This is a genomic window from Planctomonas psychrotolerans, assembly GCF_008642235.1.
Taxonomy (GTDB): domain Bacteria; phylum Actinomycetota; class Actinomycetes; order Actinomycetales; family Microbacteriaceae; genus Planctomonas; species Planctomonas psychrotolerans.
Genome location: NZ_SJEV01000001.1, coordinates 2434220 through 2490331, shown reverse-complemented (window position 1 = coordinate 2490331; position 56112 = coordinate 2434220). Strand labels below are relative to the sequence as shown.

The 56112-nt window shown below is 69.2% G+C and carries 57 protein-coding genes, 1 tRNA gene, 1 other RNA gene and 1 pseudogene (2 of these 60 only partly in view); 21 read left to right on the top strand and 39 right to left on the bottom strand.

Features of this window, described 5'->3' with window-relative positions; all coding sequences use genetic code 11:
• Positions 1-521 carry the end of a hypothetical protein gene (locus EY822_RS11500; protein WP_150308379.1) on the top strand. It extends 709 nt beyond the left edge of the window, so 521 of the gene's 1230 nt are visible here — the last part of the coding sequence; its start codon lies beyond the left edge, outside the window; the stop codon is at positions 519-521.
• A 38-nt stretch (positions 522-559) separates the two neighbouring features.
• Positions 560-1216 carry a response regulator transcription factor gene (locus tag EY822_RS11495; RefSeq protein ID WP_150308378.1) on the top strand — a complete coding sequence of 219 codons (657 nt, stop codon included), beginning with the start codon at positions 560-562 and terminating at the stop codon, positions 1214-1216.
• 107 nt (positions 1217-1323) lie between these two features.
• On the opposite strand, the gene EY822_RS11490 is transcribed toward EY822_RS11495, so the two are convergent.
• From EY822_RS11490 to EY822_RS11480, 3 genes are all read right to left on the bottom strand, one after another.
• Positions 1324-2601, bottom strand: coding sequence for an MFS transporter (locus EY822_RS11490; protein ID WP_150308377.1), 1278 nt, complete (start codon positions 2599-2601; stop codon positions 1324-1326).
• 94 nt (positions 2602-2695) lie between these two features.
• A complete protein-coding gene (locus EY822_RS11485) occupies positions 2696-3004 on the bottom strand; it encodes a thiamine-binding protein (RefSeq protein WP_150308376.1) in 309 nt (102 codons plus the stop codon).
• Between the two features lie 2 nt (positions 3005-3006).
• Positions 3007-4371 carry a glycosyltransferase 87 family protein gene (locus tag EY822_RS11480; RefSeq protein WP_150308375.1) on the bottom strand — a complete coding sequence of 455 codons (1365 nt, stop codon included), beginning with the start codon at positions 4369-4371 and terminating at the stop codon, positions 3007-3009.
• Positions 4372-4479: 108 nt separating this feature from the next.
• Here EY822_RS11480 and EY822_RS11475 point away from each other — a divergent pair, with 108 nt between their 5' ends.
• Together EY822_RS11475 and EY822_RS11470 are read left to right on the top strand one after the other, a co-directional pair.
• A complete protein-coding gene (locus EY822_RS11475; protein WP_150308374.1) occupies positions 4480-4812 on the top strand; it encodes a DUF7882 family protein in 333 nt (110 codons plus the stop codon).
• 108 nt (positions 4813-4920) lie between these two features.
• The gene (locus EY822_RS11470; RefSeq protein ID WP_150308373.1) at positions 4921-5277 is read left to right on the top strand and encodes a hypothetical protein; all 357 of its coding nucleotides are present in this window, start codon (positions 4921-4923) and stop codon (positions 5275-5277) included.
• Between the two features lie 70 nt (positions 5278-5347).
• Here EY822_RS11470 and EY822_RS11465 read toward each other — a convergent pair whose 3' ends face one another.
• A complete protein-coding gene (locus tag EY822_RS11465; RefSeq protein ID WP_150308372.1) occupies positions 5348-6229 on the bottom strand; it encodes an ADP-dependent NAD(P)H-hydrate dehydratase in 882 nt (293 codons plus the stop codon).
• Between the two features lie 52 nt (positions 6230-6281).
• On the opposite strand from EY822_RS11465, the gene EY822_RS11460 reads away from it, so the two are divergent.
• On the top strand, positions 6282-7367 hold the full coding sequence (locus tag EY822_RS11460) for an NADH:flavin oxidoreductase/NADH oxidase (RefSeq protein WP_150308371.1): 1086 nt from the start codon (positions 6282-6284) through the stop codon (positions 7365-7367).
• A 78-nt stretch (positions 7368-7445) separates the two neighbouring features.
• On the opposite strand, the gene EY822_RS11455 is transcribed toward EY822_RS11460, so the two are convergent.
• The 3 genes from EY822_RS11455 to guaB1 form a co-directional block, all read right to left on the bottom strand.
• Positions 7446-8489: a hemolysin family protein gene (locus EY822_RS11455; RefSeq protein ID WP_150308370.1), complete on the bottom strand. Its 1044-nt coding sequence runs from the start codon at positions 8487-8489 to the stop codon at positions 7446-7448.
• Entirely contained in the window at positions 8482-9879 is a 1398-nt protein-coding gene (locus tag EY822_RS11450) for a hemolysin family protein (protein WP_150308369.1), read from the bottom strand. Before EY822_RS11450 ends, EY822_RS11455 begins: the two co-directional genes overlap by 8 nt.
• Positions 9880-10078: 199 nt before the next feature.
• Positions 10079-11518 (bottom strand): GMP reductase, encoded by a 1440-nt coding sequence (gene guaB1 / locus EY822_RS11445; protein ID WP_150308368.1) that lies wholly within the window; start codon positions 11516-11518, stop codon positions 10079-10081.
• A gap of 159 nt (positions 11519-11677) precedes the next feature.
• On the opposite strand from guaB1, the gene EY822_RS11440 reads away from it, so the two are divergent.
• Positions 11678-15541: a multifunctional oxoglutarate decarboxylase/oxoglutarate dehydrogenase thiamine pyrophosphate-binding subunit/dihydrolipoyllysine-residue succinyltransferase subunit gene (locus EY822_RS11440; RefSeq protein ID WP_150308367.1), complete on the top strand. Its 3864-nt coding sequence runs from the start codon at positions 11678-11680 to the stop codon at positions 15539-15541.
• Between the two features lie 190 nt (positions 15542-15731).
• On the opposite strand, the gene EY822_RS11435 is transcribed toward EY822_RS11440, so the two are convergent.
• Genes EY822_RS11435 through EY822_RS11425 form a run of 3 tightly spaced genes read right to left on the bottom strand, consistent with a single transcriptional unit; the run spans position 15732 to position 17214 of the window.
• Entirely contained in the window at positions 15732-16172 is a 441-nt protein-coding gene (locus EY822_RS11435) for a GNAT family N-acetyltransferase (RefSeq protein WP_150308366.1), read from the bottom strand.
• A gap of 59 nt (positions 16173-16231) precedes the next feature.
• Complete coding sequence (locus EY822_RS11430) at positions 16232-16474, bottom strand: anti-sigma factor family protein (protein WP_150308365.1); 243 nt, start codon at positions 16472-16474, stop codon at positions 16232-16234.
• A complete protein-coding gene (locus EY822_RS11425) occupies positions 16471-17214 on the bottom strand; it encodes a sigma-70 family RNA polymerase sigma factor (RefSeq protein ID WP_227497235.1) in 744 nt (247 codons plus the stop codon). The genes EY822_RS11430 and EY822_RS11425 overlap by 4 nt, the downstream gene beginning before the upstream one ends.
• A gap of 120 nt (positions 17215-17334) precedes the next feature.
• Here EY822_RS11425 and aroA point away from each other — a divergent pair, with 120 nt between their 5' ends.
• From aroA to hisN, 3 genes are read left to right on the top strand one after another with little or no spacing between them, the layout of a single operon-like run.
• The gene (gene aroA, locus EY822_RS11420; protein WP_150308364.1) at positions 17335-18738 is read left to right on the top strand and encodes a 3-phosphoshikimate 1-carboxyvinyltransferase; all 1404 of its coding nucleotides are present in this window, start codon (positions 17335-17337) and stop codon (positions 18736-18738) included.
• A 16-nt stretch (positions 18739-18754) separates the two neighbouring features.
• Complete coding sequence (gene rsgA, locus EY822_RS11415) at positions 18755-19798, top strand: ribosome small subunit-dependent GTPase A (protein ID WP_150308363.1); 1044 nt, start codon at positions 18755-18757, stop codon at positions 19796-19798.
• Positions 19799-19837: 39 nt separating this feature from the next.
• Positions 19838-20647, top strand: a complete 810-nt coding sequence (gene hisN / locus EY822_RS11410; protein WP_150308362.1) for a histidinol-phosphatase — start codon at positions 19838-19840, stop codon at positions 20645-20647.
• Between the two features lie 95 nt (positions 20648-20742).
• Here the strand turns inward: hisN and EY822_RS11405 are convergent, their stop codons facing one another.
• Positions 20743-22221: an MFS transporter gene (locus tag EY822_RS11405; RefSeq protein ID WP_150308361.1), complete on the bottom strand. Its 1479-nt coding sequence runs from the start codon at positions 22219-22221 to the stop codon at positions 20743-20745.
• A gap of 513 nt (positions 22222-22734) precedes the next feature.
• Between EY822_RS11405 and EY822_RS11400 the strand changes: the two genes are divergently transcribed.
• Together EY822_RS11400 and EY822_RS11395 are read left to right on the top strand one after the other, a co-directional pair.
• The gene (locus EY822_RS11400) at positions 22735-23886 is read left to right on the top strand and encodes a zinc-dependent alcohol dehydrogenase (protein WP_150308360.1); all 1152 of its coding nucleotides are present in this window, start codon (positions 22735-22737) and stop codon (positions 23884-23886) included.
• Positions 23887-23896: 10 nt separating this feature from the next.
• On the top strand, positions 23897-24457 hold the full coding sequence (locus EY822_RS11395) for a hypothetical protein (RefSeq protein WP_150308359.1): 561 nt from the start codon (positions 23897-23899) through the stop codon (positions 24455-24457).
• 8 nt (positions 24458-24465) lie between these two features.
• Here the strand turns inward: EY822_RS11395 and EY822_RS11390 are convergent, their stop codons facing one another.
• The gene (locus EY822_RS11390; protein ID WP_227497234.1) at positions 24466-25575 is read right to left on the bottom strand and encodes a Gfo/Idh/MocA family protein; all 1110 of its coding nucleotides are present in this window, start codon (positions 25573-25575) and stop codon (positions 24466-24468) included.
• A gap of 21 nt (positions 25576-25596) precedes the next feature.
• A complete protein-coding gene (locus EY822_RS11385; RefSeq protein ID WP_150308357.1) occupies positions 25597-26373 on the bottom strand; it encodes a sugar phosphate isomerase/epimerase family protein in 777 nt (258 codons plus the stop codon).
• 137 nt (positions 26374-26510) lie between these two features.
• Here EY822_RS11385 and arr point away from each other — a divergent pair, with 137 nt between their 5' ends.
• A complete protein-coding gene (arr, locus tag EY822_RS11380; protein WP_150308356.1) occupies positions 26511-26939 on the top strand; it encodes an NAD(+)--rifampin ADP-ribosyltransferase in 429 nt (142 codons plus the stop codon).
• Between the two features lie 31 nt (positions 26940-26970).
• On the opposite strand, the gene EY822_RS11375 is transcribed toward arr, so the two are convergent.
• From EY822_RS11375 to prfB, 7 genes are all read right to left on the bottom strand, one after another.
• Entirely contained in the window at positions 26971-27282 is a 312-nt protein-coding gene (locus EY822_RS11375) for a hypothetical protein (RefSeq protein WP_150308355.1), read from the bottom strand.
• A 186-nt stretch (positions 27283-27468) separates the two neighbouring features.
• Positions 27469-27862, bottom strand: a transfer-messenger RNA (tmRNA) gene (gene ssrA / locus EY822_RS11370).
• An 87-nt stretch (positions 27863-27949) separates the two neighbouring features.
• Positions 27950-28996, bottom strand: a complete 1047-nt coding sequence (locus tag EY822_RS11365; RefSeq protein ID WP_150308354.1) for a DMT family transporter — start codon at positions 28994-28996, stop codon at positions 27950-27952.
• Positions 28997-29084: 88 nt separating this feature from the next.
• A complete protein-coding gene (gene smpB / locus EY822_RS11360; protein ID WP_150308353.1) occupies positions 29085-29561 on the bottom strand; it encodes an SsrA-binding protein SmpB in 477 nt (158 codons plus the stop codon).
• A 172-nt stretch (positions 29562-29733) separates the two neighbouring features.
• Entirely contained in the window at positions 29734-30648 is a 915-nt protein-coding gene (ftsX, locus tag EY822_RS11355) for a permease-like cell division protein FtsX (RefSeq protein WP_150308352.1), read from the bottom strand.
• Entirely contained in the window at positions 30645-31802 is a 1158-nt protein-coding gene (ftsE, locus tag EY822_RS11350) for a cell division ATP-binding protein FtsE (RefSeq protein WP_150308351.1), read from the bottom strand. The genes ftsX and ftsE overlap by 4 nt, the downstream gene beginning before the upstream one ends.
• A gap of 85 nt (positions 31803-31887) precedes the next feature.
• Positions 31888-32997: a peptide chain release factor 2 gene (gene prfB / locus EY822_RS11345; protein ID WP_150308350.1), complete on the bottom strand. Its 1110-nt coding sequence runs from the start codon at positions 32995-32997 to the stop codon at positions 31888-31890.
• A 71-nt stretch (positions 32998-33068) separates the two neighbouring features.
• Here prfB and EY822_RS11340 point away from each other — a divergent pair, with 71 nt between their 5' ends.
• Both EY822_RS11340 and EY822_RS11335 read left to right on the top strand, forming a co-directional pair.
• Positions 33069-34346 (top strand): MFS transporter, encoded by a 1278-nt coding sequence (locus tag EY822_RS11340; RefSeq protein ID WP_150308349.1) that lies wholly within the window; start codon positions 33069-33071, stop codon positions 34344-34346.
• Between the two features lie 233 nt (positions 34347-34579).
• Positions 34580-35752 carry an OmpA family protein gene (locus EY822_RS11335; protein ID WP_150308348.1) on the top strand — a complete coding sequence of 391 codons (1173 nt, stop codon included), beginning with the start codon at positions 34580-34582 and terminating at the stop codon, positions 35750-35752.
• Between the two features lie 44 nt (positions 35753-35796).
• On the opposite strand, the gene EY822_RS11330 is transcribed toward EY822_RS11335, so the two are convergent.
• From EY822_RS11330 to EY822_RS11305, 7 genes and pseudogenes are all read right to left on the bottom strand, one after another.
• Positions 35797-36330, bottom strand: a complete 534-nt coding sequence (locus EY822_RS11330) for a pilus assembly protein TadG-related protein (protein WP_150308347.1) — start codon at positions 36328-36330, stop codon at positions 35797-35799.
• Positions 36327-36845, bottom strand: coding sequence for a hypothetical protein (locus EY822_RS11325; protein ID WP_227497233.1), 519 nt, complete (start codon positions 36843-36845; stop codon positions 36327-36329). The genes EY822_RS11330 and EY822_RS11325 overlap by 4 nt, the downstream gene beginning before the upstream one ends.
• Entirely contained in the window at positions 36820-37197 is a 378-nt protein-coding gene (locus EY822_RS11320; protein ID WP_150308346.1) for a TadE/TadG family type IV pilus assembly protein, read from the bottom strand. The genes EY822_RS11325 and EY822_RS11320 overlap by 26 nt, the downstream gene beginning before the upstream one ends.
• A 96-nt stretch (positions 37198-37293) precedes the next feature.
• Positions 37294-37470, bottom strand: coding sequence for a hypothetical protein (locus EY822_RS15475; protein WP_227497232.1), 177 nt, complete (start codon positions 37468-37470; stop codon positions 37294-37296).
• Positions 37471-37489: 19 nt separating this feature from the next.
• On the bottom strand, positions 37490-38428 hold the full coding sequence (locus EY822_RS11315) for a type II secretion system F family protein (protein WP_150308910.1): 939 nt from the start codon (positions 38426-38428) through the stop codon (positions 37490-37492).
• Positions 38425-39288, bottom strand: a complete 864-nt coding sequence (locus EY822_RS11310) for a type II secretion system F family protein (RefSeq protein ID WP_150308345.1) — start codon at positions 39286-39288, stop codon at positions 38425-38427. Before EY822_RS11310 ends, EY822_RS11315 begins: the two co-directional genes overlap by 4 nt.
• Positions 39285-40513: pseudogene (locus EY822_RS11305) on the bottom strand (CpaF family protein). Before EY822_RS11305 ends, EY822_RS11310 begins: the two are co-directional and overlap by 4 nt.
• A gap of 145 nt (positions 40514-40658) precedes the next feature.
• Between EY822_RS11305 and EY822_RS11300 the strand changes: the two are divergent.
• The gene (locus EY822_RS11300) at positions 40659-41432 is read left to right on the top strand and encodes a VOC family protein (protein WP_150308344.1); all 774 of its coding nucleotides are present in this window, start codon (positions 40659-40661) and stop codon (positions 41430-41432) included.
• Between the two features lie 33 nt (positions 41433-41465).
• Here EY822_RS11300 and EY822_RS11295 read toward each other — a convergent pair whose 3' ends face one another.
• Positions 41466-42941 carry a mannitol dehydrogenase family protein gene (locus tag EY822_RS11295; protein WP_150308343.1) on the bottom strand — a complete coding sequence of 492 codons (1476 nt, stop codon included), beginning with the start codon at positions 42939-42941 and terminating at the stop codon, positions 41466-41468.
• Positions 42942-42984: 43 nt separating this feature from the next.
• Between EY822_RS11295 and EY822_RS11290 the strand changes: the two genes are divergently transcribed.
• A tRNA-Leu gene (locus EY822_RS11290) sits at positions 42985-43066 on the top strand.
• Positions 43067-43211: 145 nt separating this feature from the next.
• Here EY822_RS11290 and EY822_RS15470 read toward each other — a convergent pair.
• Complete coding sequence (locus EY822_RS15470; RefSeq protein WP_227497231.1) at positions 43212-43385, bottom strand: hypothetical protein; 174 nt, start codon at positions 43383-43385, stop codon at positions 43212-43214.
• A gap of 168 nt (positions 43386-43553) precedes the next feature.
• Here EY822_RS15470 and EY822_RS11285 point away from each other — a divergent pair, with 168 nt between their 5' ends.
• Positions 43554-44297 (top strand): DedA family protein, encoded by a 744-nt coding sequence (locus EY822_RS11285; protein ID WP_150308342.1) that lies wholly within the window; start codon positions 43554-43556, stop codon positions 44295-44297.
• 215 nt (positions 44298-44512) lie between these two features.
• Positions 44513-45178: a DedA family protein gene (locus tag EY822_RS11280; protein ID WP_150308341.1), complete on the top strand. Its 666-nt coding sequence runs from the start codon at positions 44513-44515 to the stop codon at positions 45176-45178.
• Here EY822_RS11280 and EY822_RS11275 read toward each other — a convergent pair.
• The 7 genes from EY822_RS11275 to murI all read right to left on the bottom strand — a co-directional run bounded on the left by EY822_RS11275 (position 45168) and on the right by murI (position 50672).
• Positions 45168-45884: a metal-dependent transcriptional regulator gene (locus EY822_RS11275; protein WP_227497230.1), complete on the bottom strand. Its 717-nt coding sequence runs from the start codon at positions 45882-45884 to the stop codon at positions 45168-45170. The two genes, EY822_RS11280 and EY822_RS11275, sit on opposite strands and share 11 nt — an antisense overlap.
• A complete protein-coding gene (locus tag EY822_RS11270) occupies positions 45881-46753 on the bottom strand; it encodes a metal ABC transporter permease (protein WP_227497229.1) in 873 nt (290 codons plus the stop codon). Before EY822_RS11270 ends, EY822_RS11275 begins: the two co-directional genes overlap by 4 nt.
• Positions 46750-47481 (bottom strand): metal ABC transporter ATP-binding protein, encoded by a 732-nt coding sequence (locus EY822_RS11265; protein WP_150308909.1) that lies wholly within the window; start codon positions 47479-47481, stop codon positions 46750-46752. Before EY822_RS11265 ends, EY822_RS11270 begins: the two co-directional genes overlap by 4 nt.
• Positions 47482-47497: 16 nt before the next feature.
• Positions 47498-48433, bottom strand: a complete 936-nt coding sequence (locus EY822_RS11260) for a metal ABC transporter substrate-binding protein (protein WP_150308340.1) — start codon at positions 48431-48433, stop codon at positions 47498-47500.
• Positions 48434-48447: 14 nt separating this feature from the next.
• Positions 48448-49041: an RdgB/HAM1 family non-canonical purine NTP pyrophosphatase gene (rdgB, locus tag EY822_RS11255; RefSeq protein ID WP_150308339.1), complete on the bottom strand. Its 594-nt coding sequence runs from the start codon at positions 49039-49041 to the stop codon at positions 48448-48450.
• Positions 49038-49781, bottom strand: coding sequence for a ribonuclease PH (gene rph, locus EY822_RS11250; RefSeq protein ID WP_150308338.1), 744 nt, complete (start codon positions 49779-49781; stop codon positions 49038-49040). Before rph ends, rdgB begins: the two co-directional genes overlap by 4 nt.
• Positions 49782-49847: 66 nt before the next feature.
• Positions 49848-50672 (bottom strand): glutamate racemase, encoded by an 825-nt coding sequence (gene murI / locus EY822_RS11245; RefSeq protein WP_150308337.1) that lies wholly within the window; start codon positions 50670-50672, stop codon positions 49848-49850.
• Between the two features lie 130 nt (positions 50673-50802).
• Between murI and EY822_RS11240 the strand changes: the two genes are divergently transcribed.
• Positions 50803-52062 carry a nicotinate phosphoribosyltransferase gene (locus EY822_RS11240; RefSeq protein ID WP_406610330.1) on the top strand — a complete coding sequence of 420 codons (1260 nt, stop codon included), beginning with the start codon at positions 50803-50805 and terminating at the stop codon, positions 52060-52062.
• Here the strand turns inward: EY822_RS11240 and EY822_RS11235 are convergent, their stop codons facing one another.
• The 3 genes from EY822_RS11235 to EY822_RS11225 all read right to left on the bottom strand — a co-directional run bounded on the left by EY822_RS11235 (position 52063) and on the right by EY822_RS11225 (position 54863).
• Positions 52063-52332: a DUF3039 domain-containing protein gene (locus EY822_RS11235; protein ID WP_150308906.1), complete on the bottom strand. Its 270-nt coding sequence runs from the start codon at positions 52330-52332 to the stop codon at positions 52063-52065. It abuts the gene before it with no gap.
• Between the two features lie 69 nt (positions 52333-52401).
• Positions 52402-53973 carry a hypothetical protein gene (locus tag EY822_RS11230; RefSeq protein WP_150308335.1) on the bottom strand — a complete coding sequence of 524 codons (1572 nt, stop codon included), beginning with the start codon at positions 53971-53973 and terminating at the stop codon, positions 52402-52404.
• Complete coding sequence (locus tag EY822_RS11225; protein WP_406610328.1) at positions 53949-54863, bottom strand: ABC transporter ATP-binding protein; 915 nt, start codon at positions 54861-54863, stop codon at positions 53949-53951. Before EY822_RS11225 ends, EY822_RS11230 begins: the two co-directional genes overlap by 25 nt.
• Positions 54864-55294: 431 nt before the next feature.
• On the opposite strand from EY822_RS11225, the gene EY822_RS11220 reads away from it, so the two are divergent.
• Complete coding sequence (locus EY822_RS11220; RefSeq protein ID WP_150308333.1) at positions 55295-55984, top strand: phosphocholine cytidylyltransferase family protein; 690 nt, start codon at positions 55295-55297, stop codon at positions 55982-55984.
• A 39-nt stretch (positions 55985-56023) separates the two neighbouring features.
• Positions 56024-56112, top strand: partial view of an ABC transporter permease gene (locus EY822_RS11215; protein WP_227497227.1) — the 5' end (the start) only. Its footprint extends 712 nt past the window's final position; the window shows 89 of its 801 coding nt (coding positions 1-89); the start codon lies at positions 56024-56026; the stop codon falls past the right edge of the window.

The window sequence follows — 56112 nt, the reverse complement described above, 5'->3', positions numbered from 1 at the left end:
GACTCGACCTCGCCGCCGAGCAACTGCTGGACGGCGTGGCCTCCGCGTCCACGCCGCTCCCCCTCGCGCCCGAGACGGCGTCCACCGCGGCATCCCTGGCGACCGAGCTCCGTTTGCACCTCATCGAGGGCCGCCGGGAGACCTGGCTGTACCACGCCATCACCGAGTCGGAATTTCTCGGCCCGTCCGTGCACCTCGTCGATCCGCACAGCCTCGCCGGTCTGCTGGATGGTCGCCAACGCGACGGCCTGCTCTCCGCCACCTGGCTGCTCCTCACGAGCAGCAGCCGCCCCGAGGTCACCGTTCAACTGACCCTCGGACCGATCGCGAACACGTCGGACGGCCCGATGCGTCAGGTCACGGTGCCCATCAGCATCTCCACCACGGGCGTGCCGCGCGCGCGCCTCGACCCCTCGACCCGCGAAGCGCTGCAGAAGGTCGGCGAGTACGTGGTCCAGGTGAGCGACGGCAGCGTGCATCTCGACATCGAATGCCTCGTAGACAACCCCGCTGACCAATAGTCCGCGGCCGACGAACCACCCAACACGAAGGACGAGAAGTGGCTTCTCCAGAAGAACGCATCCGACTAGCGATCGTCGACGATCACAAGATGATCCTCGGCGCCCTCACGGAGTGGCTCCGGAACGTGGCGGACGACATCCACATGGTGGCCGCCGTCTCCACCTGGCCCGAGTTGCTGACCCACCCGGAGTTCCCCGTCGACGTCGTGCTGCTCGACCTCGATCTGAAGGACAACATCCCGATCTCGCTCAAGCTGTCGACACTGAAGACGACGGGCGTGCGGACCGTGCTCATGAGCACCTACTCCGAGCCGAACGTGGTGCGCGAGGCACTGGCCTCCGGTGCGCTCGGCTACCTGGTCAAGAGCGAGGACGCGAGCATGATCGCCGACGCGATCCGGCTCGCCAACGTGGGATCGTCGTACATCTCGAGCGAACTCGACCTCGCCCTCAACGCCACCGACGTCGGCGGCGTGCCCAAGCTGAGCGCGCAGGAACGGCGCGTGATGGCCCTCTACGGCGGTGGGGAGCCTGTGAAGTCGGTCGCCTACCAGCTCGGCATCTCCGAGGAGACCGCGAAGTCCTACCTCAAGCGGATCCGCGAGAAGTACCGGGTGGCCGGCTTCGACGTGGGCACCAAGGTTGCTTTGCGGAAGCGCGCGATCCAGGACGGGATCCTGCTGCAGACCGACTAGTCCGCTGTGCGGCCGAGCTGTGCGCTCCGCACCTGTCGGCTCGCACGTTCGCCCGTCCCCGCGTCCGCCCGTCCCCGCGTCCGGCCGTCCCCGCGTCCGGTCCGGCGTTAGCCGCCCAGCGCGATCGGTTCGGTCGTCGGGTGGGGATCATGCGGTGGCACGAACGAGAACGAGCGCCGCTCGATCCGGAATCCCACCGCGGCGATGAGCACGCCGGCCACGCTCAGGGCGATACCCACCCACACCGGGGACAGGTATCCGAAGCCCGCTCCGATCGCGAGGGCACCGAAGAATGCCCCCGACGCGTTGCCGATGTTGAGGGAGGCGTGATTCAGTGCGGACGCGATCGACTGGCTGTCCTGCGCCACATCCATCAGCCGCACCTGGATGCTCGGTGACAGCGCGGAGGCGGCACCGCCCACCGCGAAGAGGAACGCGAAGAGTCCTGCTGTCGTTCCCGCCGTGAGCGCCAGCCCGATCAGCGCGGCGATCAGGACCGCGAAGAAGAGGAGGATCGCCCGCACAGCGCCACGGTCGGCGTACCAGCCGCCGATCACGTTTCCCCCCGTCATGCCGAGCCCCAGCACGACGAGCGCGACCGGCACGAGCGCGATGTCGAGCCGCGTGAACTCGGTCGCGAGCGGCGCCACGAAGGTGTACACGGCGAAGAGCCCTCCGAAGCCGACGGCACCGATCAGGAGCGCCAGCCACGCCTGCACTCGGCCGAACACGCGAAGCTCGTTCCGGATGGTGGCACCGGGGTCACCGGGCTGACGGGGCACGAGCAGGGCGACGGCGAGCAGGGTGAGCGCGAAGAGGCCGGCGACGACGAGGTAGGACACCCGCCAGCTCGTGTTCTGCCCGAGGAAGGTGATGAGAGGCACGCCGATCACATTCGAGATGGTGAGCCCCGACAAGACGAAGGCCACGCCGCGGGCTCGCTTGCCCGGACCCATGAGGCCCGCCGCAACCAGTGACGCGATGCCGAAGTACGCGCCGTGCGGCAGAGCCGCCAGGAAGCGCGCCGCGACCACCAGTTCGAATGTGGGGAGCAACGCCGACAGCACCGTGCCCACGGTGAACGCCGCCAGCAACCAGAGCAGCAACTGCTTGCGCCGCCAGCGCGCCGCGGCCGCGGCGATGGTGGGCGCTCCCACCACCACCCCGAGGGCGTAGGCGGTGATCAGCCAGCCGGCGCGCGCGTTCGCCTCCTCCGCCGATTCGGCCGACAGGCCCGGCAGCAGGTCGCGGGCGATGTCCGGCAACAGTCCCATGGCCACGAACTCCGTTGCGCCGATGCCGAAGCCGCCGAGGGCGAGCGCGAGAAGGGCGCAGCGAATGCGGGCCGGCGACAGCTGCGTCGGCCCTGCAGGGAGGGGATTCACTCGACGAGTTTACCGGCGCGGCCCGACCCACCCGGCACCGCTCCGGCGGGACGCGACGGGTCGAACGGGAGGGCGCGGAAGGTCGCGGAAGGGCTTAGGCTTCGTCGGGCAGCGCCTGCTCCAGCCGCTCGATCTTCGCGTCGATCTCTCCCGTGTAGCCCGGGCGGATGTCGGCCTTCAGCACGAGCGACACGCGGGTGCCGAACTGGCCAACGGCCTCCGTGGCGCGCTTGATCACATCGAACACCTCGTCCCACTCCCCCTCGATCTCGGTGAACATCGAACTCGTGCGGTTGGGCAGACCCGACGCGCGGACGACGGCGACTGCGGCGGCGACAGCGTCGTGCACCGACGCGTCCCTGCCCTCTCCCCCGCTCGGGGCCACGGAAAAAGCGACGAGCATGACTAGGTCCTCCCTGGAAGTGCCCGGGGATCCGCGGATTGCGGCACTCCGCCGACCGGCGGCGCGTCGGGCGTGCTGCCAGCTTTCCACACCCGCACTCCGCACCACAGGAGCAGAACGCAGAGCAGCAGGTTCCGAAGGGTGAGGACGAGCAGCATGGCGGGCTCGAGGGCGAGCAGCGACCCGTACAGGTAGGGGTAGACGAGGTGGGTGAGAACCGCGATACCGAACGCGAGCACGACCGGAGTGCGGAATCGCTCCCGGGCGACCGCCACGCCGAGCACGAGCGGCGGTGCCAGCCAGCAGACGAACTGCGGTGAACCCACCTTGTTGCACACGATGAGCGCCACGACGAGGCTCAGGGTCAGCAGGGGCAGCAGGGTGCTGCCGTCCGATCCGCGGCGGACCGCCCGGATGCCCAGCGCGACGAGCGCGAGCACGGCGCCCGCCATCAGCGGGGTGCTGGTCGCGCTCGCGAGTGCCGTTCCCGGCCCCGTCACCTGGAAGGTGAGGATGTCGCGGTCGTAGTACACCAGGGCTCCGTCGGCTCCAGCCGACGCGAGCCACAGGAAGGTTGTGGCGAGGGGCGCTTCGATCTGCAGTCCTCGGGCGGATTGCTCACCGAGAAAGCTGAAGACGGTCGCCCCGCTGCCGAGGGCCAGCGCCGCCAGGACGATGCATGCCGACCCGATCGCGGCCGCCGCCACCACCCTCCCGCGGGCCCGGGACACGATGAGCAGCGCTCCGATCGTTGCGGCGGGCCACACCTTGATCCAGGTCGCCGCCGTGAGGAGCAGGGCCGACGCAGCCGGGCGGCGTGCTGCCCAGAGGAGCGCGACGATGGCGAGCGGAATGGTGATCGCGTCGATGCGGCCCATCGCGATGGGTCCGAGCGCGAGGAGGAATGCGAGCCAGAACCACGCGGCGGAGCGGGTGCCGGGGTAGCGCGGTGCGGCGGGGCGCGCATCGGCTGCGCGATCGCGACACCGCCATGGGGCGCCGACCAACGCGGCGAAGGCGATCGCGTCGAGCAGGGTGACGAGCAGCATCCAGGTGCCCGCGTAGGCGTTCGCACCGAGGGAGAGGGAGAGCAGGATGGGCACCATCGCCAGCAGCGGGTAGACGAACGACACGTCGATTCCCGGTACGCGACCGGCGAGCGCGTCCTCCGCCCAGCCCAGGTAGACCACGCGCACGTCGCCGATGGGATTCGCCGCGACCGCGAACAGGTTGATGGAGGCGAGCACGAGGTGCACGACGGCGAAGGCACCCCAGAGCAGCAGGGCGTCGAACGGATCACCTGTCGGCGCGGTCGCACGGAGCGGTCGCGCGCCCGTCACCCCGCTGCGCGTCGACCCGGCTTCCACGCGGGCCATGCTACCGGCGGGCCCCCACCCGATACCGGCGGAAGCACGCCTGCGACTGGTGCCGGGACGCGACGGGGCCATATGGTGGAGGGGGACGGAGATTTCCTCATGGGACGACTGGTGTACGGGCACGCGGGCTTCGAGATCCCGATGGACGACCGCCCGCTCGCGCACCTGCAGGTGGTGATGGGGTCGAAGCTCCGCCGACACGAGAGTTTCCTCTTCTCCTGGGCGAATGGCGTGGCGAACGGCTCGGGACGCGGAGCGGCCTGGATCCACCCGTCGGTCCCCCTGCTCTTCCTGTACTCCGGCAACGGGCATCCCCAGCTCAACAGGGAGTGGCTGGACCGGCTCATCGAGTTGGCCAACAGCCCGCAGGGCCTCCACATCGTGGACGAACCCGCGCCGAGCGCCACCGAGCGGCCGCACGGCGACGTCTGACCGACCGTAGCGCGCCTCCGATACGGCCGCCGCGCACTGCTCGTACACGACCGCCTCCGTGGCGGCAACCCTGTTGTCCGGCGCCCGGTGCGCGACGACAGTGGAACCATGAGGCGCATCCACTACGCGAACGATGTCATCGTCACCGCCGACCGGGTCGCCGATGCGGTCCTTGCCCACGCGCAACTGCTCGCGATCCACCACACCAGCGACACCATCAGCATCCCCGTGCTCTCCGACGACGGCCGCATCGGATCCTCGAAGCTTCTGCTCGGACCGGCCAGCCAGATCATCTCGGACGAATTGAAGTCGACCGAGTCGGACATCGCCGACCTCGACGACCGGTTCCCCGATCCTCCCTACTTCCCCTCCCCCGCGATGCACAGCCACGTCGCCACCGCCGATCAGGGGGTCGAATACGATTCCGACCTCGTGGAGCTGCTTCGCGCCCTCGAGGGCGCGTGACAGACGGCGACGTCTCGCCTGCACCGGCCCGATCGGTGCGCTGACCGGGGAACGATCCGAGGCTGATCTGCTAGTCGCGCAGCAGCGCGGCGATCGTCGGCGACACCGCCTGGGCGATGTCGAGCGCGACCAGCGGCCCACCGCCCGATGCCCGCTCACCGGCGAGGCCGTGCACGTGCGCCGCCGTTGCGGCCACGTCGGCGAACGCCGCCGCGCTCCCCACGATCCGGTCCGCGTGCGATGCGGCGAATGCGCCGAGGATGCCGCCGAGCACGTCTCCGGACCCGGCGGTGGCGAGCCAGGCCGGCCCGGACCGAACCCGTACAAGCACACCGGTGCGGTCGGCCACCCACGTGGTGTTGCCCTTCAGCAGCACCGTGACGCCGAGCCGTTCCGCCGCGCGCCGCGCCCAGCCCGCGGCATCCGACGACACCTGCTCCGGCGTGATCGAGTTCCCCGTGGCAGAGAGGACGCGGGCCAACTCGCGGTAGTGCGGAGTGATCACCGCGGGTCCGGTCACCTCGCCGACGAGATCGAGCGCGCCGGAGTCGATCACCACCGGTACGCCCTGCTGCAGAGCGTGCCGAAGGGCGGCGGTGTCGGCGTCGGAGCGGCTCGCCGCGTCCATGCCGGAACCCAGCAGCCATGCCTGCACGCGGCCGTCGACCGGCACCACCTCGGGTCGCCGCTGCAGCACGAAATCGGTGGCACGGTCCGGGCCCAGGTACCGGATCATTCCCGCACCCGCGCGCGCCGCCGCCTCGACGCCGAGCACCGCCGCCCCCGGGTACATGCTGGAGCCGGTACGGATGCCGAGCACTCCGCGGGTGTACTTGTCGTCACCCTCCGCAGGCAACCGCACATTGCGTCGCGCGTCCGCATCGGACCACGAACGACCGGTCGAATCGCTCGATTCGGTCGGGTCGTCCGGTGCGGTGAAGTCGTCGTTCATCCCCTCACGATAGATTCACCAGCGCCCCCACCGCTCGACAAGGAGAACACCCGTGCCGGAATCCGCCCTCTTCGCCCCGCTCTCGATCCGCGGGATGACGACCCGCAACCGCATCTGGGTTGCGCCGATGTGCCAGTACTCGGTGTACGAGCGCGACGGCGTACCCACGAACTGGCACCTCGTGCACCTCGGCGGTTTCGCCATCGGTGGAGCGGGGCTCGTGATGACCGAGGCCGCGGCGGTGTCGCCGGAGGGCCGCATCTCGCCGGAGGATGTGGGTATCTGGACCGGCGAACAGCGGGACGCCTGGCGGCCGATCGTGGACTTCGTGCACGAGCAGGGTGCCCCGCTCGGTATCCAGCTCGCGCACGCGGGTCGGAAGGCGTCGGTGCACTCGACCGGGGGCCGCGGAACCGTTCCGCTCGACCGGGGCGGCTGGCGCACGGTCGGCCCCAGTGCCACCGCTTTTCCCGGTCTCGACGCGCCTGCGGAGCTCGACGTTCCGGGCATCGACGCCATCGTGACCGATTTCGCCTCGGCCGCCGCGCGTTCGGTCGAGGCCGGTTTCGACCTCGTCGAGATCCACGCGGCGCACGGCTACCTCGTGCACCAGTTCCTCTCCCCGCTCAGCAACCGCCGCACCGACGACTACGGCGGCAGCCTCGAGAACCGGGCGCGCCTGCTGCTCCGCATCGTCTCCGCGGTTCGCGACGCGGTGGGTGACACCGTGCCGGTGTTCGTGCGCTTCTCCGCCACCGACTGGACCCCGGACGGCTGGGACGAGGAGCAGACGGCGACGGTCACGGGCTGGGCGAAGTCCGCGGGGGCGGACTTTTTCGACATCTCCACCGGGGGCAACGTGCCCGCCGACATCCCGACCGGACCCGGTTACCAGGTCCCCCACGCCGAGCACGTGAAGCGTCGCACCGGAGCCCGCTTGAACGCCGTCGGCCTGATCACCACCGCCCGGCACGCCGAGGAGATCGTCGCCTCCGGCAGCGCGGACGCCGTGATGATCGCGCGGGAGATGTTGCGCGACCCGCACTTCGCCCTCCGTGCCGCGCACGAGCTGGGAGTGACGCTCGACTACTGGCCGCACCAGTACGCCCGCGCCCGCTGGGCGGAATCGGCTTCCTGACCCGACCATTACGCGAGTGATCCGGCATCGCCGCTGGCGATGCCGGATCAATCGCTCAGTCGGGCGAGCCCCGCCCGGTCAGCGACGTCGGGTGGCGTCCTGGACCTCGCCGACGAGTTCCTCGAGGATGTCCTCGAGGAACAGCACACCCGTGGTCGTGCCCTCGGCGTCGAACGTGCGCGCGAGGTGCGCGCCCGACCGACGCATATTGGCGAGGGCATCCTCCAGCTCGGTGCCGTCGAAGATCGACACGAGTTGCCGGATGCGCTTCGGCGGCACGGGCGAATCGAACTCGTCCTCACCGTCCAGGTCGATGACGTCCTTGAGGTGGAGGTAGCTCGTGGGCTCGCCCTCGGCGTTCACGAGCACATAGCGCGAGAAACCGTGACGGGCGACGGCGGCTTCGACCTCCGCCGGCGTGGCCGCCTCGTGCAGCGCGATGAGCTTGTCCACGCCGATCGCCACATCCTCGACCTTCTTGTTGGTGAATTCGAAGGCGGCGGTCAGTGCACCGTTGGCGTCCTCCAGCACACCCTCCCGGGTGGACTGGTTCACGATGTTGGCCACTTCGTCGAGCGTGAAGGAGCTCGCCGCCTCGTCCTTGGGCTCGACCTTGAACAGGCGCAGCACACCGTTCGCGGTCGCGTTCAACGCTCCGATGATGTGACGGAACACGCGTGCGAACGCCACGAGCGGGGGCGCCAGGATCAGTGCGGCGCGGTCGGGGACGGAGAACGACAGGTTCTTCGGCACCATCTCGCCGAGCACCACGTGCAGGAACGACACGAGCAGCAGCGCCACCACGAACGCGATGGTGGAGATCGCCTCCTCCGGTATCGGCGTGAGCGCGAGCGGGATCTCCAGCAGGTGGTGGATCGCCGGTTCCGACACGTTGAGGATGAGCAGCGAGCACACCGTGATCCCGAGCTGGCTCGTGGCCAGCATCAGGGTCGCGTGCTCCATGGCCCACAGGGCGGTCTTCGCCGCCCGGTTACCCGACTCGGCGAGCGGCTCGATCTGCGACCGGCGAGCGGAGATGACGGCGAATTCGGCGCCGACGAAGAAGGCGTTGAGCGCCAGCAGCACGACGAGTGCCGCGAGTCCGAACCAGTAGTCACCCATGGGACTCCTCCCTTCCGCGCTTCAGTTCCATCACACTGTTCACTTTTGCGGCAGCGGTGTCGTTGAGATCGATGGCGGGGCCGCCGACGGGCTCCTGGGGCGGCGACGGCGTGAAACGGATGCGATCGATGCGCCTGCCGTCGAGCCGCTCGACCCGGAGCGTGCCGGTTTCGAGTTCGACCTCGTCGCCGACGGCGGGCAGCCGTCCGAGCTCGCTCATGACGTATCCCGCGACCGTCTCGTACGGTCCCTCCTCCGGCACGGTTACGCCGGCGCGCTCCTTGAGCTCGTCCGGCCGGAGCATGCCCGGGAAGGTCAGGGAATCCCGGCTGCGCACCACTCCGGCACGCGTGCGGTCGTGTTCGTCGGCGAGCTCGCCGACCAGCTCCTCCACGAGGTCCTCGAGGGTGGTGACGCCGGCGGTTCCGCCGTACTCGTCCACCACCACGGCCATCTGATAGCCGCGTCCGCGCAACTCGCCGAGGAGGGAGTCGAGCTTCATGGTCTCGGGAACGCGGATGACCTCGGACGAAAGCGCGACGGCGGGCACGGAGGCGCGTTTGGCGCGGGGCACGGCCACCGCCTGCTTCACGTGCACGAGGCCCACGATGTCGTCCACTCCGTCATCCACGATCGGGAACCGCGAGTACCCGGTGCTCTTGGCCAGGTCGATGACCGCCTGCGCCGAATCGCTGCGCTCCACCGTGGCGATGCGCAGACGCGGGGTCATGACGTCGGCAGCGGTGTGGCCGCTGAACAGCAGCGTGCGGTTCAGCAGTACCGCCGTGTCCTCCTCGAGCATCCCCGACATGGCGGAGCGGCGCACGAGCGAGGAGAGCTCCTCCGCCGTGCGTGCGCCGGAGAGCTCCTCCTTCGGTTCGATCCCGAAAGAACGGAGGATGCCGTTCGCACTGTTGTTGAGCAGGAGGATCGCCGGCTTGAACACCGTGGTGAACAGCACCTGGAAGGGCACGACCACCTTGGCGGTGTGGCGAGGCAGGGCCAACGCGAAGTTCTTGGGGACCAGTTCGCCGATCACCATCGAGAGCAGTGTGGCGATCACGATCGCCGTCACGGTGGAGATGCCGGGGACGATCGCCTCGGGGAGACCGACCGAGAGGAGCACCGGGTCGAGCAGGCGGCTGATCGCCGGCTCCATGGTGTACCCGGTGAGGAGCGTGGTCAGCGTGATGCCGAGCTGAGCGCTGGAGAGGTGCGTCGACGTGATCTTGAGCGCCCCGATCACGGGGCCGAGTCGTTTCTCGCCGCGACTCTGACGCGATTCGAGTTCCGAGCGGTCGAGGTTCACGAGCGCGAACTCGGAGGCCACGAAGAGACCGGTGCCGATGGTGAGCAGCACGCCGATGGCGAGCATCACCCACTCATTCATGGGGACCGCCTGGGGGCCTCAGCTCGAGGGAGGGGCTGTGCGGGTGGGAGGGGCAGGGCGCCGCGCGTGGCGGCGCCGGTTTATGAGAGGGAGGGTCGTCCATTATTCGACCGAGCATAGTCGAACCGCCAGGCGATTCCCCTGTTCGCGACCGCCGGGAGATACCGCCCCGATGCGTCGGGATATGGAGGGCCTGCCGTTACCAGGACGCGGGCAGAGCCTTGCCCTCCTCGTAGCCGGCGGCGGACTGGATGCCCACGAGCGCACGATCGGCGAACTCGTCGACCGTGGACGCGCCCGCGTACGTGAACGCGCTGCGGAGCCCGGAGGTGATCATGTCGACCAGATCCTCCACCGAGGGGCGCTGCGGATCGAGGTAGATCGTCGAGCTGGAGATGCCCTCCGCGAACAGCGTCTTGCGGGCGAGCTCGTAGGGGCTCAGACGTTCGAATCGCGACTGCACCGCCTTGGTCGACGCCATGCCCCAGCTCTCCTTGTAGGAACGGCCCTCCGCATCGGTGGCGAGGACTCCCGGCGCCTCGATCGTCCCGGCGAACCAGGATCCGATCATGACCGAGGCGGACCCCGCCGCGAGCGCGAGAGCGACGTCGCGCGGGTAGCGCACTCCCCCATCCGCCCACACGTGCGCGCCCCGTTCCTTCGCGGCCTGCGCCGTCTCGAGCACGGCCGAGAACTGGGGACGACCGACCGCCGTCATCATCCGGGTCGTGCACATCGCACCGGGACCCACACCCACCTTGAGGATGTCCGCACCGGCGTCCACCAGCGCGGTCACGGCGTCGGCGGTGACGATGTTGCCCGCCACGATCGGCAACCCGAGGTCGAGGTCCTTCACCGCCGCGATCGCCCTCACCATGCCCGCCTGATGGCCGTGCGCCGTGTCCAGCACGAGCACGTCGACGCCGGCGGCGGCCAACGCCCCCGCCCTCCGCGCGACGTCGCCGTTGATCCCGAGGGCCGCGGCGACGATCAGCCGCCCGTGCGCATCCACCGCCGGGCTGTAGAGGGTGGACCGCAGAGCGCTCTTCGCGCTCAGCGTGCCGATGACCCGACCGTGCTGCAGAACCGGAGCGAACTCGAGACCGGCTGCGGTGAGCAGGTCGAAGGCGGCCCGCCCGCTCGTCACGTCGTCCGCGTCGATCGACGGAAGCGCCCCGTGCAGGAGGTCGCCGAGCCGCGCGTCCGGCAGCGCGGTGCCGAGGCGCGACGCCTCGATGCAGCCGATGTACCGGTCGTCCGAGTCATGGATCACGATGCCGTGGCCCGCCACGGCCGGCAGGTGCGTGAGCGCGGTGGCGACCGTCTCGTCGGGACCGAGCACGAGCGGTGTGTCGTACGCCACGGGCTGGCTCTTCACCCACCGGATCGCGGCGTCGAGATCCTGCAGGTGCATGTCCTGCGGCAGCACCCCGAGCCCGCCGCGGCGAGCAAGGGAGGCGGCGAGGCGGTGCCCGGTGACCGAGTTCATGTTCGCGGACACGATCGGGATGTGCGTACCGGTGCCGTCCCCCGGGGTGAGGGAGACGTCGAGACGACTCCCGATGTCCGAGGAACCGGGCACCAGGAACACGTCCGAATACGTCAGGTCGTGCGAGGGCTCCGTGCGATAAAACCTCATGCGCCAACGGTATCGGCTCCCCCGATTCGCACTCCCGGTCGCACCGCGTCGGCGCACCGGATGACCGGGGAAGGTTTAGGCTTGATAGCTGGACGCACGGAACGGATCACCGACGATTCTTCCGCGAAATCAAACGAGTGAGAGAGTGGGCGATCGGCTGTGTCGAGCCAATTGACCGGAACCGGGACCGACGAAGGATCCGCTGGGGAATTCGGCGCCAACGAGTGGCTGGTCGAGGAGATGTACGAACGCTTCCTCGTCGACAAGAACTCCGTCGACAGCTCGTGGTGGCCCATCCTCGAGCACTACCGTCCGTCCGGCGGGGGCGAGTCCGATTCCACCCCCACGAAGGGCGAGGCGACCGCACCGACGACCGAGGGCGGCAACGCTCCCGGCTCGGACGCGGAGACGGTGACCGACTCGAGCGCCACCGGCGGCGAGCCGCAGATCCCCGAGGAGATCGCGCCGACCACCGAGTCGGACGGCCCCGGTGCCGGTGCACCGTCGACGGGAACGACGTCGCCGTCGCCCGCCACCGGCAGCCAGCCCGCCGCTCGGACGACGTCGCTCGCCCCCAAGGCTCAGCCCATTCCCGCCGAGGCCCCCTCGCGCGGCAAGACGCCGGCGAAGGACGAACCCGCCCCGGCTCCGGTCGAGAACACGGTCACGCCGCTCCGCGGCATGGCCAAGAGCCTCGCGACGAACATGGATGCCAGCCTCAGCATCCCCACCGCCACGAGCGTGCGCACCGTGCCCGCGAAGCTGATGATCGACAACCGGATCGTCATCAACAACCACCTGAAGCGTGCGCGCGGCGGGAAGGTCTCGTTCACCCACCTGATCGGCTGGGCCCTGGTACAGGCTCTCAAGGACTTCCCGAGCCAGAACGTCTACTACGACGAGGTGGACGGCAAGCCCTCGGTCGTGGCGCCCGGGCACGTGAACCTGGGGCTCGCCATCGACATCCCGAAGCCCGACGGCACCCGCGCTCTCCTCGTGCCGAGTATCAAGCGCGCCGACACGATGACCTTCGGCGAGTTCCTCACCGCCTACGAGGAGCTGGTGCGCAAGGCGCGCAACAACAAGCTCACCGCCGAGGACTTCCAGGGCACGACCATCTCGCTGACGAACCCGGGCGGCATCGGCACCGTGCACTCCGTGCCCCGCCTCATGCGCGGCCAGGGCTGCATCATCGGCGCCGGCGCGCTCGAGTATCCGGCCGAGTTCCAGGGCGCGTCGCCGAAGACCCTCACCGAGCTCGCCATCGGCAAGACCATCACCCTCACCTCCACCTACGACCACCGGGTGATCCAGGGCGCCGGCTCCGGCGAGTTCCTCAAGATCGTGCACGAGCTGCTGATCGGCTCGAGCAACTTCTACGAGAACATCTTCGCCGCGCTGCGCATCCCCTACGACCCGATCCACTGGGCCGCCGACATCAACGTCGACCTCTCGGAGCGCGTCAGCAAGACCGCCCGGGTGCAGGAACTCATCAACGCGTTCCGCGTGCGCGGCCACCTGATGGCGGACGTCGACCCGCTCGAGTACCAGCAGCGGTCGCACCCGGACCTCGACATCGAGAGCCACGGTCTCACCTTCTGGGATCTCGACCGCGAGTTCGTGACCGGCGGCTTCGGCGGCAAGCGGCAGGCACTGCTGAGGGACATCCTCGGGCTGCTGCGCGACTCGTACTGCCGCACCACGGGCATCGAGTACATGCACATCCAGGACCCCGAGCAGCGCAAGTGGATCCAGGACCAGGTCGAGGTCGGCTACACGAAGCCGACCCACGACGAGCAGTTGCGCATCCTCAGCAAGCTGAACGAGGCCGAGGCGTTCGAGACCTTCCTGCAGACGAAGTACGTGGGGCAGAAGCGATTCAGCCTCGAGGGCGGCGAGTCCACCATCTCGCTGCTCGACACGCTGCTGCAGGCGGCCGCCGAGGAGGGCCTCGAGGAGGCCGCCATCGGCATGGCCCACCGTGGCCGTCTCAACGTGCTCACGAACATCGCGGGGAAGACCTACGGGCAGATCTTCCGCGAGTTCGAGGGCACCCAGGACCCGCGCACCGTGCAGGGATCCGGTGACGTGAAGTATCACCTCGGCACCGAGGGAACCTTCCGCGGCGTGAACGGCGAGGAGATGCCGGTGTACCTCGCGGCGAACCCGTCCCACCTCGAGGCCGTGAACGGCGTGCTCGAGGGCATCGTGCGCGCGAAGCAGGACCGCAAGCCCGTGGGCACGTTCGCCGTGCTGCCGATCCTCATCCACGGCGACGCGTCGATGGCGGGCCAGGGTGTCGTGTTCGAGACCCTGCAGCTCTCCCAACTGCGCGGGTACCGCACCGGCGGCACCGTGCACATCGTCATCAACAACCAGGTCGGGTTCACCACTCCGCCCACGGAGTCGCGCTCCTCGGTGTACTCCACCGACATCGCGAAGAGCATCCAGGCGCCCATCATGCACGTGAATGGCGACGACCCCGAGGCCGTGGCGCGGGTGGCTAACGTGGCGTTCCGCTACCGCCAGAAGTTCAACCGCGACATCGTCATCGACCTCATCTGCTACCGCCGCCGCGGACACAACGAGGGCGACGACCCGTCGATGACCCAGCCGCTCATGTACAACCTCATCGAGGCCAAGCGGTCGGTGCGGAAGCTCTACACCGAGGCGCTCGTCGGTCGCGGTGACATCACCGAGGACGAGCACGAGGCCGCAGGCCGCGACTTCCAGGACCGGCTCGAGCGCGCCTTCGCCGAGACCCACGCGGCGCAGACATCGTCCATCCCCGTGGTGGTCGACGACAGCGGCGCCGTGGCGGATCTCGAGCGCCCCGATTCCCAGCAGGATGACGGCTCGGGCGAGCCCGAGACCACCGGTGTGTCGGAAAGCGTCATCGCGACCATCGGCGACGCGCACGACAACCCGCCCGCCGGCTTCTCCATCCACGCCAAGCTTCAGGCGCTCATGCGCAAGCGCGTCGAGATGAGCCGCAACGGCTCCATCGACTGGGCGTTCGGCGAGCTGATCGCGCTCGGTTCCCTGCTGATCGAAGGCACCCCGGTGCGTTTCGCCGGTCAGGACTCCCGGCGCGGCACCTTCGTGCAGCGCCACGCGGTGCTGCACGACCGCCAGAACGGCCAGGAGTTCATCCCGCTCGCCAATCTGTCGGAGAAGCAGGCGAAGTTCTGGATCTACGACTCCCTCCTCAGCGAGTACGCGGCGATGGCGTTCGAGTACGGCTACTCGGTGGAACGCGCCGACGCGCTGGTGCTCTGGGAAGCGCAGTTCGGCGACTTCGCGAACGGCGCCCAGACCGTGATCGACGAGTTCATCTCGTCGGCCGAGCAGAAGTGGGGCCAGCGCGCGTCAGTGGTGCTGCTTCTGCCGCACGGATACGAGGGCCAGGGTCCCGACCACTCCTCCGCCCGCATCGAGCGCTTCCTGCAGTTGTGCGCCGAGAACAACATGACCGTCGCACGGCCGTCGACCCCCGCGTCGTACTTCCACTTGCTGCGCCGTCAGGCCTACGCACGTCCGCGTCGCCCGCTCGTCGTCTTCACGCCGAAGGCCATGCTGCGGCTGCGCGGCGCGACGAGTTCGGTCGCCGACTTCACCAGCGGCAAGTTCGAGCCGGTGCTCGACGACACCCGCGTGCCCGACAAGGGCGCCGTGCGTCGCGTGCTGCTCCACGCCGGCAAGGTGCACTACGACCTCCTCGGCGAGCTCGAGAAGCGTCAGGACACGTCCATCGCCCTGGTGCGCATGGAGCAGTTCTACCCGCTTCCCGTCGCCGACCTCCAGGCTGTGGTGGCCGAGTACCCCAACGCGGAACTCGTGTGGGTGCAGGAGGAGCCGGAGAACCAGGGCGCCTGGCCGTTCATGGCGGTCGAGGCGGCGCGTCACCTGAACGGTCGCGACATCCGCGTCGTCTCCCGAGCCGCTGCCGCGTCACCCGCGGCCGGGTCGGCGAAGCGTCACGCGCGCGAGCAGGAGGAGCTGATCAACCGCGCCCTCGCCTGAGCGGCGGGCGGCTTGGTCCCTGAGCGATACGGTCGCTGAGCGATCGCGGTCCCTGAGCTCGTCGAAGGGACGTAACGTTACGTCCCTTCGACAGGCTCAGGGACCGTTGAGCCGAGAGGTGCACAGATCCTCCGCGAATCGGAAGCCAGTGCGTCCCTTCGACAGGCTCAGGGACCGCGTGCGGAAGGACCTAGACGAGCTTCGAGTAGCGCAGGCCGGCGGCGTGGTAGCCGCGGCGGGCGTAGAAGCGGGAAACGCTGTCCACGGCCGCAGCGGACGTCGCGAAGAAGCGGGTGGCGCCGTGACCCTGGGCCCAGCCCTCGAAGTGCTTGATCAGCGCGGAACCGATACCGGCCCGGTGACTGCCCTCACGCACGACCAGGATGATCAGCTGGGCGACCGGCGCATCGTCGTTGAACCCCCACATGACCTGGCCGCCGGCCAGCCCCGCGATCTCGCCGGACTCGTCGCGCACGACCCAGTTCTCGTGACCCGCGTCGGCGTTCATCCGTGCGAGGCGCTTGGCCACCTGGTCGGGGTCGGCGGTGTAGCCGAGCAGTTCGAGCAGTTCGACGATCACGGTGAGGTCGTTGGGAGTCGGTTCACCGAGGGGTTCAATGGCAGCAGTCACTGCAGAAACCTACCGCAGGATCCGACCACCGATGTTCCGGACGCGGTCGGGGCGAAGCGTCAGTGGGTCTTCTGCATTCCGCGCAGCACCTGCAGCACCTGCGTGCGAAGGTCCTCCGGCGCGGTCTCCTTGCAGGCGCGCTGCACCACGTCGGTCAGCACCTCGCCCACGTGCAGCTCCGATTCGCAGTCCGAGCAGTTCGCCATGTGCTCACGGATGTCTGCCGCGTCCTCCTTGCGGAGTTCGTTGTGCAGATATTCCTCGAGGTCCTTCTTGGCCTTCTCACAGCCGCAGTCGGTCATTTCTTCACTCCAGAGAGGCGCTTCGAAGCGGGCGCTTCGGTGCGCACGCCGCGCTCACGCGCATAGTCGGTCAGCAGTTCCCGCAGGAGCCGGCGGCCGCGGTGCAGGCGGCTCATCACGGTTCCGACGGGGGTCTTCATGATGTCGGCGATCTCCTGGTAGGAGAATCCCTCCACGTCCGCGAAGTAGACGGCGAGACGGAAGTCCTCGGGGATCGCCTGCAGCGCGTCCTTGACGGCGCTGTCGGGCAGGTGGTCGATCGCCTCGGCCTCGGCGGATCGGGTGGTGGCCGACGTCGCGGACTCCGCGCCGCCCATCTGCCAGTCCTCGAGGTCGTCGATGGTGCCGCTGTACGGGTCGCGCTGCTTCTTGCGGTAGTTGTTGATGAACGTGTTGGTGAGGATGCGGTACAGCCACGCCTTCAGGTTCGTTCCCTGCTGGTACTGCCCGAACGCCGTGTACGCCTTGACGAAGGTCTCCTGCACCAGGTCCTGCGCGTCGGTCGGGTTGCGCGTCATCCGCAGGCCGGCGGCGTACAGCTGATCGATGAACGGCAGGGCTTGCTCCTCGAAGAGCTCACGGTTGTCGGGACGAGCGGTCGACTCCGTCTCAGCCTGCTCGGTCGACTCCACCTGCCCCGTCGAGAACTCGGTCGACTCGGCCGGTGCCGGGTTTTCGGCAGCAGAGGCGGGCTCCTGCGCGGCGCGGGAATCGGTGTCGTCGCTCGTAGTCATCACCATCGATTCTAGCCGCGCCGGAGAATAAGCTTCCGGGTTCGCTTCGAGGGGATGCGGCGCCAGCAATGTGGGCACAGGCCTCCTTCCGTTCGCACCGGTGGGTGCCGGTACTCTTGACAACCGATGGAGATATTCAGGTATTCCGGTCCGCAGTTCAATCCGTACGACGACGGCAGCGAACGCGAGCCGGAAACGATCGACGACGGTCCTTGGCCGTCGCCCCGGGCCACCGGTCCGCTGAAGGCGACCCTGCAGATCCCCGGATCGAAGAGCCTCACGAATCGTGAGCTCGTGCTGTCGGCCCTCGCCACCGGCCCGTCGCGCCTCCGCTCCCCCCTGCACTCGCGCGATAGCGCCCTCATGGTGCAGGCGCTTCGCGCGCTCGGTGTCGACGTGCGCGAGGAGCAGGGTTCGGGCGACTTCGGCCCCGACCTCGTGGTGACTCCCGGACCGCTCGAGGGCGGCACCTCCATCGATTGCGGCCTCGCCGGTACGGTCATGCGATTCCTCCCGCCCGTAGCTGCCCTCGCGCTCGGCCCGGTGGCGTTCGACGGCGACGAGGCGGCCACCCGGCGGCCGATGCGCGCCACGATCGACGCGCTGCGCGCCCTCGGTGTGGAGGTCAACGACGACGGTCGCGGCGCGCTGCCCTTCAGCCTCTACGGCACCGGTGGAGTCCGCGGCGGCACCGTCGACCTCGACGCATCCGGGTCCAGTCAATTCGTCTCCGCGCTCCTGATGGCCGCTCCGCGCTTCGCCGAGGGCCTCACCCTGCGCCACACCGGTGCCACCCTGCCGAGCATCGCGCACATCGACATGACCATCGAGGCACTGCGCCAACGCGGCGTCGAGGTCGCCGTGCCTGAACCGGGCACCTGGGTCGTGCCGCCGGCCGACATCGCCCCGCGCGACGTGGTCATCGAACCCGACCTCTCGAACGCGGCGCCGTTCCTCGCCGCCGCCGCGGTGGCCGGCGGATCGGTCACCATCGAGAACTGGCCCGCCCGCACCACCCAGGTGGGTGCCGAGGTGCCGCGCATCCTCGAGCGAATGGGCGCCGAGTCCAGCTACCGCTCCACCGGCGGCGGCACCGGTGAGCTCACGGTGACCGGCACGGGGCGTCTGATGGGCATCGACCTCGACAACGCGAGCGAGCTCGCCCCCGCCGTCGCCGCGGTCGCGGCACTCGCCGACTCGGAGACCCGGCTCACCGGCATCGCGCACCTGCGCGGTCACGAGACCGACCGCCTCGCCGCCCTCGCCACCGAGATCAACGCCCTCGGCGGCGACGTGACCGAGACCGACGACGGACTCGTCATCCGTCCCGCGGCGCTGCACGGTGGCCTGTGGCACAGTTACGAGGACCACCGGATGGCCACGGCCGGCGCTATCCTGGGGCTCGTCGTGCCCGACGTGCTCATCGACGACATCGCGACGACGGCGAAGACCCTGCCGCAGTTCCCCGAACTGTGGACCGGACCGCTCCTCGGCACCCGTCCCATCGCCGACCCGCTGAGCCTCCTGTGACCGCGGATACGTCCGCATGAGCTGGATCACCGGCGTCGATGACGACGACGAGTACGACCAGTACGACGAGGCGTCGATCCGCACGAGGCCGAATCCGAAGGGCAACCGACCGCGCACGAAGACGAGACCGGAGCACAACGACGCGATCCCCGCACGGGTGATCACCGTCGACCGCGGCCGCTACGGCGTGCTGGTGGGCGAGGACACCCCCGACGAGCACGACCTCACCGCCACGAAAGCCAGGGAACTCGGCAGGAACGCCGCCGTCACCGGGGACATGGTCGAGATCGTGGGCGACACGAGCGGCGCGGAGGGCAGCCTCTCCCGCATCGTGCGCATCCTGCCGCGCACCACGCTGCTGCGGCGGAGCGCCGACGACTCGGACTCGGTGGAGCGCGTGATCGTGGCGAACGCCGATCAGATGCTCATCGTGGTGGCCGCCGCGAACCCCGAACCGCGCACCCGATTGGTGGACCGCTACCTCGTGGCGGCATTCGACGCGGGCATCACGCCCATGATCTGCATCACGAAGACCGACCTGGCCGACCCGGCCGAGTTCCTCCGCAGTTTCGCCGGCCTCGACCTGGAGGTCTTCGAGAGCGCGGAGGGCGAGGTGCCGGTCGACGCCATCCGCGAGCGGCTGCTCGGCAAGATCACCGTGACCGTCGGTCACTCGGGCGTCGGGAAGTCCACTCTCGTGAATGCGCTGGTTCCCGACGCTCACCGCGCCATCGGTCGGGTCAACACGGTCACGGGCCGTGGGCGGCACACGTCGTCGTCCACCGTGTCGCTGCGCGTGGTCGACGGCGAGCGGTCGGGGTGGATCATCGACACCCCCGGCGTTCGCTCGTTCGGCCTCGGTCACGTGGACATCTCGAACGTGCTGAAGTCGTTCGGCGACCTCGACGCGATCGCCGAGGAGTGCCCGCGCGGCTGCACCCACCTGCCCGATGCACCGGACTGCGCGATCATCGAGCGGGTCGAGTCGGGCGAGCTCGGTGAGGTGGGTCGAGCACGTCTGGATTCCTTCCAGCGGCTCCTCGCGACGCTCGGCGCCTGAGCCTCCGGCGGCACGAACGCGCGACGGTAGGGTGATCGGGTGGCCTCCGAACCCCTGTACTCCCTGCAGTCCGACCTGCGTCTCGCGCGCGATCTCGCCGACATGGCCGACGAGATCTCGGTCAGCCGCTTCCGCGCCAACGACCTCGTCGTGAGCACGAAGCCCGACATGACGCACGTGACCGACGCGGATCAGGCGGTCGAGCGTGCCCTCCGCGGCGGGCTGGCCGACTCGCGGCCGAGCGACGCCATCCTGGGCGAGGAGTACGGCACCGATGGTGCGGCTCGGCGGCAGTGGATCATCGATCCGATCGACGGCACGGCCAACTTCGTGCGCGGCGTGCCCGTCTGGGGAACGCTCATCGCGCTCGCCATCGACGGAACGCCCGTGGTGGGGGTGGTCAGCTCCCCCGCCCTCGGCAGGCGCTGGTGGGCCGCCACCGGTCTCGGCGCCTACGTCGACGACACCCTCGGCACCCCGTCCGCCCGCACCGAGCGGCGCATCCACGTCTCCCAGGTGAGCGACCTCGCCGACGCATCGCTCAGCTACGGCAGCCTGTCGCAGTGGGACAAGCACGGCCGGGTGGACCAGCTGCTCGCACTGTCCCGCAGCGTCTGGCGCACCCGGGCCTATGGCGACATGTGGTCGTACATGATGGTGGCCGAGGGTCTGATCGATATCGCGGGCGAGTACGACCTGCAGCCCTACGACATGGCCGCGCTGTGGCCGATCGTGCAGGAGGCCGGCGGTCGCTTCACCTCCGCCGACGGACAGGACGGACCGTGGCACGGCAGTGCGCTCGCCACCAACGGCCTGCTGCACGACGCGGTGCTCGATCGCCTGGGCTGATCCCCTGCCCCGCCGGGCTCAGCCCCGCCGGGCTCAGCAGCGCCGGTGTCAGCAACCGTGGGGCCCTTCTCGTACGCTGGGCCGCACGGACCAGCTCAGTCCCTGGTTGGTGCGACCCGCCCCTGCTTCTTCCGTTCTCGCAGGTCGAACAGGCCGATGAGCAGTGCGAGGGCCATGAGGCCCAGGGCGACGAACAGTCCGTTGCGGAACGCGTCGTGGTAGACCTCGATCGAGTCGCCGCCCCGCTCCTCGTACAGCGTCGCGTAGAAGGTGGACGTCGCGACGGCCACGCCCATCGCCGTGCCGACCCGCTGGCCCACCTGCGCCATCGACCCCGCGACACCGCCCTGCGTCACCGGAACCTCGGCGAGGGTGAGGGTCTGATTCGGTGAGATCACGAACCCGCCCCCGGCGCCGGCCACGAGCATCGCGGCGGACATCGCCCACGGCGTCACCTCGGGCGGGGTGACGATCGCGGCCACCAGCACCAGTCCGAAGCCCAAGAGCACGATGGCGAGTCCACCCACCACGAGGCTTCGGCCGTAGCGATCGACGAGTCGGCCGCCGTAGTAGGCCGTGAGCGCCGACGTCAGCGCGAACGGGATGCTCACCATGCCGGCGAACACCGGCTCGATATCGAGACCCTGCTGCAAGTACAGCGTGGTGAGCAGGAAGATCGCGGGCATCGCGCCGAAATAGGCGGTGGCGAGCAGGATGCCGTTGCGATAGGACGTGCGGCGGAACAGACCGAAGTGCAGCACGGGCGACCGCCCCGACTCCCCGTAGCGCCGCTCCCAGCGGATGAAGAGCCACACCGCGACGGCGCACACGGCGAGCGAGAACCACCGGCGCGGGTCGTCATCCGGGCCGCCGGTGGTGAGCAGGAACGGCAGCATGAGCGTGAAGGTCGCCAGACCGAGCAGCAGGATGCCGACGGGGTCAAGCGTCGTGGCCTCGGCGTCCTTCGACTGGCCGCGGGGCAGCAGGCGCCAGGCGAAGTAGAGGGCGGCGAGTCCGAGCGGAATGTTCATCCAGAACAGCAGTCGCCAGCCGTCGGTGGGCCCGCCTATCGCGATGAGCAGCCCCCCGAGGGTCGGACCGAACGCGGTGGAGACGCCGATCGTGGCTCCGAACAGGCCGAAGGCGCGGCCGCGCTCCTTCGCGGTGAACAGTTGCTGGATGAGGCCGAGCACCTGCGGCATCTGGATGCCTGCCGCCACGCCCTGCAGTATGCGCGCTGCCACGAGGAGTTCCACGGTGGGCGCGATGGCGCAGAGAAGGCTCGACAGCGTGAACAGACTGAGGCCCACCACGAACATGAGGCGACGGGAACGGATGTCGCCGAGTCGCCCTGCCGGCACGAGCGCCAGACCGAAAGCGAGCGCGTATCCGGCCACGATCAGTTGCAGCTCGGTGGGACCGGCACCGAGGGACTCCTCGATCGACGGCAGACCCACGTTGACCTTGGAGAGGTCGAGGATCGTCAGCGCCGCGACCCCGACGCACACGCCGAACGCCTGCCACTTGCCGCGGTCCGCACCGTTTCCCGGCTCGGGAGCGGATCGGTTCGACATCGGGTTCAGCCTAACCCCGGTTCGGGGCACCTCCGGACGGGCTCGATCCGCGAGGAAGCATGATCCAGCGCATCGGCCGGTCGCGCCGGGTCGCCGCTGGTCGTTGCGCGCGGGCATCCGCGAACCACCGAGCGGAACGGAGATGAGGTGGAGGAGCGCCGCGGGCCCCCCGACCCGCGGCGTACTCCGTGATTCCATCGTCCCCCCGACGAAATCGTTCCCCCCAGTTGTGCGAGCTCCCCCCGGATCTCACATAACAAAATCTAACGATTGCTCGTGATTCGGAATAGACCCCCCTTCGGGGCTATTTCGGGGGTACTCCGAGCTCGGGGTTCGGCGCCCCTGTCCCTGCACCCTCTCGGAGCGCGAGGGCAAGCCCCTGTTGCCGCCGCGCGGGGGGTGTGAGGCTGGCAGCCGTGGCGGCGAATGCGGACCCGCACTCGCTGTGCGGGTAGCGGCAACGCGAGAATCAGCACAGAGCACCCGCCACGGCCATGACCACAGGAGGTTCGTATGCGAGCGATGGTGTACCGCGGTCCCTACAAGGTACGAATCGAGGAGAAGGACATCCCGCCCATCGAGCATCCGAACGACGCCATCGTGCGCGTGGAGCTCGCGGCGATCTGCGGGTCCGACCTGCACCTCTACCACGGCATGATGCCCGACACCCGCGTCGGCACGACCTTCGGCCACGAGTTCATCGGAGTGGTCGAAGAGGTGGGCTCCTCCGTGCAGAACCTCACGCGCGGTGATCGGGTGATGGTGCCGTTCAACGTGTACTGCGGATCGTGCTTCTTCTGCGCACGCGGCCTCTACTCCAACTGCCACAACGTGAATCCGAATGCCACGGCGGTGGGCGGCATCTACGGCTACTCCCATACCTGCGGCGGCTACGACGGCGGACAGGCGGAGTACGTGCGGGTCCCGTTCGCCGACGTCGGTCCGACGATCATCCCGGACTGGATGGACGACGAGGATGCGGTGCTCCTGACCGACGCCACCGCCACCGGCTACTTCGGCGCGCAGCTCGGTGACATCGCGGAGGGCGACACCGTGGTGGTGTTCGGTGCCGGGCCCGTGGGGCTCATGGCCGCGAAGTCGTCCTGGCTCATGGGCGCGGGACGCGTGATCGTGATCGACCACCTCGAGTACCGACTCGAGAAGGCCCGCTCTTTCGCCCACGCCGAGACGTTCAACTTCGCCGAGTACGACGACATCGTGGTGGAGATGAAGAAGGCCACCGACTACCTCGGCGCCGACGTGGTGATCGACGCGGTCGGCGCCGAAGCCGACGGCAACTTCCTCCAGCACGTGTCGGCGGCGAAGTTCAAGCTGCAGGGCGGCTCCCCCATCGCTCTCAACTGGGCCATCGACTCCGTGCGGAAGGGGGGCACCGTGTCGGTCGTCGGGGCGTACGGACCGATGTTCAGCGCGGTCAAGTTCGGGGACGCCCTGAACAAGGGGCTCACCCTGCGGATGAACCAGGCACCGGTGAAGCGCCAGTGGCCGCGCCTGTTCGAGCACATTCAGAACGGCTACCTCAAGCCGAGCGACATCGTGACGCACCGTATCCCCCTCGAGCACATCGCCGAGGGCTACCACATCTTCTCCGCCAAGCTCGATGACTGCATCAAGCCGCTCATCGTGCCGAACTCCGCAGCGTAAGGATCCGATCATGCCGTACACCGCAGACAAGCCGCAGTCGGCCCCGTCGAGCGACGAGCTCCGCGCCCGCATCCCGGGGTGGGGCGCTGACCTCGACCCGAAGGACCGCCCGTCCTTTCCCCGGGAGCGCTTCGACCCCGGCGCGACCGGTGCCCACTGGGACTTCCCGGAGCGCCAGGAGGAAAAGGTGCCGAGGGAGCGGTCGATCGAGCACAGGTTCCTCACCCCTGTCTTCGGCACGTCGGCACCGCTGCACGGGAAGTCCGGCGAGATCCGCCGTTACGCCTACGGATTCAGCGAGGCTCGGGCCGCCCACTGGCTGCTGCTGCTCGCCGCGGACCGCGTGGATGCGATCGAGAGCCACCTGAGGTCGTTCCTCACCCTGCGACCCGACAACCCGATCACCGAGACAGGCGTGCTCAGCGAGTTCACCCACCACGGCATCCGGTCACGGATCGGTCGGAAGCGCGCGGACACGAGCCATACCTGGATCGACCCGATCCTCGTCGCCGGCCCGTGGCTCATCGCCGGAACCATCGCCTACTCGCTGTTCTCGGGCCGTAAGAAGTAGGCGGCCGGTCAGGGCGCGTTCGTCGCGGGTGCCGTCGGCGCGGCCGGGCGGTGTTCGGGCGGCGTCGGTTCGGGCGGTGTCGCTTCGTCGTCGAACGAGGCGCCCACGGAATGACGGAGTCGGTCGAGGACGTCCATCACGGCGACCGAGTCATCGAGCGAGTGAATCGGCGACTCGGTGCGGCCCTCGGCGATGTAGCCGGCCATGGCGTTGGCCTGGTGGCAGAGGCCCTGCCGTCCGGGTCGGCGCAGATCGGCGAAGCTCAGGGTGCGCGCGTCGTGCGAGGAGAGGATGAGCGCGGCGGCGTTGTGGAACGGCTCGCCGAACGTGACGGTCGCGTCAGCCCCGTGGACCGCCGCTCGCGCGGGAAGGCTCGACCGCCATGACGCGCTGACCACCGCGCGGCCACCCGCCCGGGCATCGAGCACGGCCGACATTCCGTCGTCCACCCCGGTCGGCGCGAGCGTGCCGCTGGCCTGCACACGGTCGAAGGGGCCGAGCACGGAGTAGGCGAACGACAGCGGATAGACACCCACGTCGAGCAGCACGCCGCCGCCGAGCGCGGGGTCGAACAGTCGGCTACGTGGCTCGAACGGCACGACACCGCCGTAGCTCGCCTGCACGGTGTCGACAGCGCCGAGCACTCCGTCGGCCAGCAGCCGTCGGAGAACCTGCATATGCGGGAGGTATACGGTCTTCATCGCCTCCATGACGAAGACCCCGCGTTCCCGCGCATGCGAACGCACGTACCGCGCCTCGTCGGCGGTGCGGGTGAACGACTTCTCCACCAGCACGGCTTTCCCCGCGTCGATGCAGTCTCGGGCGTTCGCGGCATGTTCGCTCATCGGAGTGGCGACGTAGACGGCGTCCACCATGCCGTCGGCGAGCAACCGGTCGTAGGACTCGTGCGCGGTGGGAATGCCATGGGCTTCGGCGAAGGACGCCGCCCGGGTGGCGTCCCGGGACCCGACCGCCACGACCTCCTGGCGGGTGTGAGCGTGCAGCGCTCGCACGAAATCCCCGGCGATCACGCCTGTGCCGAGAATCCCCCAGCGAAGCGGTGGAGCGGACCGCGGGTCGGCGTCGGTCGGCTCGGGGAGGAATGATGGAAAGGGCACTCGGGCGTCAGGCGTCAGGCGTCAGGCGAGAGCGCGCAGATGTGCCAGGGCGGCGGGGAGTTCCGACTCGAAATCGGCCCAGGTGCACTCGATCGACACGGTGCCGCGGTAACCGGCGCGGTCGAGCGTGTCGAGGAACTCGGGCAGGGGCCAGTCGCCCTGACCCGGAGGAACCCGGCCGGTGTCGGCGATGTGCGCGTGGCCGATGCGCGGCCCGTGCTCGAGCAGCACGTCGAGCGGCTCCTCCTCGAGCATGATGTGGTACAGGTCGGCCACGATCGGCACGCCTTCGATGCCGTGGCGGTCGAGGAAGTCGGCGGCCTCGACGATCGAGTTCAGCAGGTTCGTCTCGCCGGTGTTGAGCGGCTCCAGGATGACCGCGAGGTCGTTCGCCGCCGCCACGTCCCGGGCTTCCCGCACGACCTCGGCGAAGCGCTTCTCCCCCGCTTCGCGGTCCACACCGTCGGGGATGGACCTCGCCTTGCCACTGCCGAACACGATCTTGGCGCCGCTCGACGCGGCCGATGCGATGATGCCCATCGCCGCGGCCAGGTACGCCGTCACGCGCTCGGCCGGGAAGTCCGGGTCGGAGAGCCGCATGTCGCCCGGGAAGAGGATGGCGAACGACGGACACGCGGCCGGGCCGACGTACTCCGGATTCCGTGCCCACTTCCCCGGGGCCGTCTCGACGACGAGGTTGCCGACGATCGTCGGTTCGACGTAGTCCGCTCCGCCCGCCACCGTCGCGTCCGCCCTGTCCGACGGCACGATCACGCCGATCTCGTATTCACGGGGCATGGCGAACTCCTCTGTTCGTGGACCGGTGGGCACCGTCTCCGACAGTGTCCCACGGCGCCGACAGCACTGGCAAGCGATTGCCACGCGGGGAGCGTCCGTGGGCTAGAGTCCTGCTCGGGCGAATGCGAGGTGAAGACATGGCACAGGAACCGACGCCGTTCGAGGTGCACGAGTCGGGGGCGCTCTTCCATGGCACGAAGGCCGACCTGTTCCCGGATGACCTGGTGGTGCCGGGTCGCTCGTCGAATTTCGGGGACGGCAGAGCGGCCAATCACGTCTACGTGACCGCCACAGTTGATGCCGCAACGTGGGGAGCGGAGCTCGCCGTCGGCGAGGGCCGGGGCCGCATCTACATCGTGGAGCCCACGGGTGCGCTGGAGGACGACCCCAACCTGACGGACAAGAAGTTCCCCGGCAATCCGACGCGGTCGTATCGCACCCGGGAGCCGGTGCGGGTGATCGGTGAGCTCACCGACTGGGTGGGCCACTCACCCGAGAAGCTGCGCGCCATGCGTGAGCATCTCGCCGCTCCTGAGCTTCAGGACCCGGACGCGATCGACGACTGACCGAGCCGTTCCCACGGACGTGTCTCGCGAGCTACGGTTCGTAGCTCACGTCGGCGAACAATGCGACCTCGCGACCCAGCTGCTCGGCGAGGTGCTCCCCGCGCTGGCGCCATCGGTCGCGGTGCTCCCGCGTGTCCCACCCGTCGAACGGATCGCAATGGGTGACCCAGAACGCGTTCCAGTCGGCGAGGGCGGCGGTGAGATCCGGAGAGAGCCCGTACGTTTCGGGGGTCGTCGTGTATCCCACGTCCCACGTGGGCGTCGTGTTCTCCCACAGCGGCCACGTCCGCCCGTGGTCGGGGAACAAGCGGATGGTTCGCCTCTCCGGCGCTGCCGCGTCCATGCAGCGAGAGTACGCGCGTGCTGGCACACGGTACGGATCGCGGCGGCTCCAGCAGGCTGGCGTGGCACCCGAACGACCCGACGTCGCGGCGGATCGAGGAAGTTGGCGTAGCACCGAGAAGCCCGGCCTCCGCGGAGAAAAGCGGAGGCCGGGCCCGGTGGACATGCGCAACGTGACAGCGACCGAGAGTGGAGATGGGGGGAATTGAACCCCCGTCCACTGCTGTAATTCCGAGTCTTCTACGGGCGTAGCCTGTTGAGTCGCTTTACTCGGCCCCGACCTTTGCTACAGGCATCTAGGTCGACGGGCCCAGCCATAGTGCAAGTCCCTCCGAGCCCTAAGGCGTAACTCGGAAGCAATCTCTCTTGATGTCGCCAGAACCCGGGTAGAGAGCATTCCCGGACTGACGGTCTCTATTTAGTGCGAAGGAGAACTACGCCGCGAGGGCGAAGTCTGCCTTGGCAGAGACAGTGCTGTTGGAATTGGCACTTGTGTTTTGCGAAGAGCGTTAACGAGATAACTTCGCATCCTCGACCCGCTTCTCCCGGTTTTGCAGGCAGTGTCGAAACCGATCATCCCCATGCACACCGTGTGCCGTGTTCCGGCACGAGGTGGGTCGCTGTCACGCTGTGGAATTGTCACACTGCACCACGTTCGGTGCAGCCCTCTATCTTACGACGACCGGCTTCGAACCGCCAGTCGATCGGGGCCGAGTGCTGACAAGAAGTATCAAGATGCCGGTGGCGATCGCGGCGAGGCCGGCCCACGATGTCGGGGCCAGCGTCTCACCGAGCAGACCGATACCCAATAGGGCGGCGGTGAGTGGCTCGGCCAGGGTGATCGTGGCGACGGATGCCGCCGGCAGGTGCCGCAGACCGGCCGCGAACAGCAGATACGCGACGCATACGGTGACGAGTCCGAGCCACAGCACGGTCAGGACGCCTGGCGCGGTCCCGATCCAGCTCACGTCGGTGGTCAGCACCAGCACGAGGGCGAGCACGGCGGCGGCCCCGAAGACGGCAGCCATGGCGTCGGCGCTCCCCCAGCCGAGGTCGAGCAGTCGCTTCGACATGATCGTGTACACGGCATACGCCACGCCCGCAGCCAGCGAACCGGCGAGACCGACCGGGTCTGCGCCGGATGCGCTGCCCAGGCCGCCCAGGCTCCCCGCCCCGGCGAGCAGGGCCAGTCCGAGCACCGCGACGGTGGTGGCGATGCACCACCGAGCGCCGGGGAAGCGGCGTCCGAACGCCCAGGCGAGCACGCCCGTCGCGAGCGGCGCCGTTCCGAGCGCCACGAGCGTGCCGATGGCCACGCCGTTGCGCTCGGTGCCGAGGAAGAACGCGGGCTGGTACACGACCACACCGAACGCTCCCACCAGCACAGGGATCACCCCATCCGCACGACGGGCCGATCGAACCGCTCGAATCAGACCCGTGCCGGTGCTCGTGCCCGTGGATCCCCCAGGGGTCCCCCCAACGACGCCCTGCGGTCCTCCGGTCTCGGGTCGCACCGGAGCGGAGAACGTGCCGCCCCGCAGCACCCTCGCCCGCCGGGACAGCAGCACGGCGACCAACGCCAGGGCGGATCCGCCGATCACGACCCGCGCAGAACCGAGCGACACCGCATTCACATCCGGCGCACCGAGCGCCTGGGCGGTGCCGGTCGTGCCGAACAGCACGGCGGCGAGCAGAACGAGGAGGACGGGGCGCACCCCGCGATTGTGCCACGCGGTCGGTCCGTGGCGACGCGTCTTTGAGCGACGCACGCTCGGAGGGCCGTTGCCGCCGGGTCGAGTCGGGTCAGTCGCCGAGGTTGCGCCGGGCGGCGATGGCGCGGTCGGCCTCGCGCTTGTCCTGACGCTCGCGGAGTGTCTGCCGCTTGTCGTACTCGCGCTTGCCCTTGGCCACGGCGATCTCCACCTTGGCCCTGCCGTCCTTGAAGTACAGGGACAGCGGGACGAGGGTGTAGCCACCCTCTTTGACCCGATTGTGGATCTTGAGGATCTGCGCCTTGTGCAGCAGCAGCTTGCGCTTACGGCGGGGCGGGTGGTTGTTCCACGTGCCCTGGTTGTACTCCGGAATGTGCACGGCGTCGAGCCAGGCCTCGCCGTGCTCGACGAAGCAGTACCCGTCGATCAGTGACGCGCGACCCTCCCGGAGGGACTTGACCTCGGTTCCGGTGAGCACGAGCCCGGCCTCGTAGGTGTCCTCGATGGTGTAGTCGTGGCGCGCCTTGCGGTTGCTCGCCACCACCTTCTCACCACGTTCCCTTGGCACGGTCGCACTCCTTGCGGTCGATGTCGCGAACTGAGCGTCGCGTTGGTGACGTCGTGGCGCACGGTGCGCCGGACAGCCCTCCAGTCTAGCCGGACGGAGTGCTCGCATCCGGCGGATGCGACGAGCACCGGGGCTGGAAGCGCCGGGATGGGGCCCCCACGCCGGAGCGCGGTTAGATCTTGAGGTAGCGGCTGATCGCGAAGTTCGCCGACACTGCGGCCAGCACCACCCCGACCCCGAGAAGGAGCGGAACCACGAGCAGCGCGTCCTGCAGGTTGACGAGCGACGTGCCCACGAGTCCCGGGCCCAGCACCCCCTGCACGAAGTAGTGCACTATCGCCACCGTCGCACCACCCGCCAGCAGCGAGCCGATGAGCGCCGCGAACACGCCCTCGAGGATGAACGGGGTCTGGATGAACCGGTTCGACGCACCGACGAGCCGCATGATGCCGAGCTCGCGCCGTCGGCTGAAGGCCGAGAGGCGGATGGTCGTGGCGATGAGCAGCGCGGCGGCCACGAGCATGAGGCCCGCGATGCCGATGGCGGTGAGGCTCGCCGTGTTCAGCACGGCGAAGATCTGGTCGAGGTAACGCCGCTGATCGGTCACCCCCTCCACACCCGCGAGGGAACTGAGGCTCTCGGTGAGGATCTCGGACTGCGACGGGTCGCGCAGGTTCACCCAGAACGCCTCGTTGAGGAACTCCGGGGTCACGTACTCGGCCACCGGGTCGCCGCGGAACTGCTGCTGGAAGTTGGCGAACGCCTGCTCGCGATCCTCGAAGTAGTAGTCGTCGATGAAGGGGGCGAGGGTCTCGCCCTCCAGCTCCGCCCGCACCGCAGAGATCTGCTCCTCCGTCGCCGCGCCGTTGATGCAGTTGTCCCCCGCCGACGTGTCGGTGCACATGTCGATGGCCACCTGCGCGCGGTCGTACCAAAAGTTCTTCATCTGGCCGATCTGCATCTGCAGCAGCACGGCCGCGCCCACGAAGGTGAGCGAGATGAAGGTCACCAGGATGACGGAGACGACCATGCTCACATTGCGACGGAGCCCGTGGGTCACTTCCGACCAGACGAGTGCGAATCTCACGAGGTGGGCCCCACATCCTGGCTCGACGTGTCATCGGGGGTGTCGCTGGCCTTGCGGAGGCCGAGCTTCTCGGCGAGCGTGAGCTCCTGCAGTCCGGGGCCGTCCGCCGCCGGAGACGTCGCCGTGGCGCCGGTTACGGTGGGGAGACCGATCGCGCCGGTGCCGTCGGGCAAGCGGCGGATGCTCCCCGTCTCGGGTCCGCTACTGGCCGTGGCGGCGGCGGGTGCGGGTGCCGTCGCGGGCGACGCGGTGCGCGCGGGCGTGTCGGTCGTCGTTCGATCGGCGGTCGCCTCCGAGGGCTCCGGCGTACCGGACGTGGTGGCCACTGCCTCTTCGGGATCCACGCGGCGCACGCCGATGGGCGACGCGGGCGAGATGATGCGGTCGGGACCGAAGACGCCGACGGGTTCTTCGGGCTGCGGGATGAAGATCGGAGACGTGTCGGTGCCGACGCGCTGCACGGGAATGGACGTGGTGACGTAGGCGCCGCGTCGTTCGTCGCGCACGATGTGCCCGCCGATGAGCTCGATCACGCGCCGCTGCATCGAGTCCACGATGCCGGCGTCGTGGGTGGCCATCACCACGGTGGTGCCGTCGGCGTTGATGCGGTCGAGCACCTGCATGATGCCGGCGCTGGTGGCGGGATCGAGGTTACCGGTGGGTTCGTCGGCGAGCAGGATGGCGGGCTTGTTCACCACGGCGCGGGCGATCGCGACGCGCTGCTGCTCACCACCGGAGAGCTCGTGCGGCAGGCGCTGAGCCTTGCCCGCGAGTCCCACCATCTTGAGCACGTCGGGCACGGCCTCCTGGATGAAGCCCTTCGACTTGCCGATCACCTGCAGCGTGAAGGCGACGTTGTCGAACACGGACTTGTTCGGCAGTAGGCGGAAGTCCTGGAAGACCACGCCGAGGCGCCGACGGTAGTAAGGCACCTTGCGGCTGGAGAGCTGACTGAGCTGCTGACCGAGCACGTGAATGGCGCCGGCCGTGGGCTTGTCCTCCTTCAGCACCAGCCGCAGGAAGCTCGATTTGCCGGACCCCGACGCGCCGACGAGGAAGACGAACTCCCCGCGCAGGATTTCGAGGTCCACCGAGTCCAGGGCCGGCTTCTGGGTGCCGGCATAGACCTTGGATACATTGTCGAACCGAATCATGACGCTAAGAGCCTAGGCATATCGAATGAGTGGGAGCCGAGCGACTCACCCTCGGCGCCGCTCTGGGGGCGCGTGGCGCGGGCGCTCACGCGTCGGCCGGCTGCTTGCGCCAGCGGATGCCCGCGGCGATGAAGCCGTCGAGGTCGCCGTCGAACACGTTGGAGGGGTTGTTGACCTCGAAGTCCGTGCGCAGGTCTTTCACCATCTGGTAGGGCGCGAGCACGTAGCTGCGCATCTGGTCGCCCCAGCTCGCGGTGATGATGCCGGCCAGTTCCTTCTTGGTGGCGGCCTCCTGCTCCCGCTGCACGAGCAGCAGCCGCGACTGCAGAACCCGCAGCGCGGCGGCGCGGTTCTGGATCTGGCTCTTCTCGTTCTGGCAGCTCACCACGATGCCGGTGGGCAGGTGGGTGATGCGCACGGCGGAGTCGGTGGTGTTGACCGACTGGCCACCGGGGCCGGAGGACCGGAACACGTCGACGCGGATGTCGGTCTCCGGGATCTCGACCGACTCCGTCTGCTCGATCAGGGGAACGACCTCCACGGCGGCGAAGCTGGTCTGGCGCTTCCCGGCCGAGTTGAACGGGCTCATCCGCACCAGCCGGTGCGTGCCCGCCTCCACGGAGAGGGTGCCGAACGCGTAGGGCGCGTCGACCTCGAAGGTGGCGGACTTGATGCCGGCCTCCTCCGCGTAGCTGGTGTCGAGCACCTTCACCGGGTAGCTGTGCTGCTCGGCGTAGCGGAGGTACATGCGCAGCAGCATCTCGGCGAAGTCCGCGGCATCCACGCCCCCGGCGCCGGCGCGGATGGTGATGACCGCGGACCGGGCGTCGTACTCGCCGTTCAGCAGCGTGTGCACCTCGAGGTCGCCGAGCACCTTCTGCAGGCTCTCCAGTTCGGCGCGGGCCTCCTCGGCGGACTCCTCGTCATCGCCGTCCACGGCCATCTCCACGAGCACCTCGAGGTCGTCGAGCCGCCGCTCGATGCTCGTGATGCGGGCGAGCTCCGTCTGCCGGTGACTGAGGTCGCTCGTCACTTTCTGCGCGTGCTCGCTGTCGTCCCAGAGATCGGGGACGCCCGCCTGCTCGCTCAGTTCGGCGACTTCGGCCTCGAGCCGATCGATCCCGACGACGGAGCGGATGTCGGCGAACGTTGCGCGGAGGGCGGAGATCTGTTCGGTTAAATCCAGGTCGACCATGGTGGTCCAGCCTACCCGCCAGCCCGCCCGTGCCGGTCGCGGGCGCGGGCCCGGCGTAGGCTTGCTCCGCCATGTCCTCCCCAGAGCGCCCCTTCTCGCTGCGTTCTGTCGCACTCCCCGCCTTCCTCCCCACGCTGCTGTTCTCCATCGGCGAGGGCGCCATCATCCCGATCATTCCGATCGTGGCCGACGATCTGGGCGCCTCTCTGGCGATCGCCGGCTTCATCGCGGCGATGCTCATGGTCGGCGAACTGATCGGTGACATCCCGAGCGGCAGCGTGGTGAGCCGGATCGGTGAGAAGGCCGCGATGATCTGGGCGGCACTGCTCTCAGTGGTGGGACTTGTCGTCTGCCTCCTGGCGCCGTCACCGTGGGTGCTCGGCGCCGGCGTCTTGCTGATCGGCCTGTCGACCGCCGTGTTCGCGCTCGCCCGGCATGCGTTCATGACGAGCTTCGTCCCCCGGCACTACCGGGCGCGGGCACTGTCCACGCTCGGCGGCATCTTCCGGGCCGGCTTCTTCATCGGCCCGTTCCTGACCGCCGGACTCATCCACCTGACCGGCACACCGCAGGTCGCATTCGGAGTGCACATCGTGGCCTGCCTCGCGGCGGCCGGAGTGCTGCTCGCCCTGCCCGACCCCATGAAGATCCTCCGCGCCCAGCAGCTCGCGGGGCCCGACGGAGTGCCGACCACGGAGGGCGGGCGCTTCGTCGCCCAGGAGGCGCACGGGCTGTTCCGCACCATCTGGAACCACAAGGGGGTATTGGTGAAGCTCGGCAGCGGCGCCGCGATGGTGGCCGCGCTGCGCTCGGGGCGCGGGGTCATGCTGCCGCTGTGGGCGGTGAGCATCGGCATCTCCGACTCGAGCACCGCGCTGATCATCGGCATCGCGGGCGGCGTGGACTTCGCCCTGTTCTACCTGAGCGGCCAGATCATGGATCGCTTCGGGCGCCTGTGGAGCGCCATGCCGTCGCTGTTCGGGCTCAGTGTCGGCTACTTCACGCTGTCGCTCACCCACGACCTGCCCGCGAACGTGCAGTGGTTCATCGTGGTGGCCATCTTCCTGTCGCTGGCCAACGGCATCGGCAGCGGCATCCTCATGACTCTCGGCGCCGACCTCGCGCCGAAGCGCAACCCGGCGCCGTTCCTCGGCGCCTGGCGGTTCACCGCCGACGCGGGAAGCGCCGCGGCTCCCCTGCTCATCTCCCTGCTCACCGCCGTGGCCTCGCTGTCGATCGCGAGCGGCGTGATGAGCGTGTTCGGACTCATCGGCGCCGCCATCTTCGCCCGGTACGTGCCCCGCTACGTGCCGTGGCGGAAGCGGGACGAGACGCCGCCGGAGGCGTGACCCGACGGTCGCGCGGAGCCCGTGCGCACGCCCTCGCGCCTTGGCCGGGTCGCAAGAGCTGGATCGACGGACCCTGATCGCGGCCTTGCGAGGCGGTCGGCACGGATGCGAGCCGGACACCGGCTGTGGCTATACTTCGCGGGACTTTTCCCCACGCTCACCCGTCCCGCCCACACGTCCCGAAGCTCGTTCGCGATTCCCCCGTCGCGAGCCGTCACGGAAGGCATACCCGAATGCGTTCGCTTCTCGTCCCCGTGCTGCTTTTGACACTCGCCATCACAGCGTGCACCGCCGAGGCCACCCCCGCCGGCCCCGGTTCCGCGGACCCCGCCTCGACGCCGTCGGGCACGGCCGGTGCCGACGAGGCGGCCGCGGAAGCGGCTGCGGCCGAGACGGCGGAGTTCGAGGCCGACCTGCGCCGAACCCTCACCCTGCCGCCCGTGCCGGCCTTCACCATTCCGACCCAGCTGCTCACCACGGCGGAGAACCAGCGCATCTCGGGCGAGCTCGACGTGCCCCCGGGGCTGTACGAGGGCATCGCCGTGCTGGATGCGCGGTGCACAGACGCGGGCGATGCCAGCGCGGCGGATAGCGGCACCCCGGTGACCGGCGCGACACAGCACTTCGAGGACGAGACCACGAGCATCACCGTCGCGGCCGACGGCACCGGCAACTACGAGGCCCCGGACGTGCACGTCGCGGTGCTCCCCGACGGCGCAGGCGTGTACGACGACGGCGAGACGCGGGTCTCGGTCGCCGCCGATGGCTCGGGCACCTACAAGAGCGGGGACGCCCGGTACAGCGTCCGTGCCGACGGCTCCGGTTCCTACGAGGACGACACGACGCGGGTCTGGATCGACGGCACCGGAGCCGGCGGCTACGAGGACGGGTCGATGCGGCTGTCGATGAACGCCGCGGGCGAGCTGTTCGGGGACGGGGACGCCGACCGGGTCGCCGTCGTGCAGTCCGTGCTGACCGACGGCCTCCCGCTCTTCCCGCCCGTTCCCGCCGTCACCGTCGTGGAACCGTCGGGTACCGTGTGCGGCACGGTCATCCGGCTCGACTCGAACGTGGTCTTCGACTTCGACAGCGTGAACATCCAGCCGAACGGCCAGGAGCACCTGCAACGGGTGGCGGCGCTGCTCGACGCGCTCGGCTCGCCGCACGCGCAGATCACCGGTCACACCGACTCGGTGGGCGACGACGCGTACAACCTCGACCTGTCGGACCGGCGGGCGGGCGCCGTGCGCGACCTGCTGATCGAATCGGGTGTGTCCGCCGACTCTCTCGACGCCCGCGGTCTCGGGGAGGCCGAGCCGCTCCGCGCCGAGACCGGGCCGGATGGTGCCCCTGATCCCGCGGCGCAGCAGCTGAATCGCCGGGTGGAGATCCTGCTCCTCGACTGACCGACCCGCTGCGGGTGATCGAGATTCACCTGTCGCCTTCCGCTTCACGGCACCGGCTCGGGCTCGGGCTCGGGCTCGGGCTCGGGCTCGGGCTCCACGGTGAACACGGCACGCGCCGTGGCGGTCACGTCGATCCGCAGGCCGTCCGGCACGAACAGGGAGGCGATCGGCGGACGCCAGCGGCAGGAGAGCGCGATCGTCGCGGTCCGGCCGTCGGCGGTGTCGGCCCGCTCGACGGTGAGGTCGTGGAACGAGGCACCGGGAAGGGCGTGGAGGTAGTCCTCTGCGGCCGTGCGCACGTCGGCGGGGTCGAGCACCGCGCGCACCGTGCCGTCGTCCGCCGCCTCGATCCGGTCGAGATCGAACGCCTCCGCGCTCGCGAGGGCCGCCCCGTCCGCGGCGGTGAACAGGCGCTTGCGCTCCAGGTACAGCGACGTCGCGGCCACGACCACCAGCACGACGGCGAGTGAGAGCGCGCCGAAACCCACGGTGAGCAGCAGCGTCGAGCCGCTGTCGTCGCGGCGGAGACGTGCCCACCCGCCGTGCCCGACGCCACGGCCGACCCACCGCCCGGTCACGACGCGCCGGCCCAGAAACGGGAGACGACGTGCGTGGCGGTGCCGCTCAGCGGGATGCTCGCGGGCGCATCGACATCGAGTGCCGTCGGCAAGAGAGGCAGGGTCACCGCCACCGTCACGGAGACCGTCACCGACCCGCGCCGACGCAGGCACTCCTCCGGCCGCGGACTGCACGTGACGTCGACCTCGGCCGCATCCGCATCGATGCCGAAGTCGGCGAGTCCCACTCGCACCGCCCGTTCGGCCGCCGCCCGCCCCGCCGACTCCGTGTCGGCACGCACGAACACCCTGACCGCCTGCCGGGCGCTGCCCTCGGTGGCGAGCGCTGCGGCCTGCACCGTCGCCACGGTGAGGATCAGGTACACGAGCGGCAGGAGCAGAATCAGTCCGGCGGTGACGAACTCCAGCGACGCCGAACCGGTGTCGTCTCGGGCGCCGGACCCGATCCTGTCCCGCAGCCAGCGGGCTGTGCCGGAGCGAGCGGCGTGCTCACCGGATGCTATCGAGCGCGGCATGGCCGCTCACCTCCAGGCCGTCCTCGAATCCGATCAGGCCGATCAGGGGAACCGGTGCGATCACGGTGACCTGGATGCCCGGCGCACCGAGGACCTCCCGCTGTCGCGCGGACACCCCACGCGCGTAGGACGGACCGAGTGCGGTCGAGAGGAGATCCTCGGTTCGGCGCACCCCGTCCGCGAGGGTGCCGTCGGCGAGCGCCGCAACGCGAGCACCCTCCGCCGCGGCGTCGAGCAGGGTGTTGCGGATGTGCAGCGCGAGCCCGAGTTGCAGCACGGACAGCGTCAGCACCGTCAGCAGCGCGGCCACCATCACGAACTCCGCGGTCGCCGAGCCGCACTCAGAAGCCATGCGAACGTCGCCATCCCGCACACGCGTTTCACGCCGACGCCGACAGTCGCACTCGCGAAGAGCATGCATTCCTCGCGCGCGCCGGGCGGCCATGGGTCAGAACGCGGTCACGCGGTCGATGGCCTGCTCGAACACGGCGCTGAGAGCCGGGCCCGCCAGTCCCCAGATCAGGATGACCAGACCGGCCGTCATCAGGGTGATCAGCACCCATCCCGGCACGTCGCCATCGTCATCGTGGGCGAGGGAGAAGAAGTACTGCATCAGTCGGGCCATGGTGTGCTCCTTGTACGGGTCAGAATCCGGTCTGCAGGACGACGATGCCGGGGAAGATCGCGAATGCGATGGTGAGCGGCAGGATGAGAAAGACGAGCGGCACGAGCATCGCCACTTCCTTCTTGCCGGCGGTCTCGAGCAGTGCCCGCTTCGCGGCCTCCCGCGCATCCTGAGCTTGCGCCCGGAGCACCTCGGCGAGGGGGCTGCCGCGTTCGAGGGCGGCGATCAGCTGTTCGACGAGCCGGGTCACCGGGGGCGCGCCGAGCCGTCGATCCATCGCGTCGAGCGCTACGGGAAGCGCCACACCGGTGTGTACGTCGGCCACCACGACCGCGAGCTCGCGCGAGAACTCCCCGTTGCTCACGCGCGCCACCCTGCGCAGCGAGTCGAGGACACCCTCCCCGGCAGAAAGGGTGAGCGTGAGAAACTCGACCACCGTGGGGAACTCGCTCGTGATCCGCGCGATGCGTGCGGTCGCCGCCCTCGTGAGAAGGGCATCGCGCAGGGTGAGTCCTGCCATAGCGCCGACTACCGGCACCGCGACCTGCACGGCCAGAGGCATGGTGCTCTCGGCCGCCGACAGCACCACGATGAGCATGCCCGCGGCGGCGCCGACCAGAGCCCAGACCAGTTGCTCGGAGCGGAAACGTTCCACGCTGCTCGTCGATCCGGACTGACGAAGCCGGAGCAGCACCCGATCATCACCGCCGAGCACGCCCCGCAGCCCCCGTGCCGCCCCGCCGAGCACCGGCGACAGCAGGGTGCCCAGCACCGGGAGCGGATCGATGGACCGGCGCGACAGGAACACGCGTGCACCGTCGGACACGTCGAGGAGCGAGGGCGCCACCCGCGCGGCGAGTGTCGGACGACCGAGCCGCGGTACGGTGCTCGCCAGGGACCACAGCCCGAGTCCGAGCACTACACCGAGACACAACGCCCACGACATGGCCGCCGTCATGCGAACCACCTGCGTTCCTCGGGCAGGCGGCCCACACGGACCATCGCCCGGTACGCGACCACCGACACCGCGAGGCCGCCCCCGATGAGCAACGCCCCGGCACTCGTGTTGTACGCGCTGGCGGCCTCCGGACGGGTCGACAGCATCAGCAGGATGACCCATGGCGCCGCCACGCCCAGTCTGGCGGCATTGATCACCCATGACTGACGCCCCTCCACCTCGCCGCGGATGGCGGACTCCTGGCGGAGGTAGCTGCCGAGGCTGCGCAGCACGGAGGTGAGCTCGCTTCCTCCCACGTCTCTCGACATCCGCAGCGTCTCGAGGATGCGGTCGGCGGTCGGGTCGGCGAGGCGGCCCTTCAGTTCGTCGACGGCCACGGTGAAGTTGCCGGTCGTGCCGTAGGTGCGCTCGAACCCGGTGAAGGCCGGACGCAGCGCCGGTGGTCCCCCGTGCGCCAGCGTGGAGATGCTCTCGGGCAGACCCAGTCCGCTGCGCACCGCGGAGACGAGGTGGTCCACCACGTCCGGCCAGAACGACATCGCGGCCTGTCGCACCACGCGGGACCGCCACCGAACGAGGATCGTCGGCAAGGCGGCCCCCGCGCCCGCGGCCGCGACCGAGAGGACCAGCACACCGGTCATAGCGGATGCGAGGGCACCGCACACGACCGCGCAGAGCACGGACAGCAGACCGAAGGCGCCGAGTGGGACCCGCCCCAAACCTGCTCGGGCGAGCACGTCCCGCGCCCGCTCGGCCCTCCGCGGACGGGCGGCCACCGGCTCGCGGGACCGCGGCCACATGCGGGGCGACACCGTCAGCAGCAGGCCGAGTCCCAACAACACCCCGACAAGTGCACTCATCGGTCGCTCCCCCGTGGCCCTTCCGGCACCGGCGCGGATGAGCGGACCCGCGCGCGCTTGGCCGGGACCGCGCCGGTGGGAACGAGCCGGTCTCCGCGCACCGCGAAGATGGCGTCGGACTCGATGTTCACCGGGGTCGATGCTCCCGTGAGGGCCCGGATCTCCCCGATCCGTCGGCGGCCCGCTGCGTCGATCTCGCAGTGCACCACGATGTCGATGCACGAGGCCACCGTCGGAACCACGAAAGCGGAATCGATGTTGCGGCCCGCCAGAAGCGGCAGGGTGCACATCTTCACCACTGCATCCCGGGCGCTGTTGGCGTGGATGCTGCACATCCCCGGGAGGCCGCTGTTCAGCGCGATCAGCAGGTCCAGGCTCTCGGCCTCCCGCACCTCACCGACGACGAGCCGGTCGGGGCGCATCCGGAGGGCTTCCTTGATGAGGCGGCGCAGCGTGATCTCCCCCGTGCCCTCGAGCGACGGCTGCCGGCACTGCATCGACACGACGTCACGTGCGTCGAGGTCGAGTTCGAAGGTCTCCTCCACCGTCACGATCCGCTCGCCGGGTCGCGCCACCGAGAGAAGCGCGTTCAGCAGGGTGGTCTTGCCGCTCTGGGTGGCCCCGACACGAGGATGTTCGACCCCGAGGTGACGCAGTCGGCGAGGAACTCGGCGGCGTCCGACGGCAGCGAACCCAGCTCCACGAGACGCTGCAGATCGCGAATGCGGCGGTGGAACTTGCGGATGTTGACGGCCCAGTGCCGCGGAGTGATGTCGGGGATCGCCACGTGCAGCCGCGATCCGTCCGGCAACGACGCATCGACGAACGGCGAGGAGAGGTCCACCCGGCGGCCGGACGACTGCAGCATCCGTTCGACGAGGTCGCGCACCTCCGTTCCGGTGAGCACCGTGGATGTCAGCTCGGACACGCCGTCACGCGCGACGAAGACGCGCGTCGGCGAGTTGATCCAGATCTCCTCGACGGTCGGGTCGTCGAGGTAGGGCTGCAGAGCGCCGAAGCCCGTCAGGGTCGCGAGCACCTCCCGCGCCGTCGACCGCTCATCGGCGAGCAGCGGCATGCTGCCGCCGAGCGCCCGCTCGCTGTACCGCCGCACCTCGTCGTGCACGTACTCCGCGGCCAGATCGGCCCTCGCCGCGAGGTCCACCCCTTCCCGCCGCACTCGCTCCCGCACCGAGTCGGTGATGAGGTGGGCTGCTGAGGTCACGGCAGCATTGTGAAGCGCCGCACCGACGGAGCGGGAAACTTATCCACAGGGTGTTGGACGGTGCGCGCGATCGCTACCATCAGAGCGTGCGCAGCGCGGCGCTCGCACGCTCCGGGGGGACCGTTCGACCGCGAAGGAGACCACCGTGCCCGCCCGTACCGTCACCCCTCTCGGCGCTCCCATCTGGATCGACCTCTCGACCTCCGACATCGACCGCGCCGTCGACTTCTACACCGGACTGTTCGGCTGGACCGCTGAACGCGGCGGCGAGGACACCGGCGGCTATGTGAACTTCTTCCTCTTCGGAAGGTCGGTCGCGGGAGCCATGGCGAGCGACGGGCAGTCCGGGCAGCCGGACGCGTGGTCGACCTACCTGCACACTCCGGACGCCGCCGCCACCGCGGCCGCCGCGGTGGCCGCAGGCGGGCAGGTGCTGATGGACGCCATGGACGTGATGGACTTCGGACGGATGGCCGTGCTGGCCGATCCCTCCGGCGGCGCGATCTGCGCCTGGCAGCCCGGATCGATCCAGGGGTTCGACGTGGTGTCCGAGCACGGAGCGCCCAACTGGCACGAACTGCACACCCGCGACTACGCGAAGGCGGTCGACTTCTACACGAGCGTCTTCGGCTGGGAGACGGAGGTCGTCGGCGACAGTGACGAGTTCCGCTACACCCAGCAGGTGCAGAACGGCGCGCCGTTCGCCGGGATCATGGACGCGTCGGCCTTTCTCCCCGCGGGAGCGCCCGCGCAGTGGCACGTCTACTTCGGCTCGTCGGACGTCGACGCGTCGATCGCGCTCGTCGAGTCCCTCGGCGGATCGGTGCTCGAACCGGCGGAGGACACTCCGTACGGTCGCCTCGCCACCGTCGCCGACCCCACCGGCGCCTCCTTCAAGCTCGGCTCGCTGCAGGCGTGATCGTCGGCGCAGTACTCGTCGACTACAGAGCCCCTACTCGCCCCCGACGAACGCCTCGAGGGTCGCCCGCGAACCCCGCTCGTGCAGGGACCGCAGTGCCTCCGCATAGGGCTCGGTGAAGCGCGGATCGTCGATCAGGTCGCCGAACAGGTCCCGGCTTTCGAGAAATGCCAGCGGGTTCTCCCGCTGCGTGCGCGCGATCGGCCCCAGCCGCTCGGACAGCCGGTCCACCACGTCGATCGGTTCGCCGGCCTCGTCCACGCCCTCCGCGTAGCGTGCCCAGCTGGCCACGATGGCGGCGGACAACCGCACCTCACCACCCGCCGCAAGGTTTTCGCGCACGACGGGCACCAGCCACTTCGGAATGCGATCGGAGGACTCCGCGCACAGCCGGGCCAGCGTGTCCCGCACCTCCGGGTTCGAGAAGCGCTCGATCAACGTATCGATGTACTCGGCGAGGTCCACCCCTGGCACGGGCTGCAGGGTCGGTCGCCCCTCCTCCTGCATGTAGGCGCGGAGGAGGGCGGGGATGAGCGGGTCGCCCAGGGCCTCGTGCGCATAGCGGTACCCGGCGAGGTAGCCGAAGTAGCAGAGCGCCTGGTGGCCCACATTGAGGAGGCGGAGCTTCATCAGCTCGTACGGCAGCACGTCGGCGACCACCTGCACGTCGGCCTGCTCGAACGGCGGGCGGCCGAGCGGGAAGTAGTCCTCGAGCACCCACTGGAAGAACGGCTCGCACACCACGGGCCACGCGTCCTCCACACCGAACCGACGGGACAGCTCATCGCGATCGGAGTCGGACGTCACCGGGGTGATGCGGTCGACCATCGAGTTCGGGAACGGCACGTGCTCGTCGATCCACGCCCCGAGCTCAGGATCCTTGAGAGTGGCGTAGGCCACGAAGCTGCGTTTCGCCACCTCGCCGTTGCCCTGGATGTTGTCGCAGGACATGACCGTGAACGGCGGTGTGCCCGAGTCACGCCGGGCGCGGAGCGCTTCGGTGACCAGACCGAAGACGGTCCGCGGTGCCGCGCTCGACTCCAGGTCGTGGCGCACGTCGGGCGCCGTCTCGTCGAAGTCGCCCGTCACCTGGTGGAAGTTGTACCCGCCCTCGGTCACGGTGAGCGAGACGATGCGGGTGGTTCCGGCGGCCAGCCGGTCGATGACCGCCTTCGGGTCGTCGGGTGCGAAGAGGTATTCGCAGATCGATCCGATGACGCGGGGCTCGAGCGCACCATCCGGATGCTTCAGCACCAGCGTGTAGAGGCAGTCCTGCGCGGCCATCACGTCCGCCATCCGGCGATCCAGCGGCAGCACGCCGACGCCGCAGATGCCCTCGGTCGCGGCCCCCGTGGACAGCAGTCGGTCGAGCACCATCGCCTGATGCGCCCGGTGGAAGCCACCGACACCGAAGTGCACGATGCCGGGAACGAGCGCGGAGCGGTCGTAGGAGGGCACGGCGACGGCGGGGTCGAGACCCGCCACGGTGTCGTTCGAGAGAGCGGTCATCGACGAATCCTCCTTGATCGTGTGCACCTAAACTTAGGACTCCGCGGGAGTGGTGAAATTGGCAGACACGCAGGATTTAGGTTCCTGTGCTTTCGAGCGTGAGGGTTCAAGTCCCTTCTCCCGCACCGACCGCCCTTCGACAGGCTCAGGGACCGCCCTTCGACGGGCTCAGGGACCGCCCTTCGACAGGCTCAGGGACCGCCCTTCGACAGGCTCAGGGACCGCCCTTCGACAGGCTCAGGAAAGACGCCCAGCTCGGACGCGCGAGCGCTACTTGTCGACGCGCTGCAGGATGTGCGCGGGGATGAACAGAGCGGCCGATACGGCCATGATGCCCGCGAAGAAGACGTAGCCTTCGATGCCCTCGAAGGAGAACGCGGCCGCGAAGAGATACACGCCGACGATGAAGAGGCCGAACGAAACGATGTATCCCACGATGTTCATGCGCTCAGTCTATGAAGGGAATGGCACTCCCGCATAACGCGCCACGGCGAGGAATCGGTTGCGGGGGAAATCCCCCGGCGTTTCGTCGCCTCCGCGCGCTAATGTGTTCGAAATACCCGTTCCAATCGTCGGTCGCTTGGTCTGCCGACGTCAGGAGATTCCCGACACGTGGCGCCCACCGCTCTTATTCCGTTCCTCGATCCGGAGAACCTGATTGCGGGCTTCGGTGCGTTCGCGCTCCTCGGTATCTGCTTCATCGTCTTCGCCGAGACCGGTCTCCTCGTGGGTTTCCTCCTGCCGGGTGACACCCTGCTGATCATCACCGGCATCCTCACCTTCTCGCAGGTGATCGAGATTCCTATCTGGTGGGTGTGTCTCGCGATCGCGTTCGCCGCGTTCGTCGGTGGGGAGGTCGGCTACCTGATCGGGCACAAAGGCGGCCCACGAATATTCGAACGCAAGGAGAGCGGCATCTTCAGCCGCAAGAACGTCGAACGCACCAACGCGTTCTTCGAGCGCTTCGGCGGACTCGCGGTCATCGTCGCCCGCTTCGTGCCGATCGTCCGCACCTTCGCGCCGGTCGCCGCCGGCGTGGGCCACATGAACTACCGCAAGTACTCCTTCTACAACGCGGTCGGCGCGTTGATCTGGGGGTCGGGGCTCACCCTGCTGGGCTACGTGCTCGGCTACATCCCTCCGGTGCGCGACTTCGTGCAGGACTACATCGACCTGATCCTCATCGTCGCCGTCGTCGCGACGGTGGTCTCCACCGCCATCCACTACGCGCAGTCCAACCGCAAGGCGCGGCGGGAAGCGGCCATCGAGCACACCGACACCGCGGATCTCGTGCTTGACCCCGAGGACTTCACGCAGCACCCGAGCCAGGGGCACCCGCACCGCGACGCGTCCTGACGCATCCGGAACCGCCCGCACGGGTGCGAGCGGACGCCTTCCCGCCATCGAACGGATGCCGCGCCTTCCCGACGCGTTCGAGGGGAACCCAGCGGGCGCACGGTATCTTCGATGGGGGCGATACCAGCCGGGGCACGTCCGGCACCCCATCCGGCGACGATGTCGCACGACGACCACGCCCATGACTTCGGCCCAGAGCCGGAAGGGACTACCCCATGCTCAACCTGCTTGGAATCGAATGGCTCGACGCCGAATGGCTGATCACGGCGTTCGGCGCCTTCGTTCTCGTCGGTGTCGCGGCGATCATCTTCGCCGAGACCGCCTTCATCGTGGTCTCGTTCCTTCCCGGTGACTCGCTGCTGTTCACGGTGGGACTCCTCACCGCCACCGGCGTGGTGGGAGTGCCGATCTGGCTCACCGTCCTCGTCATCTTCGTGGCCGCCTTCGCCGGGGACCAGACGGCCTACCTGATCGGCCGGACGGCCGGCCCGGCGATCTTCAAACGCCAGGAGAGCCGCTTCTTCAACCCCGCCAATGTCGAGCGCACCAACGCGTTCTTCGTGAAGCACGGCGGTAAGGCCGTGATCATCGCGCGCTTCCTTCCCGTCTTCCGCGCCTTCGTACCCGTCGCGGCCGGTGTCGGCAAGATGAGCTACCGCACCTTCGTCACCTTCAACGTGATCGGGGCGTTCGCCTGGGGCGTGGGACTCACCCTGGTCGGCTACTTCCTGGGCCAGATCGAGTTCGTCGAGCGCTACGCGGAGTACTTCATCATCGGCATCGTGCTGCTGTCGGGCATCCCGATCCTCATCGAGCTCAGCAAGGCGGGTCGCCATTCCCTCGCCGGTCGCCGTGCCGCCCGGGAGCAGATCAAGCAGTAAGCCAGACCGCCTCCGCCGCATCGACACCGAGGTCGAGGTCGACGCTGCCGTGTGCGTCGCCGTCGGAGTCGGCGGCGTCGTCTCCTGCACCGGCGCCGAGAGTCACCCGCAGGTCGTCGCGGAACGGCACCGGCGCGCGAACCAGCACGGGAACATCGAGCTGGAGGCGCACCGACGCGAAGTACCGCAGGAGCCCGGGATCGCGATCGCTGATCCGCACCACCCTCCCCCGGTGCCCGACCGCGGCATCGCGGAGGCGAACCGCTGTCGGCTGCAGCACCGAGCCGTCGGCTGCCGGGATCGGATCGCCGTGCGGATCCCGCACGGGCTGCCCCAACTGATCCGCGATCGACTCGAGCAACCGATCGGACAGCGCGTGCTCGAGCACCTCCGCCTCGTCGTGCACTTCGTCCCAGTCGTAGCCGAACGAGTCCACCAACCAGGTCTCGATCAGGCGGTGCCGGCGCAGCATCCGAAGCGCGAGCCCCGTTCCCTCATCGGTCAGCGTCACCGCACCGTACGGGCGGTGCGTCACGAGACCATCCCGAGCCAGCTTGCGCACCATCTCCGTGACGGACGACGCGGCGAGACCGAGCCGGGCCGCGAGCGCCGACGGGGTGATCGGATCCGGCTGCCACTCCGTGTGCGCGTAGATGGCTTTCACGTAGTCCTCGTACGCCACGGGCATCGGTTCGCGCGGACTCATGCGGCGGCCTCGGATCGTCGGGCGCGCGCCATGCGCAGCCGGGTCGGCACCATCCCGCCGCGTGCGCCGAAAAGGTAGGCGAGGGCGAACGCGATGGACTGCGCGAGCACCACCGCTCCCCCGGTGGAGATGTCGAGGTAGAAGCTCGCGTACGCCCCGAGGAGGGCGGCGATCAGCGTCACCGCCACCGCGAGCACCAGCATCCGATCGAACCGTTTGGTGAGCAGGTACGCGGTGGCGCCGGGGGTGATGAGCATGGCGACCACGAGGATGATGCCCACCGCCTGCAGCGCCACCACCACGGTGAGCGCGAGCAGACCGAGCAGCAGCACCGACAGCCACCGCGTATTGATGCCGATGGCGTTGGCGTGGCTGCGATCGAACGCGAAGAGGGTGAGGTCGCGCCGCTTGAGGAACAGCACCGTGCAGGCGACGGCTCCGATCACCAGAACCTGCGCGATCTCCGCATCGGTCACGCCGAGCACATTGCCGAAAAGGATGTGGGTGAGGTCGGTCTGGCTCGGCGTGACCGAGATGATCACGAGACCGAGCGCGAACAGAGCGGTGAAGACGACACCGATCGCCGCATCCGCCTTGATCCGGGTGGTGGCGCGCACACCGCCGATGAGGGCCACGGCGCCCGCGCCGAAGATGAAGGCACCGACGGCGAACGGGATGCCGAGGATGTAACTGAGGGCCACCCCGGGCAGCACCGCGTGCGACACGGCGTCGCCCATCAGCGACCAGCCGATCTGCACGAGCCAGCAGGACAGGAACGCGCACGTCGCCGCGGCGACGGCGGTCACGACGAGCGCCCGGGACATGAAGGCGTACTGCAGGGGCTCGAACAGCCAGTCGATCGGCGTCACGGGTTCCCCACCTCGGCTCCGAAGGCGAGGGACAACCGCTCGGGGGTGAGCGCCTCGTGCGGCGCACCCCGGAACAGCACCCGGTTCTGCAGCAGCAGCACCTCGTCGCACAGCTCGGGCACGCCGGCGAGGTCGTGCGTCGAGACGAGGATGCCGCAGCCCTCGTCGCGGAGGGCCCGCAGCAGATCCACGATGGTGCGTTCCGATGCCTTGTCCACCCCGGCGAACGGCTCGTCGAGAAGCAGCAGTCCGGCCCCCTGGGCGATGCCCCGCGCGAGGAACACCCGCTTGCGCTGCCCGCCGGACAGCTCGCCGATCTGGCGGTCGGCGAGCTCGGCGAGCCCCACCCGGTCGAGCGCGTCGGCGACGGCGACCCTGTCGATGCGTCGCGGTCGCCGGGTGAATCCGAGCATGCCGTAGCGACCCATCAGCACCACCTCCCGAACCGAGAGCGGGAAGTCCCAGTCGACGTTCTCGGACTGCGGCACGTAGGTCACGAGATTGCGCTTCCGGGCCGCGGCCGAGCTGCCGCCGAACAGCCGCACGCGCCCCGCGTCCACGACCACGGTGCCCATGATGGCGCCGAAGAGGCTCGACTTGCCCGACCCGTTCACGCCGAGGAGCCCGAGGATGCGTCCGGCCGTCAGGTCGAGCGAGACGTCGCGGAGTGCCTGCACCGTGCCGTAGCGCACGGTGACGCCGGAGACGGACAGGATCGGATCCGCCATCGGTTCGGTTCGGCGTTCAGCCATCGGAGAGCCCGTCGAGGATGACGTCGACGTCGTGCCGCAGCAGGTCGAGATGGGTGGGGACAGGCCCGTCCGCTGACGACAGGGAGTCGACGTAGAGGGGCCCGCCGAACGCGGCACCGGTCTGCCGGGCGAGCTGGCGCTGCACCGCGTCGTTCACGGTCGACTCGCAGAACACCGTCGGCACCGCCTTCTGCTCCACGAGCCGCACGGTGGCGGCGATCTGCTGCGGTGTTCCCTCGTTGTCGCTGTTGACCGCCCACAGGTAGGCCTCCTCGAGTCCGGCGTCGCGGGCGAGGTAGCTGAACGCGCCCTCGCAGGTGACCAGCACACGGGAGGCTGGGGGCAACGCGGCCACCGACGCGCGCAGGTTCGCGGTGATGGCGCGAAGCTCCCCGATGTACTCGCGGCCGTTGGCCTCGAACGCACCGGCGTTCGCCGGCGCGAGCTCGGAGAGCGCGGCGACGATGGCGTGCACGTAGGCCTCGGATGCGACCGGGGACATCCAGGCGTGCGGGTTGGGCTCGCCTTCGTAGTGGCCCGTGGCGATGGCGACGGGATCGACCCCGGCCGTCAGTTCGGCGTGCGGCACGTCGATGCTCGCGAGGAACTGCTCGAACCACCCCTCGAGGCCCATTCCGTTGTCGAGGATGAGGTCGGCGTTCGACGCGCGGACGAGATCGGACGGCGTCGGTTCGTACCCGTGGATCTCCGCCCCCGGCTTGATCAGTGCTTCCACCCGCACCGCGTCGCCCGCGACGACGGATGCCATGTCGGCGATCACGGTGAAGGTGGCGAGCACCACCGGCCGGTCGTCCGCGTCGAGGGCGCGAGCACCGGACCCGGCGCACCCTGCCAGCGCAACGAGGAGCGCGCAGCCCACCGCAACCGGGCGGAGCTTTCGGGATGCGGCAAGCCGTCTTTTCGGCACACCGAAATCCTACGTCACGCGAGCCGCGTGCGCACCGCCGCCCAGAGCCGGTCGAACGCCATCGCGCGGTGGCTCAGGCGGTCCTTCTCCTCGGTCGTCAGGTCGGCGGCCGACCCGGGAACGCCATCGGGAGCGAAGATCGGGTCGTATCCGAAACCGCCTGCTCCGCTCGGTTCGGCAAGGATCCGTCCGGTCCACTCGGCTGTTTCGACGTGCTCGTACCCGTCGGCGGGATCGACGAACGCGGCCGCGCAGGTGAAGCTCGCGGCACGGTGTTCGGCGGGGATGTCCGTCAGCTGCCAGAGCAGCAGTGCGAGGTTGTCCGTCGCCTCCCTGCCCGGGCCGGACCAGCGGGCGGAGAAGATCCCGGGGGCGCCGCCCATCACCCGCACGCCGATACCGGAGTCGTCGGCGATCGCCGTCATACCGGTGTGCGCGGCGGCGGCCCGCGCCTTGATTAGCGCATTCTCCGCGAAGGTGGTGCCGGTCTCGGCCGGTTCGGGGCCGTCGTAGCCGACGAGTTCCGCGTCCCCGAGCCGTCCGCCGAGGATCCGCCTGAGTTCCTCGACCTTGTGCGGATTGTGCGTGGCGAGCACGAGCCGGGTCATCGCGGGTCGACTGCTCCGAGAGCGGCGATCTGGGCGTCCCGCAGGCTGGTGGTGCCCTCGAGTGCGAGGTCCAGCAGCGCGTTGAGCTCGGTGCGATCGAACGGCGCGGCCTCGGCGGTGCCCTGCACCTCCACGAACAGGCCGCGGCCGGTGACCACGACGTTCATGTCTGTGTCGGCGCGCACGTCCTCCACGTAGGCGAGGTCGAGGAGGGGCGTCCCGTCCACGATGCCCACCGAGACGGCGCTGACGCTGTCGATCAGCGGGGTGGCCTTCTGCGCGATGAACTTCTTTCCCCGGGCCCACTCGATCGCATCGGCGAGCGCCACGTACGCGCCCGTGATTGCGGCGGTGCGGGTTCCGCCGTCCGCCTGCAGCACGTCGCAGTCGATCACGATGGTGTTCTCGCCGAGCGCTTTGGTGTCGATCACCGCGCGGAGGCTGCGGCCGATGAGCCGGGAGATCTCATGGGTGCGTCCGCCGATCTTGCCCTTGACCGATTCCCGGTCCATGCGGTCGTTGGTCGACCGGGGCAGCATCGCATACTCGGCGGTGACCCAGCCCTTGCCCTTGCCGGTCAGCCAGCGCGGCACGCCGTTGGTGAAGGAGGCGGTGCAGAGCACCTTGGTGTTGCCGTACGAGATGAGCGCCGACCCCTCCGCCTGGCTGCTCCATCCGCGCTCGATGGTGATCTCGCGGAGCTGATTCGCCGTGCGGCCGTCCTTGCGTGCTGTGCTCACTCGTGTTCCTTGTCTGTGCGGTGGGTCGTACCGGATGGTGCGTGGGGAGGCGGGATGAGGGCGCGGTCAGCGCGGGGCGGGCAGCGAGATGGCGCCCGTGCGCACGAGCTCCACACTCGACACCCCGACGCCCAGGAAGCGATCGGCCAGCCGGAGGAACGTGTCGGCGCTGTCGCCCGTCGCCTCGTAGCGGATGTCGGGCGGAGCAGCGTCGGTGCGTTCGATGCCGCCCGAGACCAGCGTGCGGTAGACGTCGTTGGCCGTTTCCGTGTCGCTCGACACGAGGGTGACGTCCGGGCCCATCACGAGCGAGATCGCGCCCTTCAGAAAGGGGTAGTGCGTGCAGCCGAGTACCAGTGTGTCGACTACCGCCGCACGGAGGGGCGCGAGGTACTCCTCGGCCACGGCCAGGAGTTCGGTGCCGCTGGTCTCGCCGCGTTCCACGAACTCCACGAAGCGCGGGCATGCCCGGGTGAACAGCCGCAGGTGCGGAGCGGCGGCGAACGCGTCGTCGTACGCCCGTGAGGTGGTGGTCGCCTGCGTCGCGATCACCCCGACCCGGGAGTTGCGGGTGGCGGATACGGCGCGGCGCACCGCGGGCTGGATGACCTCGAGCACCGGCACGTCGTACCGCTCCCGCGCATCCCGGAGCACCGCGGCGGATGCGGTGTTGCACGCGATGACGAGCATCTTCACGCCCTGCTCGACCAGCGTGTCGAGTACGTCGAGCGCGTAGCGCCGGACCTCGGCGATGGTCTTGGTGCCGTACGGGGACCGCGCCGTGTCGCCGATGTAGACGATCGACTCCCGCGGCAGTTGCGTCATCACCGCGCGCGCGACGGTGAGACCACCGACCCCAGAGTCGAAGATCCCGATCGGCGCATTGCTCATGTGCAGTCATTTTAGACCCGGTGCCGTGCCCGCCTCCCGCGCGGGTGCCGCGGGGCAGGTCGATCGCTGCCCGTAGGCTGGACGGGTGGGCACTTCAACGGCGTTCCTGACCGACCGATACGAATTCACGATGCTCGAGGCGGCCATGCGCGCCGGCACGCATTCGCGCGACTGCGTCTTCGAGGTGTTCGCCCGGCGCCTGCCCAACGGCCGGCGCTACGGGATGGTGGCGGGCACCGGTCGCCTGCTCGAGCTCATCCGCGATTTCCGTTTCGACGAGGCGGAGCTGAACTGGTTGCAGGCCAACTCGGTGATCGGATCGGACGCGCTCGACTGGCTGGCGGACTACCGCTTCCGGGGTGACATCCGCGGCTACCGCGAGGGTGAGGTGTACTTCCCCGGGTCTCCCCTGCTCGTCGTCGATGCTCCCTTCGCCGACGGCGTGATCCTCGAGACGCTGACCCTGAGCGTGTTGAACTACGACTCCGCGGTGGCGAGTGCGGCGGCACGGATGGTCTCCGTGAGCTCCGGTCGGCCGCTCGCCGAGATGGGCTCGCGTCGGGCGAGCGAGCAGGCCGCCGTCGCTGCGGCACGCGCGGCGTACATCGCGGGATTCGACGCCACGTCGAATCTCGAGGCCGGGCGTTCCTGGGGCGTGCCCACCATGGGCACCGCAGCGCACTCGTTCACCCTCCTGCACGACAGCGAGGAGGACGCGTTCCGCGCGCAGGTGGCCACCATGGGTCCGGGAACCACCCTGCTCATCGACACCTACGACGTGCCGAAGGCCGTGGAGACCGCGGTCCGCGTGGCCGGTCCGGAACTCGGCGCCGTGCGGATCGACTCCGGCGACCTGCCCACGGTGGTGGCCGACGTGCGCGCCCAACTCGACTCGCTCGGAGCGACCGGGACGAGAATCACGGTGACGAACGACCTGGACGAGTACGGCATCGCCGCCCTGAGCGCGTCGCCGGTCGACGCCTACGGTGTGGGGACGAGCGTGGTGACCGGTTCCGGCGCACCGGCCGCCGGCATGGTGTTCAAGCTGGTGGCGCACCGGGACTCCCGGGGCGAGTGGGTGTCGGTGGCCAAGACGAGCGCCCAGAAAGCCAGCCTCGGCGGGCGCAAGCGGCCGATGCGCCAGCGCGATGAGCGGGGCACCGCGGCGGCCGAGGTGATCTACATCGGCGACGAGGTGCAGCCCGATCCCCGCGATCGGGAACTGCAGGTGCCGCTCGTCAGCGCAGGCGAGGTGGACGAACGCTACCTCGGTGCAGCCGGAACGGCGCTGGCGCGGGAGCATGCGCGGTTCGCCGTCGGGGAGCTCTCCGCGGAGTCCTTCCGACTCCGCGCGGGCGACCCGGCGATCCCGACGGTCTACCTACCCTGATCAGGACTTGAGCTTCTCGTAGATCTTCTTGCAGTCGGGGCACACCGGGAACTTCTCCGGATCGCGTCCGGGTAGCCACTTCTTGCCGCACAGCGCGATGACCGGCTTGCCCGTCATCGCCGACTCGAGGATCTTCTCCTTCTTCACGTAGTGCGAGAAGCGCTCGTGATCGCCGGGCTCCCCGCCCTGCTGATGGAGGAGTTCCTCGAGCTCGCGATCGAGAACATCGGTACCGCCGCCTTCCCCGGGCGCCTCGGGAACCATACTCATCGAGAACATGCGTCCATTGTACGGACCCGTCGATCCTCGTCCCGCTCCGGATGGGCGGCTTCGTCGTCTCTAGTGGCGGTTCGCGAACGCCAGCAGCTCGGGCCCGCGCCGCTCGAAGATTCTCCCGCCCCAGACGGTGCCGATCACGAGCGACAGCACCGCCGTCGCGACACCGCAGACGAGCGACCAGGTGGCCCAGTCGCCGCCCAACCGGAGGCCGAGGGCCGCCAGGACGATGGCGGGTGCCGCGATGACCCCGCAGAGCGCGAACGAGACGAGCTGGATCAGCGCCGACGCGGCACCACTAGTCTGCGGCTGCTGGAACGGACTGTCGCCCGGCTGAACCGCCGGATACGGGAATCGCGCCGACATCACGCTCGATATCCCGATCCCGGCGAAGAGGATGGCGGTCGAGACGCCGATGAGCGACGGCAGCACGGCCCAGTCGCCGTGGAAGTGCGCACTGACGGCGGATCCGACGAGGATGAGAGGCACACCGACGAGGATCACCGGCGCGGCGCGGCCCAGCCGGTCCGCGCGACCCGGCGTGCCGGAGGCGACGTGCTGCCACACCGCCGTGCTGTCGAAGGCGACGTCGTTGTGGATGGACCAGCCGAGGAAGAGGCACATGACGGGGAGCGGCATGAGCCAGAGCGGTTCGGGATCGACCCCGACGATGCTCAGCGGGATGAACAGCGCGATCGGCAGGATCGGGATCATGATCAACGACACCCGGTAGCGCGGGTCGCGGATCCAGTACGTGACGCTGCGCGCGGCGATGGCCCCGGAGGGTGTACCGCGGAACCGGTCGAACCAGCCGAGGCCGCCGTAGGTCTTGACGGTCGCGGCGCGCTCGGGGGTGACGAGCATCTTCGCGACGAGTGCGAGCCACACGAGCGCGAGCACCGCGGCGAACGCACCCGCGATCAGGAACCTCAGCAGGGCGGGACCGTAGGCGCGGGCCGCCACGTCGGCGGGGAACGCCCACGCCGCACCGAGCGGCGTCCATCCGAGGGTGTCGGCGAACGATCCGAGAGCCGCGACCGCATCGCTCCCCCAGTCGATCGACGCGATGAGCGCGATCGCCGGTCCGATCAGCACGAGCGACACCACGGCCACCACGCCGAGGCCCTCTCGCGCACGTCGGGTGGAGAGGAGGAGGGAGGCGACCGAGGTGGTCACTCGGGAGGCGAGGACGCACGTGAGCACGATGAGCGCGGCACTCAGGAGACCCGCGATCGTCGCGGCGGGGGTGCGCGACCAGGTGATCACGGTGGAGAGGGCCACGAGAGCGAGCACGATGGCGGGGACCCCCAGCAGAGCCGCGGCGATCAGGCCGACGGCGAGACGGTCGTTCGGGATGCCGAACAGTGCGAACCGGCGCGGATCCAATGTGTCGTCCACGCCGGCCACGAGCGGCACGATGAGGAAGCCCAGCACCACGAGGGAACCCCCGATGACGAGGATCGTGCGGGCAACGTCCACCTCCACCAGGCGCAGGGCCACCAGGCCGAGCACGCCCAGCGCGGCGACGCCGCATCCGTACAGGATGCCGAGAATCAGCACGACGAGCTGCCACGGGCTCCGGCGGAAGGTGTTGCCGAGAATCCGCAGCTTCAGTCGGAGAAAGTGTGCAACCACTCCATGCCCTCCGCCGCCTTGCGTCCTCCGGCGAGCTCGACGAATCGGTCCTCGAGGCTTCGACCGTCCCGCACCTCGTCCATCGAGCCTGCCGCGAGCACCTTGCCCGCGACGATGATGGCCACGGAGTCGCACACCCGCTGGATGAAGTCCATCCCGTGGCTCGACAGCACCACGGTGCCGCCGCTCGCCACGTACTTCTGCAGGATGTCGATGATGTTCGCCGCGGACACCGGATCCACCGACTCGAAGGGCTCGTCGAGGATCAGTACGCGCGGCGAGTGGATCATCGCCGCAGCGAGCGCCACCTTCTTCGTCATACCGGCGGAGTAGTCGGTCACCAGCCGATTCGCCGCATCCTCCAGTCCGAACGCCGCGATCAGGTCGCGGGAGCGCTCGCGCACCACCTGGGAATCGAGACCGCGAAGCGTGCCGGAGTAGAAGAGCAGCTGCGCCCCGGTGAGCCGGTCGAACAACCGGAGCTGATCGGGCAGCACGCCGATGCTGCGTTTGGCTCGATCGGGTTCGGCCCACACGTCCACGCCGTGCACCGTGATGCGTCCGGCGTCGGGGCGCAGGAGTCCCGTGACCATCGAGAGCGTGGTGGTCTTGCCCGCGCCGTTCGGACCGACGATGCCGTAGAACGAGCCGGCGGGCACCGACAGGTCGATGTCGTCGACGGCGACGGTGCCCTCGAAGCGCTTGACCAGACCGGAGATGGTGAGCACGTCCGTGTCCGTGTCCGCGTCCGATTCACCGGCGACGAACGGCTCGTCGGCGAGCGTCGGCCGAGTCACGGGCCGCGTTCCGTTCGGCGTCGTTCCGTCCGGCCGCGTTCCGTTCGGCGTCGTTCCGTCCGGCGTCCATGCGCGAGCGGGCACCGGCCTCATCGCCTCCCCGATGGTGTCGGACGGCGCGGCGTCGGGCAGGCCCGCGGATGGGCGATGCGGACGGGGCGGCGCGGCCGCAGCTCTCGCGGGGGAACGTCGGGGCGCGACCGCCTCGGACGCGACCTCCTGATGGTCGTCGGGCTTCGGCTGCGTTGGCACCGGCCTAACGTATCAACGACGAGCGCCCGGCCCCGCGCTGTGCCGCGAACGACGCGCGGAACAGGCCGAATAGCGCCGGGGACCTATCACGAAAGCACAACATACCCGGTGAACACTGTCTAAACTTCGCCGTTCACGCTATTCTCGAAGAAGGCATGACGGCGTGTCCTGTGAACACTTATGGGTGAACGATGGGCCTTGTTCCGAGCGATGCCTCACACGTACGAGTCCTCGGACCGCTCCGTTCACCGTAGTACTTGAAGGAGAACCCCGTGACCCAGGTTGTAATTCTCGCGGCCGGAATGGGCAGCCGCCTCGGCCGCTCCCTACCGAAGCCCCTCACCGAGCTCAGCGACGGCCGCACCATCATGGGTCAGCAGTTCGACAACATCCGCTCCGCATTCGGCTCGTCCGCACACGTGACCGTGGTCGTCGGATACAAGCTGGAGCACATCATCGAGGCGTTCCCGCAGGCGTCGTTCGTGTACAACGAGCAGTATGACCAGACCAACACCTCGAAGAGCCTCATGCGCGCCCTGCAGGCCTCCGCCGCCGGTGGCGTGCTGTGGATGAACGGCGACGTGGTCTTCGACCCAGCGGTTCTCGACCGCGCCGCAGTGCTCATCAACCGCGATCAGTCATTCGTCACCGTGAACACGAGCAAGGTGTCGGACGAGGAAGTCAAGTACACGACTTCCGCCGAGGGATACATCAAGGAGCTCTCGAAGACGGTCCGCGGCGGTCTCGGCGAGGCGGTCGGCATCAATTACATCTCCAGCGCGGACAAGGCCACTCTGCTGCGTCAGCTCGGTCGCGTCGGCGATCAGGACTATTTCGAACGTGGCATAGAGTTGGCGATTGAGCAGGACAACCTGCTCATCGAACCCGTAGACATCTCCGATCTCTACGCCGTCGAGATTGACTTCGCCGAGGACCTCGAGCGGGCCAACCTCTTCGTCTAGTCGCCGGTCGGGGTGCGAACGAAAGAGAACCCCTGACCCGTGGCTGGCCTCGTGAGTTCCGGCGCGTCTTCGCGCTCGCCGGCCTCCCGCTACCGGTCGGCACTCTGGCTGCTCACGACCCGTGACCT

Bases quoted from the DNA above. Each gene is read 5' to 3' on its own strand.
- EY822_RS11485 (WP_150308376.1), bottom strand. From the start codon at position 3,004: ATGCTCGTCGCTTTTTCCGTGGCCCCGAGCGGGGGAGAGGGCAGGGAC.
- EY822_RS11475 (WP_150308374.1), top strand. From the start codon at position 4,480: ATGGGACGACTGGTGTACGGGCACGCGGGCTTCGAGATCCCGATGGAC.
- EY822_RS11470 (WP_150308373.1), top strand. From the start codon at position 4,921: ATGAGGCGCATCCACTACGCGAACGATGTCATCGTCACCGCCGACCGG.
- EY822_RS11465 (WP_150308372.1), bottom strand. From the start codon at position 6,229: ATGAACGACGACTTCACCGCACCGGACGACCCGACCGAATCGAGCGAT.
- EY822_RS11455 (WP_150308370.1), bottom strand. From the start codon at position 8,489: ATGGGTGACTACTGGTTCGGACTCGCGGCACTCGTCGTGCTGCTGGCG.
- EY822_RS11450 (WP_150308369.1), bottom strand. From the start codon at position 9,879: ATGAATGAGTGGGTGATGCTCGCCATCGGCGTGCTGCTCACCATCGGC.
- guaB1 (WP_150308368.1), bottom strand. From the start codon at position 11,518: ATGAGGTTTTATCGCACGGAGCCCTCGCACGACCTGACGTATTCGGAC.
- EY822_RS11430 (WP_150308365.1), bottom strand. From the start codon at position 16,474: ATGACCGACTGCGGCTGTGAGAAGGCCAAGAAGGACCTCGAGGAATAT.
- EY822_RS11425 (WP_227497235.1), bottom strand. From the start codon at position 17,214: ATGGTGATGACTACGAGCGACGACACCGATTCCCGCGCCGCGCAGGAG.
- aroA (WP_150308364.1), top strand. From the start codon at position 17,335: ATGGAGATATTCAGGTATTCCGGTCCGCAGTTCAATCCGTACGACGAC.
- rsgA (WP_150308363.1), top strand. From the start codon at position 18,755: ATGAGCTGGATCACCGGCGTCGATGACGACGACGAGTACGACCAGTAC.
- EY822_RS11405 (WP_150308361.1), bottom strand. From the start codon at position 22,221: ATGTCGAACCGATCCGCTCCCGAGCCGGGAAACGGTGCGGACCGCGGC.
- EY822_RS11400 (WP_150308360.1), top strand. From the start codon at position 22,735: ATGCGAGCGATGGTGTACCGCGGTCCCTACAAGGTACGAATCGAGGAG.
- EY822_RS11395 (WP_150308359.1), top strand. From the start codon at position 23,897: ATGCCGTACACCGCAGACAAGCCGCAGTCGGCCCCGTCGAGCGACGAG.
- EY822_RS11385 (WP_150308357.1), bottom strand. From the start codon at position 26,373: ATGCCCCGTGAATACGAGATCGGCGTGATCGTGCCGTCGGACAGGGCG.
- arr (WP_150308356.1), top strand. From the start codon at position 26,511: ATGGCACAGGAACCGACGCCGTTCGAGGTGCACGAGTCGGGGGCGCTC.
- EY822_RS11375 (WP_150308355.1), bottom strand. From the start codon at position 27,282: ATGGACGCGGCAGCGCCGGAGAGGCGAACCATCCGCTTGTTCCCCGAC.
- ftsE (WP_150308351.1), bottom strand. From the start codon at position 31,802: ATGATTCGGTTCGACAATGTATCCAAGGTCTATGCCGGCACCCAGAAG.
- prfB (WP_150308350.1), bottom strand. From the start codon at position 32,997: ATGGTCGACCTGGATTTAACCGAACAGATCTCCGCCCTCCGCGCAACG.
- EY822_RS11340 (WP_150308349.1), top strand. From the start codon at position 33,069: ATGTCCTCCCCAGAGCGCCCCTTCTCGCTGCGTTCTGTCGCACTCCCC.
- EY822_RS11335 (WP_150308348.1), top strand. From the start codon at position 34,580: ATGCGTTCGCTTCTCGTCCCCGTGCTGCTTTTGACACTCGCCATCACA.
- EY822_RS11325 (WP_227497233.1), bottom strand. From the start codon at position 36,845: ATGCCGCGCTCGATAGCATCCGGTGAGCACGCCGCTCGCTCCGGCACA.
- EY822_RS11320 (WP_150308346.1), bottom strand. From the start codon at position 37,197: ATGGCTTCTGAGTGCGGCTCGGCGACCGCGGAGTTCGTGATGGTGGCC.
- EY822_RS15475 (WP_227497232.1), bottom strand. From the start codon at position 37,470: ATGGCCCGACTGATGCAGTACTTCTTCTCCCTCGCCCACGATGACGAT.
- EY822_RS11315 (WP_150308910.1), bottom strand. From the start codon at position 38,428: ATGACGGCGGCCATGTCGTGGGCGTTGTGTCTCGGTGTAGTGCTCGGA.
- EY822_RS11310 (WP_150308345.1), bottom strand. From the start codon at position 39,288: ATGAGTGCACTTGTCGGGGTGTTGTTGGGACTCGGCCTGCTGCTGACG.
- EY822_RS11295 (WP_150308343.1), bottom strand. From the start codon at position 42,941: ATGACCGCTCTCTCGAACGACACCGTGGCGGGTCTCGACCCCGCCGTC.
- EY822_RS15470 (WP_227497231.1), bottom strand. From the start codon at position 43,385: ATGAACATCGTGGGATACATCGTTTCGTTCGGCCTCTTCATCGTCGGC.
- EY822_RS11280 (WP_150308341.1), top strand. From the start codon at position 44,513: ATGCTCAACCTGCTTGGAATCGAATGGCTCGACGCCGAATGGCTGATC.
- EY822_RS11275 (WP_227497230.1), bottom strand. From the start codon at position 45,884: ATGAGTCCGCGCGAACCGATGCCCGTGGCGTACGAGGACTACGTGAAA.
- EY822_RS11265 (WP_150308909.1), bottom strand. From the start codon at position 47,481: ATGGCGGATCCGATCCTGTCCGTCTCCGGCGTCACCGTGCGCTACGGC.
- rdgB (WP_150308339.1), bottom strand. From the start codon at position 49,041: ATGACCCGGCTCGTGCTCGCCACGCACAATCCGCACAAGGTCGAGGAA.
- murI (WP_150308337.1), bottom strand. From the start codon at position 50,672: ATGAGCAATGCGCCGATCGGGATCTTCGACTCTGGGGTCGGTGGTCTC.
- EY822_RS11240 (WP_406610330.1), top strand. From the start codon at position 50,803: ATGCTCGAGGCGGCCATGCGCGCCGGCACGCATTCGCGCGACTGCGTC.
- EY822_RS11235 (WP_150308906.1), bottom strand. From the start codon at position 52,332: ATGAGTATGGTTCCCGAGGCGCCCGGGGAAGGCGGCGGTACCGATGTT.
- EY822_RS11225 (WP_406610328.1), bottom strand. From the start codon at position 54,863: ATGAGGCCGGTGCCCGCTCGCGCATGGACGCCGGACGGAACGACGCCG.